Genomic DNA, 56787 nt, shown 5'->3' on the forward strand with positions numbered 1-56787 from the left:
CGAAAAATCGATCTAGAATCGTTGGCTCCGGATACTTTACCCCAAAGCCGAATGCCTGGCTGGTTATCGTCAAGTTGCGGAGACGTGTGTTCATAAGATTACGAAAAAGTCTCCACACGAGTAAAAAATCGCAGTTCGCGCTTGAAATCGAAGTGATTTCCCCGTAATCTATACGGACGTGATTGCATAAGCGTCACATCAGTATCTGTCGGCTCCCGAGTGTTCCTAAACGTTGTGTGCTTGTCGCACCCTTCTGTAGGTCCTAGCAATCGGGGCCCCGTAGTTCGAAAGGGGTCCACCTTTGAGTGAGATTCAGAACTCGTCCATTTTCTCTCTTGACGATGTCAACGAGGAGGAGATGAACAACCTCATCGACGGTACGATTACCGACTTTGATGAGGGCGATCTCGTTAACGGCACTGTCGTTAAGATCGAGCATGACGAGGTGCTCGTTGACATCGGATTTAAGTCCGAGGGCGTTATCCCGGTCCGCGAGCTGTCCATCCGCAAGGACGCTAACCCTGCAGACATCGTTGCACTCGGTGATCCCATCGAGGCCCTCGTTCTCCAGAAGGAGGACAAGGACGGTCGTCTGGTCCTGTCCAAGAAGCGTGCCGAGTACGAGCGTGCTTGGAACCGCATCGAGGAGAAGTTCAACTCCGGCGAGAACGTCGAGGGCGAGGTTATCGAGGTTGTCAAGGGCGGCCTGATCCTCGACATCGGCCTGCGTGGCTTCCTGCCCGCTTCCCTCGTCGACCTCCGTCGCGTCAAGGACCTCACCTCTTACATGGGCACCCGCATCGAGGCCCGCGTCATCGAGATGGACCGCAACCGCAACAACGTCGTCCTCTCCCGTCGCGTCGTGCTCGAGGAGTCCCGTAAGGCCGAGCGCTCCGAGATCCTGTCCAAGCTCAAGTCTGGCATGCGTCTCCAGGGCACCGTTTCCTCCATCGTCGACTTCGGCGCCTTCGTCGACCTCGGCGGTATCGACGGCCTCATCCACATCTCCGAGCTCTCCTGGAACCACGTCAACCATCCTTCCGAGGTTGTCAAGGTCGGCCAGGAGGTCGAGGTCGAGGTTCTCGACGTCGATCTCAACCGCGAGCGCATCTCCCTGGGTCTCAAGCAGACCACCGAGGATCCGTGGCGCGCACTGGTCAAGAAGTACCCCGTCGGCGCTATCGTCGAGGGCACTGTGACCAAGCTTGTCCCGTTCGGCGCTTTTGTCGACCTGGGCGAGGGCATCGAGGGCCTGGTGCACATCTCCGAGATGGCCAACAAACACGTCGACCAGCCTTCTCAGGTTACCCACGTGGGCGACAAGGTTCAGGTCAAGGTCATGGAGATCGACCTCGACCGTCGTCGTATCTCCCTGTCCATGAAGTCCGCTGCTGAGACTCTGGGCGTTGAGATCGAGGTTACCCCGCTGCCTTCCGAGAAGAAGGACGAGGAGACCGACGCCGAGTAAATCGGTTTGACGATCACTTGTTTTAAGGGATCCGTCCGTAATGGACGGGTCCCTTTTTGCATTTGCTGCTGAGGTGCGCGATGTCGTCCGCGCGCAATGCTGCCGGGCTGTCCACAGGCTATTGGGTTTTCGGTGCATGAAAAAATGCCGACATCCCGCCTCGGGGAGGAGGCGGGAACGCACCGAGTAGACGGAGGGGTGCGGAGCGCGGTCGCGTCTCGACTGACGACGTTGCCCATCGACGGAACTATTGTAGCGCATGGGTGGTTCTTGGTTTATCGTGTCGAACGCTTGTGTTGTGCCATTGCCTGCGGCAACGGTGTGCTACACTCTTGCACTGCTGAGTGGGCCAGACGGTCGCGCGATGTGCTGCTTGCAGCACGCGTGAGGAAAGTCCGGGCTCCAGAGGGCGGGATGCCGGCTAACGGCCGGGCGGAGTGATCCGACGGAAAGCGCCGCAGAAAAGAAGACTCCCACCTGCGCCGCAAGGCGTAAAGGGAAAAGCTGAAACGGTGGTGTAAGAGACCACCAGCGTCGTGGCAACACGGCGGCTTGGCAAGCCCCATCCGGAGCAAGCGCGAATAGGAACGCTATGGGCCGGCCCGGTCCGCGTTCGGGTAGCGTGCGTGGAGCTGCATGGTAACGTGCAGACAAGATAAATGACCGTTCACGACAGAACCCGGCTTATCGGCCCACTTGGCACTTTGTTGACGCTGCGAACCCGTCAGCGCGGCAATCTGCCTTTCAAACCTTCGGGCATGACCATAAGGTCAATGCCCTCGGCTTTCAAGGCACCTTGCTCGCGCTGACGGGTTCTCGCTTTCGTTGACGGAATCATCGGCGTTGCCATTCTTTTTACTAGGGTTATCGTATTATTGAGGCTGTTTGTTGCCGCGCTTAGTTTTGTTGAGGGGCTTTGTTGGACAGCTATTTTACTCTGCAATCAAATATTGAGGCTTCGGGCGAGTTTGTGGACCGCAAGAGTCGGTTTATTGCCCAGCTGATCCATATTGAGTCCGAGGATGAGGCGAATGCCTTTATCGAGATGGTTCGCAAGCGTCATTACGACGCTCGACACAATGTTCCCGCGTGGATTTTGGTCGATGGACGCGAGCGCCAGAGCGATGACGGTGAGCCGAGCCGCACGAGCGGTATGCCGACACTCGAGGTGCTGCGCGGCGCAGAGCTCAAAAATGTTTGCTGCGTGGTGACGCGCTATTTTGGCGGCACGCTGTTGGGGCCTGGTGGCTTGGTACGCGCATATACCGCGGCGACGCAGGTGGCGGTGGCCGCGGCTCAGGAGGCCGGGCAGATCGTCGAGATGACGAGCGTCGTGCCGGTTGATGTGCGTGTGGCCTATCCGCAATACGAGCAGGTGCTTCGTTTGGCGCAGGATTCGGGTGCCAAGGTTTCGGATACCGATTACGCGGATGCCGTGACGATTCATTTAGTGTTTAAAGCGGGGGAGCAGGAGCCGTTTTGCGCTAAGATGCGCGAGCTTATGGCGGGGCGTGAGGAGATTGAGGTCGGCGCTCCCGAATTTGCCGAGTTCTAACGGCGACGGCCGGCGTGCTTTTGGATGGATCTCAAGCGTGCCGGCCGTCGTTTTCTGTTGCTACCGTTTACTCGGCGAGCTGCTTTAGCATATCGCAGGCGATCTCGACGGCATCGTCGATGCAACCGGGGCAGCTGCGGAGCGGACCCTTATCCGATCCGACGCCCTTGAGCGTGCCGCAGACGGTCGTCGTGTTCTTCTCGCCAAAACGCTTGGCGATTTCGCGCGACAGCTTGTAGGTCTGGCCCTTGGTCTTGGGGTTTTCCATGCCGTCGCTCATTACAAAGCCCATGATGGCCACGGCGCCCGAGATGGCGCCGCAGGTTTCGGTCATGCCGCCCATGCCGGCGCCAAAGCCCTCGGTGAGGGTAAAGGCGACCTGGGGGTCGAGCCCGACGGCGGGCGCGAGCGTGCAGGCGACGGCCTGCGCGCAGTTAAAGCCGCGGGCGTGGTATTCGGCAGCCTGAGCCTGGCAGGTGGCAGTGTTGAGCTGAGTGGTATCAATCTGCTTCATCCGTGTCTCCTTGATTGCGGTGTACCCGCCTATGGTACCCTTGCTGGCGCATTCGCTTATCGAGACCGCAGTGCATATCTCATTGTTTTTCGCCATCGAACACTTTCTTAAGATTTGGGACAAATAAACCTGATTAATTTGTCCCATAACCTATCGGCGGGATGGGTTGAGAGGGGTGCGGGGTAGCGGTATCGTGAACCGAATAAAAACAAAACCCAAGTAAGGGAGTTGGATATGAGCGAGCAGACCATCGGTACTACATGTGTTCAGGGCGGCTATCACCCGGGCGACGCGGAGCCGCGCCAGGTGCCCATCTACCAGTCCACCACGTGGAAATACGACACGTCCGAGCACATGGGCAAGCTGTTTGACCTGGAGGAGTCGGGCTACTTCTACAGCCGTCTGCAGAATCCCACGTGCGATCTGGTTGCCGCCAAGATCTGCGAGATGGAGGGCGGCACCGCTGCGATGCTCACGAGTTCGGGCATGGCCGCGAACTTCCTCGCGATCTTTAACGTGGCCGGTGCCGGCGATCACGTGGTCGCGAGCTCTGCTATCTACGGCGGTACGTATAACCTGCTCGCCCACACCATGGGCCGCATGGGCGTGACTTGCACGTTTGTCGCCCCCGACTGCACCGATGAGGAGCTGGAGGCAGCCTTTGAGCCCAATACCAAGCTCGTCTTTGGCGAGACGATTGCCAACCCCGCCCTTGCCGTGCTCGATATTGAGCGCTTTGCCAAGGCCGCGCATGACCACGGCGTGCCGCTGATGGTCGACAACACCTTCCCGACGCCCGTGATGTGCCGTCCCTTTGAGTGGGGCGCCGACATCGTCACGCACTCTACCACCAAGTACATGGATGGGCATGCGGCCTACCTGGGTGGCGTGATCGTCGATCACGGCCAGTTTGACTGGATGGCCCATGCAGGCAAGTTCCCGGGTCTCACCACGCCCGACGAGAGCTATCACGGCGTGACCTATGCCGAGAAGTTCGGTCGCGAGGGTGCCTTCATTACCAAGGCAACCGCTCAGCTCATGCGCGACCTCGGCCCCATGCAGAACCCGCAAGCGGCGTTTTTCCTGAACAGCTCGCTCGAGAGCCTGCATGTGCGTATGCCGCGTCATTGTGAGAACGGCCTTGCCGTTGCCAAGTTCTTGCAGAGCCATCCCAAGGTGCGCTTTGTGAGCTATCCGGGCCTGGAGGGCGATAAGTACTATGACCTGGCTCAGAAGTACATGCCCAACGGTACCTGCGGCGTCGTGAGCTTTGGCTTTAACGGTGGTCGCGCGGCGGCCGAGACCTTTATGAAGAGCCTTAAACTCGCCCAGATCGCCACGCATGTGGCCGATGCTCGCACCTGCTGCCTGCATCCCGCTAATGCCACGCATCGTCAGATGAACGATGAGGAGCTCATCGCCTGCGGCATCTCCGCCGACATGGTGCGCCTGTCGTGCGGCCTCGAGGACACGGCCGATCTGATTGCCGACCTTGAGCAGGCGCTCGAGCAGTGCTAGGCTAGCTTCTTGTATGAAGCGACGGAGCCTCTTGGGGTTCTGTTGACATATAGTTCCGATTCCGTAGGCGGGGCCCCAATCGCGACTGTTCGCAGGCGATTGGGGCCCCGTTTTTGCGTTGCACCACTCGAAAGGATGGATATGGAGAAAACTGCAGAGCAGCTGCGCCGCGAGCACATTGCCCTAGAGGGCGACACCCATGGCAAGAACAAATGGGCGATTCTGTTTACGGTGCTCATCATGACGTTTATGGTGTGTCTGGATTCGACCGTCGTGACCGTGGCGCTGCCCGTGATGCAGAAGGAGCTGGGCGTGGGCCTCGATCGCATTCAGCTGGTAAGCTCGGTGTATCTGCTTGCGACTTGCGTGGCTATGTTGCCGTTTGGCCGTCTGGGCGACGTGCGCGGCAAGGTGAATGTGTTTCAGCTGGGCGTCATCGTCTTTACGGTCGGTTCGCTGCTGTGCGGCCTTTCGGCCTCGCTCGAGGTTCTTATCCTGGCACGCATTGTTCAGGGCGTCGGTTGCGCGGCGGCCATGGCTAACAACATGGGTATCATCACCGAGTCGTTTCCGGCGCGCGAGCGCGGTCGTGCCATGGGTATTCTCGCGACCTTCGTGGCCCTCGGCATGATGTGCGGCCCCGTGCTCGGCGGCATGCTGGTGGCAAGCTTTCCCTGGGAGAGCATCTTCCTCATCAACCTGCCCATTGGCGTCATCTCGTTTATCGTGGGACTCTATACACTACCGCATGTTAAGCCGGAGGCCGGCGAGCGCCCCATGTCCCTGATCGAGGCCGCTCGTCGCTGCTTTGCAAATTCGGCCTTCACCATCAACCTTGCTTGCATGCTCATCGTGTTCGTTGGTATTGGCGCATCAGAGTTTATCCTGCCGTTCTATTTTCAGGACGCCCACGGATTTGGTTCCGACATTTCCGGATTGCTCTTTTTGGCGCTGCCGATGGTGAATGCCTTTATCGGCCCGCTTTCGGGTACGGTTTCGGACCGTGTTGGCTGCGAGGGTCCCACGGCGGTCGGCCTAGGCGTGTACGTATGCGGTCTTTTTGCGGTAAGCACGCTCGACGAGTACTCTTCCATCCCTGTGATCGTGTGCTGCGTCGCGTTTATGTCGTGCGGCACGTCGATTTTCCAGAGCCCCAATAACTCGCTGTATATGGGCTCGGCTCCGCGCGAGGCACTCGGCTTTGCAGGTAGCTTGGGCAGCTTGGCGCGCTATGCGGGCATGGCGCTGGGTATTACGGCAGGTTCGCATACCCTCTATGGGCAGATGAGCGTAGCGATGGGCGAGGCCGTGACCAGTTTTGTTGCAGGCCGTCCGGATGTATTCCTATTCGGCTTTCGCTCGGTGTTCTACGTGCTTATGGCTGTGGCCGCTGTGGGCTTTGCGCTTGCCATGGTGCGTTTGGTGAAGATGCGCGCCCGCCATTAGCGTGTTGGGAGGCTGTCTGCCACGATTCGCGCCGTCCCAAAAAGACTGGTTTGTGGTGCGATGCGGCTTGTGGGGCGGGCGGGGGTCGGTCCGTGGTAGACTATCGAACAACGTTTATTAATCGCGCGGTATCCTTGCCGCGAGAAGGGGTTGCGCCATGCAGGAGCTTGAGGATCGTATTCGCCATGACGGCATCGTAAAGGCCGGTAACGTCCTTAAGGTTGATGCCTTCCTCAACCACCAATGCGACGTTGAGCTGTTCGACCACATGGGCGCCGAGTGGGCCCGTCTGTTCGAGGGCGTCGAGATCAACAAGATCCTGACGATCGAGGCTTCGGGCATTGGCATGGCTTGCATTGCAGCCCAGCATTTTGGCGGCGTGCCGGTGGTCTTTGCCAAGAAGGCACAGTCCATCAACCTCGACGGCGAGCAGTATGCCACGACCATCTACTCCTTTACCAAGCAGAAGGAGTACCCGGTCATCGTCGGCAAGCGCTTCCTGTCCGAGGGCGATAAGGTCCTGATCATCGACGACTTTTTGGCCAACGGCTGCGCGCTCGAGGGTCTTATCAAGATCTGCGAGGCTGCAGGTGCCGAGGTATCCGGCATTGGCATTGCGGTGGAGAAGGGCTTCCAGGGCGGTGGCGATAAGCTCCGCGAGCGCGGCTTCCGCGTTGAAAGCCTAGCCCGTATCGCCGATATGGACTGCGATACCGGCGAGATCACCTTCGCCTAAGCGCGCAACACAAGCGATTGGTATGCGATGTGACAAAGGGACTTTCCCTTTGTCACATTTTTTATGAGGGGAGGTGTTGATATGGATGAGAACAAGATGGGATGGCGCGAGTATGCGCGCTATGCCGCGATGGCGGCCGAAGAGTTGGCGCGCGATTGCGAGGTTCAGGTGTTTCGCGCGACGGGTCCGGGCGGACAAGGCGTGAACACGACGGACTCGGCGGTGCGCATGAAGCACGTGCCCACAGGGATTACCGTGACGGCGCGCGAGAGCCGCAGCCAGTTCCAAAATCGCGCGAGCTGCCTGCGCAAGCTGCGCGCCGAGCTCGAGCGTCGCGGGCGTCCACCGCGCCGACGCGTAAAGACCAAGGTGCCCCAGCGCTCTCGCCAGCGCAGGCTCAATGACAAGCACTTCAACGCCATTAAAAAGGCCAACCGTCGCAAGCCGGGCAGCGACGAGTAGTCGTTTGTTCCACTGGCCTTGCTAGCGGGTAGGGTGCCAAACTTGGAGAGCGCTGCCGAGGACGTCGACCTCGATGCGCGAGGCGACAACGGGCTCGCCGTCGGCCTGGATGGGGTAGTCGGGCCCCTCAAAGGTGAGCTCGGCATGGCGGCAGCGGCGCATGCGTACCGGCGGAAGCTTGGTGTGGTGGCCGTCTTTGGCCGAAAGGAACATAGGCAGGGCAACCGCGCGAGGGACGGGGCCACAGGCGTAGCAGACGTCGAGTATGCCATCGCAGGGATCGGCATCGGGGCAGATGCGATAACCCGAGCCATACGTGGGGCCCAGCTGAATCGCCATGATGATCGCCCTCACGCGCTCGGCGGGCGCGCCGTCAAAACTGACCGTCATGGGGTAGTTGCGATAGCGCAGGCCAAACTGCTCAAGTCCCGAAAGGGTGTAGAGCGGAGCGCCCGTCAGGCCGGTCTTTTTGCGCAACTCGGTGGTGCCCAGGCCGATGGCGGCATCGATGCCGACCGAGAGCGTCTGGTCGTAGTACTCAACCGAAGCCTCGCCGCTTCCGCTTGCGGGGTTCCATGAGCGAATGCGCCCGATATCCTGGTGCTGCAGCTCGCAGGTGAGCAGCGCGCCAAAATCCTTACCGGAGAAATCGTCGATTCCGAGCGTCTGGGCAAAATCGTTGCCGGAGCCCACGGGCAGGACGGCAAGGGCGGGACGGATGGCCTCTTCCTGCGCCATGAGCCCATTGACGACCTCGTGGATCACGCCGTCGCCGCCAAGGGCGATAACGGTGCGGTATCCCTGAGCCTGTGCGGCAAGCTCCTTGGCGTGCCCCATGCACTCGGTCAGCACTAGGTCAAACTGGGACGTGCGCGCCGTCATGTCCAAAAAGCGTTGCAGGCGCTCGGCAACCTCGCGCGCGGCGCCCGACTGGGCGACAGGATTGGCGATGATGATCGTGCGACCAAAGTCAGTTGCGTGCATGGGGCGACTCCCGGCGTGTGGCATGACGGTGCGGTCGCGCTCGGGTCGAATTGCCCCCGATTGTGGCTGCACGGCGATTACTTACGTCTACTCTATCAGGTCGTTGTGGCGCTCGATAGCCTCTGCCACCGTTCCGCCCTCGTCCACGATAAGCGAGCGGCGCTTGGGCGACACGATGCGCTGCGCGGGGTACACGCCACGGTGGCCGCCGACGAGATAGCTAATAAACGAGACGATGACAAAGAAGCCCGCGGCTGTTCCGTGGAACAAGTCGATAGCCATCATGCAGGTGGTGATGGGCACGTTGAGGCCGGCACAGAAGACGCCGAGCATGCCGAGGGCCGCCATAAAGCTCGGATCGAGTCCAGCGAGGCAGCCAATCCATCCGCCGAGCGCCGCACCGATGCCAAACAGGGGCGTGACCTCGCCGCCTTGGAAGCCGGCACCCAGGGTGAGCGCCGTTACGACGAGCTTGATGGCGGCGTCGGCGAGGGTGGTGGTGCCGGCAAACCCGGCGCCCGAAAGCCACGTGGAAAGGCCGGCATACTCCCACGCGTCAAGCAACGCATAGGCCGCAAGCACCACGAGTGCGCCGACGAGCGCACGGACGAGATAGTTGGTGATAAAGCGCGCGTACAGGTTCTTGACCGTGCGGACCGACCAGGCAAAGAGGCGCGCCGTCAGGCCAAAGACAATGGCTCCGATAACGACGATGGCAACCGTTCTGGGTGTCATGTCGGGAACGCTGGCGATGACGTTGCTCTCGTACTGGGTTCCCAGGGCGAGTGACGTAAAGTAGCCGGTAAACGAGGCGACGAGGCAGTAGAGGCCCGCGGTGTAGTCGATTTTGCCGATAAAGCACATCTCCATACCAAAGAAAGCCCCGGCGAGAGGTGATCCGAACACGGCGCCAAAGGCAGACGAGATACCGGCGAGCATGAGGTCGTGGTGGTCGTGCTTTTTGAGATGGGCAAGGCTCGAGACATTGCTGGCGATGGTACCGCCGATCTGCACCGCGGCGCCCTCGCGGCCAGCCGAGCCGCCCGTCAGATGCGTGAGCGTGGAGCACACAAACGTGAGGATGGCCATGCGCGCATGGATGAGTCGTGTGCCCAGGGCAGAGTCGATGACCAAATTGTTGCCGCGTTTGGCAGCAAGGCCGTGGTTCTTGTAGACCCACGCGGTGGCCACGCCCACGACGGGGAGCAGGGCGTAGATCCACGCATGGCTCTCGCGATAATCGGTCGCAATATCCAGTGAGGCCAAAAACGCCCAAGCGGCAACGCCCATGGCGAGCGAGACGACAACGACGAGCGCGAGCAGCTTGGCGCTCGCGAGCATGTTGTGGGCATTGCGGCGCGTGTCGGCGGCCAAGAGCTGTTCGGAGCGGGTGAGCTGGTTGCGACCGCTGATGATCAAGTCGGTCGGAGAGAAGGACCTGCCGTCTGTGTCCTGACGGGTGTCATCAGACGGGTCGAGTGTATTTTCACGTTTATCGATAAAAGCCATAACGTCCTCTTTTTTGTTGCGATGCATGCATTATAAGACGGCACCCCGTGCCTTAAGGCAATTGACAGGTTTCGGTTCTGTTACGAAAGGCGCATGGCCGACAGGTGTATTTGCCGTTGCGGGCCATGTCTTGAGCGGGCAGCGGGGGATTATACTGAACCAAACATAAAGAATCGGCGCCACTGTTGCGCGCCGTGGCATGTAAGAGGTGTATATGGCTAAGACGCTCATCCCGCTGGAGGACGCGCAGGCAATCGTCCTTTCGCAGGTGCGCAGGACCGAGCTCGTCGAGATCCCGGTTTGGCAGGCGGCCGGTCTTCCCCTGGCTGAGGATGCCACGGCCGATATCGATATCTCGCCGTTTGCCAACAGCGCCATGGATGGATATGCCGTGCGTGCCGACGACCTCGCCAAAGCGTCCTCCGATACGCCCGTGACGCTTTCCGTCGTGGGGCACGAGGCGGCGGGCCATGTGTTTGAGGGCGCGATTGGCGCGGGCGAGACCGTCCGTATTATGACGGGTGCACCGGTGCCCGAAGGTGCGGATGCCGTTGTGAAATACGAGGTCGTCGAGGTGCTCGACGGCGACGGCAACGAGGGCTCACACGTGAGCTTCTCGGCACCGGCTAAGGTGGGGGAGAACGTTCGAGCTGCAGGCGAGGAGGCCCATGCCGGCGATGTTGTGATGCACGCTGGCGAGGTTGTGGCCCCGGCCGGCGCCGGTTTGCTGGCGAGCGCCGGTTACGCGAACGTTAGAGTGCACGCCGCCCCGCGTGTGGGCGTTATCTCGCTGGGCACGGAGCTGGTCGCGCCCGGCCAACTGCCGGCGCGTGGGCAGATTCGCGATTCCAATTCCTCGGCGTTAATGGCCGAGGCACTCGATGCTGGGGCCGACCCGGTGTTCTACGGCTTTGCGCCCGACGACGAGCGGGCGATTGCCGAGCTGGTGCACCGCGCCGCGCAAGAGTGCGATTTTGTCATTACGAGCGGTGGCGCCTCTGCGGGCGACTACGACTACGTGACGGCGCTGGTTCGGCGCGAGGGCGAGGTGCTGTTCGATCGCATTTCGTTGCGTCCCGGCAAGGCCATTACGTTTGGCCTGCTCGGCGGCAAGCCCTATCTGGGGCTTTCGGGCAACCCCGCGGCGGCCTATGTGGGCTTTGAGATGCTCGCCCGCCCGGCGATTCGCAAGATGCGCGGCTTTGCCGAGGGTGCGCGTCCCGTGCAGCAGGCGGTTCTTACCCACGGCGTGAAGAAGCGACAGGACCGACGCTTCTATGATCGCGCCACGGTTGCGCGCGATGCGCAGACGGGTGAGCTTACGGTCACCGAGGCGCACAGCCAGAACTCGGCGCTGCTCGGAACCATGCAGCGTGCGAACTGCCTGTTGCGCATCAACGAGGGTCCGTGCGATCTTGAGCCGGGCGACGTCGTGGATGTCGTCCGAGTCGATCTGCCCGAGGGCACCGTGCTGTAGGAGGAGTGCTATGGAGTTGAAGATTTCAATCGTGACGTGCTCGGATACGCGCGATCTTGCCCAGGACGAGGCAGGCGCTGCACTCGAGGAGCTCATCGCGGCGCAGGGCTGGACGGTTGCCTCGCATACGGTGGTGCATGACGATGTTGACGAGATCGGTGCTGCCATTGTGGCTGCGGCCGACGATTGCCAGGCCAACGTGGTCATCACCTGCGGCGGCACGGGGCTTTCGATGCGCGATGTGACGCCCGAGGCGACGCGTGCCGTCTGCGATCGCGAGGTGCCGGGTATTGCCGAGGCGATCCGTGCGTACTCGATGACCAAGACGCGCCGCGCCATGCTCTCGCGCGCTATTTGCATGCAACGAGGTCATACACTTGTCGTAAACTTTCCCGGTTCTACGAAGGCCGCTCGCGAAAGCTGGGAGGCCATAGCGGACCAGCTGGAGCATGCGGCTCAGATGACAGCGGGCGGCGGACATACCAACTAAGCGGTTTACCTGCGGCGGAGCGACCTGAACGGCTGCTCCGCCTTTTATTTGCGCCCAAGGGGACGGCATTCTGTAGGCATGCTTGAAACTATATTCTCAGACGAGAATAATTTCTCATAATCATTATTCGCACCGAAGTATAATCTAATTACAGAATAAAGCCCGCGGTGGGGTACCCGGGCATAAGGTCCGAAAGGGTTGAACATGTTCGATATGGTTTCTCGCCGCGGATTCGTCTCACTCTCTGCTGTCGCCGCTGCCGGCCTTGGCCTTGCCGGCTGCTCTGGCAACAAGACGTCTGAGCCGACTGGCTCCGATGCCGGTTCTGCTAAGGCATCTTCCAAGAAAGCTGTCGAGCTGCAGGTCTTTGCCGCCAACTCGCTCGAGAAGGCTCTGCCCGAGGTTCAGGAGCTTTACACCGAGCAGACCGGTACCACGTTTGCCGACACGCAGTTTAAGGCGTCTGGCGACCTCGTTGAGCAGATGCGCGCCGGTGCCACGGTCGACGTGCTCATCACCGCTTCCAAGGGCACCATGGACGACGCCGAGGCCGTCGAGCTCGTCGATGCCGACACGCGTGAGGATATGTTCGTCAACGATCTTGTGATCATTCGCGCTGAGGGCTCCGACACCAAGATCGAGGCCATCGCCGACGTCGCGAACCTGGACGGCAAGATCGCCATCGGCGATGCCAAGACCGTCCCCGCCGGCAAGTACGCCAACCAGGCGTTGGCTTCCGTGGGTCTCTACACCGGCACCGAAGGCGACGACGGCGAGTATGCTCCCGAGATCGCCGACAAGGTCGCACTGGCCGACAAAGTTGGTACCGCTGCCGCCTATGTGTCCACAGGCGACTGCGTGGCCGGTTTTGTCTACAGCTCCGATATCTTCCGCTACGACGGCATCGAGGAGGCGTTCGTGTGTCCCGAGGACTCGCACAAGCCCATCGTGTATCCGGGCGCCGTTGCCGAGAGCTCCGAACATGCCGACGAGGCTAAGGCGTTCATCGACTTTTGCCTGTCCAACAAGAAGGCTCAGAAGATTTGGGCTAAGTACGGCTTTGAGCTTTCCGCGTAGTGCGGCTTGGTGCGATAATTCCATCGTTTTGTGTTTCACTCCGTCCTTGTATTCGCTTGGAGCTTTTCGTGCTTAATAGATTCCGCATGCTTGTCGCCTGTGCTTTGACCTTCGCGCTTTGCTGGATGCCGGGATTTGCGTTTGCTGGGGACGCTGAGGACGGGGCCCAGGTTGCTGCGACCGCTCATGGGCTTTCCTATGGGATCGAGGGTTTTGAGCGGTTGGCCAAGGGGACCGCTCGTGCCATGGAGGGCCAGCCTGAGGGCTACCGGTTTCCCGTTGACGAGGACGTGGACCTTGTAGCGGCGCCTGCTGCCGATCGCGTTGTGGTGTGGATATCGCCCAAGGCGGTCGAGAAGTTTGGATTGGATCCGCAGGACAACGAGTGCGTATCGGGTCTCAAAGCCCTCGTCTGTGAGCTCGACAGCTCAAACTGCATGGGAGGTGCGCAGCTAGGGGACGTGGATCTTCCTTGGTATGTCACGGCGGAAACAACGTTTGATACCGGCGGGTATACCTATGGCTTTGACGAGCGTGGTACGGATGGGGACCGCTATGTGGTGATTGCATCAGCCTCGGGTGATGCCAAGGGCGGCGCGCGTTGGCTTGATAGCGCTCAAATGGTAGAGGCATCGTCTGCCGTGTTGCGGGATGAGCGGGGGCCCTTGACCTCTCTGGCCTCCTTTTTGGGCGACATCGACTATCGCCCGTTTTGGGTGTCCATTAAAACGAGCGGCCTTGCCCTGCTGATCTCCTTTGCGCTGGGCCTGTTCGCCGCGTGGAAGACTATGGGTACCTCGAGCCGCATCAAGGGCCTGCTCGATTCGGTCTTTACGATTCCTATGGTGCTGCCGCCCACGGTCTGCGGCTTTCTGCTTCTCATGCTGTTTGGCCGCTCGACCGGGGTGGGCCAGTGGCTCATCGCGCACGGCATCTCGATCGTCTTTACCTGGCCCGCGGCGGTGATATCTGCCGTGGTAGTGTCGTTTCCGCTGGTCTACCGCACGACGCTCGGAGCCTTCGAGAGCCTCGACACGCAGATGCTCGACGCCGCGCGAACCCTGGGATGGTCCGAGCGTCGCATCTTTACCAAGCTTATGATGCCGCTTGGCTGGCCCTCGATTGCCGCCGGCACGGTGCTCGCCTTTGCCCGCGCGATGGGCGAGTTCGGTTGCACCCTGTTCTTTGCGGGCAACTACGCTGGCATTACCCAGACCGTCCCCATCGCCATCTACTTTGAGTGGATGGGCGGCAACACGTCGGTGGCGCTCTTTTGGGTCATCGTCGTAATCGTGTTCAGCTTCCTGGTCATTCTGTTCATCAATATGTACACGGCGCATTCGCAAAAGTACCGTGAGCGCGGCCTGTCCCGCGCAGAGCGCAAGCAGGCCAAGCAGCTGGGCGGCCAGACCGATTCGCTCGACCCAGTCGGCGGCGATGCACTGCGTATCGATCGCGAGGCGCTGGCCGAGCTTATGCGCGATGACACGGTCGCAAAGGGAGGTCGATAAGCCATGTCGCTTGTTCTGGCTATCAAAAAGCGCTATCCGGGGTTCACTCTCGACATGCAGCTTGAGGCCGGCGAAGAGCGCGTGGCGCTGCTGGGCGCCTCGGGTTGTGGCAAGAGCTGCACCTTGCGTTGCATTGCCGGCGTGGAGACGCCCGACGAGGGCGAGATCGTCGTCAACGGCGTGACCTTCTTTGACTCGGCGGCGGGTATCAACCTGTCGCCCCAGGAGCGCAAGTGCGCCCTGCTGTTCCAAAACTATCAGCTGTTTCCCAATATGACGGTGGCCGATAACGTGTGCGCCGGCGTACAGGATGCGGGTGACGTCGCTGCACGCAAAAAGCTCGCCGAGCGCTATCTGGGCATTTTTGGTCTGGCCGATTTTGCCGACCGCTATCCCGCACGCCTCTCGGGTGGTCAGCAGCAGCGCGTGGCGCTTGCGCGCATGGTGGCGGCACACCCGGGCATTTTTATGTTCGACGAGCCCATGAGCGCGCTCGATGCCTACCTTAAGAGCGCGCTCGAGCAGAACATGCTCGACCTGTTCGACGTGTGCAACCGCACCGTGCTCTACGTGAGCCACGATATCGACGAAGCGTGTCGCCTGTGCCAGCGCATTTGCGTGATGCATAACGGGCATGTGGAGGAGATCGGCTCCGTCGAAGATGTGGTCCGCCGGCCGCAAACCTTGGCCGCGCTGCGCTTGACGGGCTGCAAGAACACAAGCCGGGCGTGCAAGATCGGCGACGAAGAAGTTGAGGCCCTCGACTGGGGCATGACCTTTAATGTGGGTCGCGAGGTTCCTGATGATGTGGCGTACCTGGGGATTCGCGCAAGTTACTTCCATGTTGACAACCGTGCCGAGCGGGGTCGTAACAGCTACGACTTACGCGTGGCCCGGGTGAACGATTCGCGCTTTGAGCGGCTGGTGCTGTTGGACGTGCCACGTGTCGATGCACCCACGCGTCTGCAGTGGAAGGTCAACAAGGTGGGCGTACCTGTAGAGGAGTTGCCACGGGCGGGGGAGACCTTGCGCATGCATTTTGATGCGAGCAGGATTCATTTGGTTTGTCGATAGCGCCGGGTAATGCCGTCGGGGATATAGGCCTCGGCGGCTTCGCCTTGCCGTTCGCCGAATGAGGGATGACAAACTCCTATCAATCAAGATAATTATTTATTAAACGACGGCACACGATGCTGTCGTACGAATGTCAACGGTGTTCGCATGGTCGATGACCGTTGATATAGTTGACCTTAACTTGTAAAGGAGGGTGCGCGCATGCCACAGACGACATACATTCGCCGCGTTGCCGCGCGTGCCCTATATATCGCTCGGAGCCGCATATGAGCAGGTATGTTCACGGCTCCGGGAGAGACGACGCACAACTAAATAGTCAACCGCAAAGCAGGTTCCCCAAAATTCCGGGTTTGAGCACGGCAGGGCAATCGCCGCCCGTCGTGCACCGATACCGCTGTTATCCGTTTTTGGTTCGAGAGGGGAACCGTCATGGCTGAAGAATTCGATTTCCATCCGATGTGGGAGAGCCTCGGCATGAATCTTGCCGACCACGACATGCTGCTGGGCGCCGTGGGCCAGATGTACGGCGATATGTTCTTGACGCAGAACAATCGCCCCAAGTCCACGTCCTACCTGGACTTTGTGGCCACCAACATCCACAGCGGCCGTATTAAGGAGATGCTCGACAAGAAGGAGGCCGGCGAGGCCACCAAGATCGTGGGCTCGTTCTGCGTGTACGTGCCCGAGGAGATCGTGCTTGCCTGTGACGGCATTCCCGTTGGTCTGTGCTCGGGCGCCGATTGGGCAACGGACAAGGTCGAGGAGCACTTGCCGCGCAACACTTGTCCGCTCATCAAGAGCTTTGCCGGCTTTAAGCTGGGTGAGGTCTGCCCCTACATCGAGTCGAGTGACTTGGTGGTAGGCGAGAACACCTGCGACGGCAAGAAGAAAGCCTACGAGTTCTTTGCCACGCAAAAGAACATGTACGTCATGGATATTCCCAACGTACACGACGAGTCGACGCTTGTGACCTGGAAGGCCGAGGTCAAGAAGCTCGCCGCCAAGATCGAGGAAGAGTGTGGCGTCAAGATTACGCCCGAGCGTCTGAAGGCCGCCATCCACGCCGTCAATGAGAAGCGCCGTGCCCTGCGGCGCCTCGCTGCCACGCGCGCTGCCGACCCAGCGCCCATTAGCGGTCTCGACAGCCTGCTGACCGTTCAGGCCGCCTTTATGGACGACACGCCGCGTCTGACCGGAGCCATCAACGATATGGCGGCTGAGTGCGAGCAGCGTGTCGAGGCCGGCGAGGGCGTGGCGCCCAAGGGGACCAAGCGCATCCTGTACACCGGCACGCCCATGGCCGTGCCCAACTGGAAGCTGTTCAACCTCATCGAGAAGGCCGGCGGCGTTGTGGTAGGCGAGGAGTCCTGCACGGGTTCGCGCTATTACAAGGACCTGGTCGACGAGTCCGGTGAGACGGTTGACGAGATGCTCGATGCCATCGCCGAGCGCTACTTTAAAATCAACTGCGCCGTCTTTACGCCCAACGACCAGCGTATGAAGGACATTGTCCAGATGGCCAAGGACCTGTACGCCGACGGCATCGTCGACGTGGCCCTGCAGTTCTGCACGCTCTACGAGATGGAGTCGTTTGCCGTGGAGAAGGCCGCCGAGGAGGCAGGCATTCCATTTATGCACATCACGACCGACTACGCCGGCGAGGATGCAGGCCAACTGCAAACCAGGATTGAGGCTTTCTTGGAAACCATTTAGGGCTATCCGTCCCGGCGGCTTTCCCAGGCACCCGATCTTCCCCTTCAAACCGTCGCCTGCGAATCAAAGTACGCGACGCTCCTCTTTCACGGCAACCTCGGGCACCTGGGAAAGCCGTTTCCTTGGTTGGTTAAAAGGTTTGTTAAGGAGTTATATGTCGGAAAATATTGAGCAGCCGTTGCCGCGCACGTTTGAGGAGTTCAACGAGCAACGCAAAGCGGCGTTTATTCGCGTCAAGGATTATAAGCAGGCGGGTAATCGCCTGGTCGGCTTTTTGTGCAGCTATACGCCGCTCGAGATTATCGATGCCGCGGGGGCTGCGAGCGTGGCTCTGTGCGGTACGTCCGATGAGGTGATTCCCGAGGCCGAGAAGGTGCTGCCGGCAAACCTGTGCCCGCTCATCAAGTCTACGTATGGTTTTGCCTATTCGCAAAAGTGTCCGTTTACGTACTTTAGCGACATGATCATCGGTGAGACCACCTGCGACGGCAAGAAGAAGATGTGCGAGCTACTCAACGAGCTCAAGCGCACGCACATTCTGCATCTTCCGCAGGGTCGCGATCGTGCCTACGAGCGTGAAGGCTGGTACGAGGAGTGCCGCCTGCTCAAGGAGGAGCTCGAGGGCTTCTACGGCATCACGATTGCCGACGATGACCTGCGCGCCGCCGTCCGTCGTCGCAACCGTCTGCGTGCGGCCCAGCTCGAGATGTTTGCGCTGCAGGCCAACCAGCCGGCAGCCATGAGCGGCGTCGACCTGATGAGCACCATGTTTGCCGGTACGTTCAGCTTTGATATCGAGGCCTATACGCAGCAGCTGGAGCAAAAGGTCGCCAAGCTGCGCGAGGCCTACGACGCGGGCGAGCGCCCGGTTGCGGCGGATGCCAAGCGCATTCTGATCACCGGCTGCCCGGTGGGCGGCGTGATCAACAAGATCGGCCGCACCATCGAGTCCAACGGCGGCGTGGTCGTGTGCATGGACGACTGCTCGGGCGAGCGCACGGCGGCCATGATGATCGACCCGGAGGCTCCCGATATCCTGCGCGCCATCGCCGACCGCTATCTGGATATCAACTGCTCGGTCATGACGCCCAACGACGGTCGTATGGAAAACACGCTGGCCATGTGCGAGAAGTACCACGTCGATGGCGTGGTGGAGAGCGTGCTGCAGGCGTGCCACACCTTTAACGTGGAGAGTGCGCGCATGCAGGAGGCTGTCGAGGGTGCGGGCATTCCGTACATGAAGATTGAGACCGATTACAGCAACGGCGACATGGGCCAGATCGAGACGCGCGTCGCCGCCTTCATCGAAACCCTCTAGCTTCCTCAGGCACCGGATCTTGCCCCTCAAACCGTCGCTTGCGTACCAAAGTACGCTGCGCTCCTCTTTCAGGGCAACCTCCGGCACCTGAGAAACCTAGAGCCAAGGCGCCTGAACGCGCCGCTACCTTTGATGTTTAGATTGGGAGAGAGCCATGATAGGGATCGGGATCGATATCGGGTCTACGGCGGCTAAGGCTGCTGTGGTCGACAGGGAGGGTTCGGTGGCGTGGACGTGCGTGCAGCCAACCGGGTTCTCCTCGGTCGATGCGGCCGAGCGTCTGCGCGGTGAGCTCGCCGCAGCCGGCTATGACGTGGCGGGCGACGATGCTCGCGTGGTCGCGACTGGCTACGGCCGTGTCGCCGTGCCCTATGCGCATAAGGTCGTGACCGAGATTACCTGCCACGGTACCGGTGCCGTGCACCTGTTTGGCGATCACGGCACGGTGATTGACGTGGGCGGCCAGGACACCAAGGTCATTCAGCTTAAAAGTGGCCGCGTGGCCAAGTTTGCCATGAACGACAAGTGCGCCGCCGGCACGGGGCGCTTTTTGGAGATCATGGCCGACCGCCTAGGCATTTCCCAGCAGCAGATGGCAGACCTCGCCCGCACCGGCGAGCCTACCAAGATCAGCAGCATGTGCACGGTGTTTGCCGAAAGCGAGGTTATCAGCCTGATCGGTCGCGGTGAGCCGCGCGAGAACATTGCGCGTGGCGTGATCGATAGCGTGGTCTCGCGCGTGGCGACCATGGCCGGGCAGGCCGCGGGCGCCCCGTACTACCTGACCGGTGGCCTGTGCGAGAACGCCTTCGTGGTGGAGCGGCTGGCAGCGCTGCTGGGGTCGCCGGTCACCACCTCGCCCCAGGCCCGCTTTGCCGGTGCCATCGGTGCGGCGATTCGCGCACAGGCGCTCAATTAATGCATCCGCTGCAGGCTCGCATTCATGCGTATACTGGGAGAAAATGATTGACCGATGAGAGGAGGTATCGATGGCTGACGATCAGATTAAGCTCACGTCTATGACTGCCGCGAGCGGTTGAGCCGCTAAGTTGGCTCCCGGAGCCCTCGCCCAGGTCCTGGGCGACTTACCCAATGTGCATAACGACAACCTGCTCGTGGGGTTCGATACCTCCGACGATGCGAGCGTTTTCCGCGTTGGCGAGAACTTGGGTCTCGTGCAGTCCATCGACTTCTTCCCGCCGATGGTCGACGATCCCTATCTGTTCGGCCAGATCGCCGCGGCCAACTCGCTGTCGGACATCTACGCCATGGGCGGGCGGCCGAGCCATGCCATGAACTTGCTGTGCATTCCCAATTGCCTGGGCGTTGAGGTTGCCGGGCAGATTCTGGCGGGTGGCGCCGACAAGTGCGTCGAGGCCGGCTGCTCCATCGCGGGCGGTCATACCATCAACGACGACGAGCCCAAGTATGGCCTGTCCGTGAGCGGCTTTGTCGCGCTCGACCGCATGCTCGCCAACAGCGGCGCGCACGTGGGCGATGTTCTGCTGCTGACCAAGGCGGTCGGCTCGGGCATCATCACCACGGCCATTAAGGGCGAGCTCATCGAGCAGGACGAGGCCGCAGCCATGTTTGACTCGATGCGCACCCTCAACGAGGCGCCGATTCGTCTGGCCGAGGGACTTGAGCTTCACGGCTGCACCGATGTCACGGGTTTTGGCTTGATCGGGCACGCGTGCGAGATGGCCGAGGGCTCGGGTGTGCAGATCGAGCTTACGTCGGGGGCGGTGCCGCTCTTTGATCAGGTGCTCGACATGGCACGTCTGGGCATTATCCCCGCGGGTTCCTACCGCAACCAGGACTTCTTTGGCCCGCGTGTGGCTGCCGACGAGGACCTGGAGCCGGGTATGTTAGATGCGCTGTACGATTCGCAGACCTCGGGTGGTTTGCTCATCGCGGCGCCCGCGGCGGATGTGGTTGAGCTTGCGCGTCGCCTGGATGCCGAGGGGCGCGTTGCCGCCGTTGTCGGTCGCGTGTGCGAGGCGGAGCCGGGCGGTCCTGCCGTCCACGTTGTTCGCTAGCCCGCACGTTTATGTAACTGTTTACCGTTCTCTAGAACGGTTCTTTCGAAAGGATTTGCTATGTCTACCAAAATTGAAGTCAATGCCATGGGCGATGCCTGCCCGCTGCCCGTCGTCAAGACGCTTAAGGCACTCAAACAGCTTGATGGCGAGGGCGCCGTCGTGACCTCGGTCGACAACGAGACCGCCGTCAAGAACATCTCCAAGATGGCGCAGGAGAAGGGCTGCACGGCCTCGGTCGAGAAGATTTCGGACGCCGAGTGGCACGTGACTGTCGCGACCGCCGGTGCCGTGGCCGTTGCAGACCCCGAGCAGGACGGTGCCGCTTTCTGCGACGCCAGCGCCGGCAAGGGCAAGCTCGTCATTTCCGTCTACACCGATTGCATGGGCCGTGGCGACGACGAGCTGGGCCACAAGCTCATGAAGGCGTTTATCTTCGCCGTGACGCAGCAGGAGGAGCTGCCCGCGACCATGCTGTTCTACAACGGCGGTGCCAAGCTCACCGTAGAGGGCTCTCCGGTGCTCGACGACCTGAAGGGCCTGGCCGAGCAGGGCGTCGAGATTCTCACCTGCGGTACCTGCCTAGACCACTTTGGCATTAAAGACCAGCTTGCGGTGGGCGAGGTCACCAACATGTACGTGATCGTGGAGAAGATGGAGCAGGCCGTGCGCGTCGTGCGCCCGTAGCGTATTGGTTGGAGTTGCCATGAGGGAGAAGCGCCCGGCGCTTGTCATCACGTTTCCTACCACGGCGGCCGCCATGGGGTGCGAGACCCTATGCATCGAGCGCGGCCTTCCCGGGCGAACGATTCCCGTGCCCGGGGAGGTCGCTGCCGGCTGCGGTCTGGCGTGGAAGGCGTTGCCTGCCGATGAGGAACTGCTGCGCGCCGAGCTTGCCGCAGCGGGCATTCCCACCGAGGGCTATACCGTGATTGATATGTGGGAGGTCGTGCGATGATCTATCTGGATAACGCGGCGACGACCATGCACAAGCCGCAGACGGTCATCGATGCCGTGACGCAGGCGATGTGCTCGCTCGGCAATGCCGGGCGCGGCGCCACGTCGGGTGCCCTCGATGCCGCTCGTACGATTCACGCTTGCCGTGCCAAGCTCGCGCGCCTTTTGGGTTGCCCGAGGGCGGACCATGTGTGCTTTACGCCCAACTCCACGGCGGCGCTCAACACCGCCATCAACGGGGTGGTGCGCCCCGGCGACCATGTGGTCACAACGGTGCTCGAGCACAACTCCGTGTTGCGTCCGCTCAACCGCCTGGCGGCAGAGCGGGGCGTGACCGTTGAGCATGCGGGCTGCGACGCGAACGGCGTGCTCGACTACGACGAGCTCGAGCGGCTGGTCACGCCCGGTACGCGTGCCGTGGTGGTGACACATGCCTCTAATGTGACCGGCAATGCGGTCGATGTCGCACGCGTGGCTACCGTGGCCCACGCGGTCGGCGCGCTCGTGATCGTCGACGCCTCGCAGTCTGCTGGCTCGGCGAAGATCGATATGGCTGGTATGGGGCTCGACATTGTGTGCTTTACCGGCCACAAGGGGCTCATGGGACCTCAAGGCACCGGTGGCCTGGCCGTGGCGGAGGGCGTCGACGTGGCGCCCTGGGCCATGGGCGGCACGGGTGTGCACAGCTTCGATGCGTTACAGCCCATGGAGTGGCCCACGCGGCTCGAGGCGGGCACGCTCAACGGTCACGGCATAGCGGGCCTTTCCGCAGGCCTTGATTTTATCGAGGCACAGGGTGGAGTTGAAGCGATTGCGGCTCACGAACGCGCCCTGGCGGATCGCTTTCTCGCTGGCGTGCGCGAAATCCCGGAGATCAAGCTCTACGGCGCCTTTGACCAGCCGTCGCGCTCGGCGATCGTCTCACTCAACGTGGGTGATATCGACTCTGCCGAGATCTCGGACGCGCTCATGCAAGGGTGGGGGATTGCGACGCGCCCCGGTGCCCATTGCGCCCCACTCATGCACCGCGCGCTGGGAACCGAGCGCCAGGGCGTGGTTCGCTTCTCGTTTGGTTACTTCAACACGGCCGAGGAAGTCGACACCGCGATTGACGCTTTGCGCGATTTAAGCAGCGATTAGACCAACCATTTGCGCCCTTAGATAAACCGTTTGCGCAGCCTTCCCGCATTGTCGCTTATACAGGGTATTGTGAGATGATGGCCCACACTGGGACTCTGTATCTTTGCAAATTGCGGGAAGGTTCCTATGAACAGGATCACTGCTGCCCTCTATAGGTTTTTAGTCGTCTATCTTTCGGTCGCGATGGTCTTGACCTCGATACCCCTTGCGCCCAGCACGGCCTATGCCGATGATGCCGGGGCGGTCGCCGTGGAGAGCGAGGCCCAAGAGACCGACTCGGGCTCCGATACCGATGCGGTCGATGGATCATCACCTTCGGACGAAAACGCTTCGTCCACGTTTTCCGACCAAACGAATAATACGCAGGACGACTCATCCAACGCGGCATCCGACACCCCCGGGACGAGCCTAGCGCAGGACCTCACAAGTGCTGCGACTGATTCCGATGCTGCAAAGAGCTCGCCTGCAACGTCAGAGTCCTCGTCCGATGACAGCGAAGTCGATCCCCTCGTGTATGAGGACCCAACGGTCTACGAGTATGCCAAGCTTATGCCGAACGGCTATGTGTATCCGTGCGATGCAAGCGGAAGCGTTACGGTAGAGATCGATGGAAACGACCCGTACGGGAGCTCTGTCGACGGTAAATTGGTAACCAATCTGATCGTTGATTACGGAGTGGATGGGGTCCCCGGATATATTTGTGAGTATTCCTCCAATTTGCGTTCGGTGCGTTTTGAGAACAGCTCTATTTCTTCAATTGGACTACACGCCTTTTCTGGGTGCTCCAATCTCGCCGATATCAGCTTTTCCGGTATGACCATTGGGGGCATCGGAACAGAGGCGTTTTCTGGGTGCGGATCGCTTACGAGCCTGAACATTAATGACGTTGCTACCATCGGCTCTATGGGCGATGCCGCGTTTGCCTGGAGCGGGCTGCGGTCTACGGGTCTCGACAAGGTCGTTGGTCTCAGTTCGATTCCTGAGAACGCTTATAATGCCTGCAGCGCTCTGACCGATACCGGTCTGGGCGGGAACACATCCATCACGTCAATCGGCGTTAATGCGTTCAAAAACTGCTCCCGCCTTGCGACGACCGGACTTGAGAGCAATACGACGATCAAGACGCTCCGCGAAGGTTGCTTCTCCGGGACCAATATGAGCGGCGGGCTGACGCTGCCCCTTTATTCCAAAATCGAGGAATTGCCGAGCCGTGCGTTCTATGGCTCTAAGCTCGAAACCGTGTACCTTGGGTGCGACCATGTGGTGCTCATTAATTCCACCACGTTTCCCAAGCAATACATGACTGTCATGGTCCCTGCCAAGATGGTTTCGCAATACGAAAGCGGCCACCCTAAAGAGGTTTGGGAGAGCTGTAATGGTAGCCTGCCCGTCCCCGTAGGCAAGATGCTCCAAAAGATTGAGATCTCGCGTGATCCCGACAAGATGGCCTATCAGCCGGGGGAAAAGATCTCGCTCGAGGGCATGAGTGTCACATTTCAATATCCTCATTCGACGATGGATAGCGACTACGAAGCGCTCATAAAGGAAGAACTCGGCGAATACCTTACGGCGACCCCCTGCGATGGTGATGTCTTCGACGAGTCGATGGACGGAGAACCTATACAGCTCGTGTACGACGATGGCTACACGCGCCTTGTCGCGTACAGCAAGGGCAACCTGCAGCAGGCGGCCTACGAGTATGCCAAGCTCATGCCCAACTACTATCTGTATCCGTGCGACGCAAACGGAAATCTTACAGTAGAAATCGATGAGAACAGCCCGCGCGAGAACTCTGTCGATGGTCGAATGGTAACGAATTTGATTGTCGATTACGGGGTTGATGAAGTCGACGCACAGCTCTGTGCTGACTCTACCAATCTGCGTTCAGTGCGCTTTGAGAATAGCTCCATTTCTAAAATTGGACTGCACGCCTTCTATAACTGTCCGAATCTCACCGATATAAGCCTTTCCGGTATGACCATCGGCACCATCGGGAAAGAGGCATTCTATGGCTGCAAGTCGCTTACGAGTTTGAACATCAACGAGGTTGCCACTATTGGCTCTATGGGCGACGCCGCGTTTGCCGAGAGTGGACTGGTGTCCACGGGGCTCGACAAGGTTGTCGGCCTCACATCGATTCCCGACAGAGCCTACGAAGGCTGCAAGGCTCTGACCGATACCGGCCTGGACAAGAATGCCTCCATTACATCGATTGGCGTTTGCGCGTTCAGGTTTTGCTCGAACCTTGCTACCACAGGGCTCGAGAGCAACACAACGGTCGAAACGCTTGGCCACACCTGCTTCTACGGCACCGACTTGAGCGGCGGGCTGACGCTGCCATATAACTCCAAGATCGAGGAGTTGCCGGAAAAGGCGTTTGGCAGTACCAATCTCGAGACCGTGTTCTTTGGGTGCAACCATGCGGTGCTCATTAACACCGACACGTTCCCCAAATACAACATGACCGTCATGGTCCCCGCAAAGATGATTCCAAAGTACAGCAAGGGAGAGCCCAAGGCTGTTTGGGAGAGGTGCAACGGCTGCCTGCCCGTCCCGGTGGGCAAGGTGCTCGGGAACGTTGAGATCTCATGCGACCCCAACAACATGACCTATGAGCCGGGGGACACCATTTCGCTCGAGGGCATGAGCGTCGAGCTCGATTACCCGCATTCGGTATCGATTTGGAACTACGAAGCCCTCATAAAGGGAGAACTGGGTGAGTACCTTACGGCGACTCCATGCGACGGTGACGTCTTCGATGAGTCGATGGACGGACAGCCCGTAAAGCTCGTTTATGACGATGGCTATTCACATTTTGAAACCCAGACCAAGGGCACGCTACAGCTTAAGAAGCCTGAGCCGACGTCGTTCCAGATCTCCTATGCTCAAACGATCGATAAAGGCGAACGCAAACTGATGGACGGCGTTGAGCTGCCCGATGTTTCCGGCGCGACGACGATCGATGCGGGCGCCGAGGTCACGCTCGATGCCGGTGCTTTGGGGATGCTCAACGACAACATCACGTTTAAGGGCTGGTATGACACCGAGTCCGGCAAGTACATCTCCAAAGAGACGGTCTACACGTTTACGCCGGATAAGGATCTGTCCCTGGAGGCTCGCTTTAAGCTCAAGGACTATGCGGTGCATGTCAACGATGCGCAGGCGACCGATTCGTCGCAGGACTATGCGCACCTGAGTGTTACCGCCCAAAACTGCTATCGCAATGCCGGCGAGACGGTTGAGGTTTCCGCCGTCACGGATAACGCCCTGTTCCTAGGCTGGTATCTGGGCGAGGGCGATGATGCGTACGCCGCGAGCGATCAGCTCGACTTTACCTATACGGTGGACAAGGCGGACGCGATTGTGTCCGAGGACAAGACTGACGCTAGGATCGAGATCACTCCGCGATACTGCGCTCCGCAGGCGAGCGTTGTGCTGAGTGTGGATGGGGTCGATGAGAACGGGCAGCCGCTCGGGCAGTTCCTTTCCACCGGTCTGTACGGCATCGGGTCGCGCGTAACGGTCGTGGCGGTGCCAATGCCTGGCTATGTGTTTGACTACGCGACCGATGCCCTCGGCAACGTTGTCTTTACCGGCGACGATGGTCCGTCCTACACGTTTGTGCTCGAGGGAGATGCGCAGTACACCGCGCATTTCCGCGAGGCGACTGACCCCGACGAGTCACTCGCGGCGCTGAAGGCCGCGCTCATCGCCGCGATTACGGCTGCGGCCGTTCTCGCCACCATGTATGGCCTGGGCGAGATTGTCGACCCCATCGCGGCCGACGCGGTGATTGAGATCGGTATGGCCGACAACATTGAGGATGTTGCCGCTGTGGGCACCAAGGTGCTCAAGGAGATTAAGGACATCATCGACGACCACAAGAAGCCCAAGCCTCATGGCGACCATAAGATTGAGATTATTGCCACCGCGCAGCCCGAGGTGGGCGGTGCCGTTACCGGAGGCGGTATCCACTATGAGGGGACGGTCGCCACGCTCGAGGCTGTCGCCAATCCCGGCTATCGCTTCGTATGTTGGAAAGAGAACGGCGTCGAGGTCTCGACATCTCCTCTCAAGACGATGACGATCACGGACCTGACGCCCGAGGTTGTAAAGATGACGGCCGTCTTTGAGAAAAAAGTCGAGGTCACGGCAGTTGCCGAAGCCGATGGCATTCAGGCCGATTTTTCGACAGGCTGCACCGCAAGCCCTGTAAAGCAGAGCATCACCCGTGGCGATCAGGCTATGGTCACTGCGAGCGAGGGTCCCGACTATGCCTTTGTGGGATGGTTTGAGGACGGCATCGAGGTTTCGCCCGAGCGCACGTATATCTTCAAGGCCGAGGTCGACCGCCATCTGGTTGCGCGCTTCCGCAAGGCGGATAAGACCATCCTGGTGAATACCGATCCCTTCGACAGCGCCGAGGTTCTGTGCGATGGCGTACCGGTCGTGGACGGCAAGGTTCGCGCGAAGGATGGCGACATTCTCACGTTTACGATGCGGCCCAAGGTGCGCCCCGACAATCCAGAGAAAACGTACCGGTTTGTAGAGTGGCGCGAAACCGATGCGCAGGGCATCACGATTGCCAACAAGCAGGAAGTTTGCGAATACCGCGTTAACGGGAATGCCCGGATCGAGGCTGTAATGGACGGCAGGGATGCGCATACTGTGCGTGCCGAGGCCGACCCGCTCGAGGGCGGTACCGTTACGCTGAAGCGCGGTGAGACTGCTGGCATGGTACTCGAGGTTCCCGAAGGCGAGCGCGTGACCGCGGAGGCCGCCACATCCGAGGGCTATATCTTCGACGGCTGGTATCTGAGCAACGGCGGCTCGGATGCCACCTCGACGCTGGTTTCGAGCGAGCGCTCCTATACCTTTGAGCCCATTACCGACTGCGTGATCCAGGCAAAGTTTACGCGTGCCTGCAAGGTGGACGTTGTCGTTGAGCCGGCCGCGGCCATGGCGGGCAAATATTTGGTGCACGGCGAGGGCTACTGCATGAAGGGCGAGCCTGCCACGCTGAGCATTGAGCTCACGGCCGAGGCGAGCAAACACTTTACCTTTAAGGGCTGGTACGACGCCAAGACGGACCTGCTTTTGGGCACCGATCCCAGCTACCTCGAGTTCTATCCCGAGGACGTGGAATGCACGGTGCGTGCGGTGTTTGAGGAAAACACGTATACCGTGACGGCGAAGGCAAAAAAGACCTTTGTTGAGCGCGGTGCCGTTGAGATCGAGGGGCACCCGGGGGCATCTTCTGTTACCTGTGGCTACGGCGATACGGTGATGCTCAAGGCAAAGGCCAACGACGGCTATCGTTTTGACCATTGGAAGGATGGCTCCGGTAAGGAGTACGATACCGCCGAGCTGGTCGTCAAGGTCACCAAGAGCGATACCTATACCGCGATTTTTACCGACTCAAAACCCGAGGCCATCGTCACCGCCGATTCATGGCTCGGCGGTATCGTGACGTGCAATGGGACCGTGGTGAAGCCTACGACCGATAAGTTTAAATTAGGGGAAACCCTTCATTTGACGGCCAAGGCCCATCCTGGCTTTTTGTTCTGGGGTTGGTACGTCAATGGCCGCCTGAAGAGCCTTAAGCACGAGACCTCGTTGGTTGCGAAGGCTCGCGGTAAAACCGGGCACTGCGTTATTACCGCGGGCTTTGTGCCTATCGATACCGTCTGCGTGCCCCTCGCTGATCCTGCGGAGGGCGGCACCGTCAAGGCGAGCCGCGTTCTTGCGGACCGCGGCGCGGAGGTTGCCCTTAAGGCAACGCCCAATCCCGGTTATGTCTTTACTGGTTGGTATACGGCAGACGGCACGTTTGAGTCTGCCGATGCGGAGTTCACCTGCCACCAGGAGCGCAGCCATGTGCACGTCGCTCGCTTTATGGCGAAAAGCTATGACGTCGACGCCACGACGGTAGTCGATTCCGGCACCGGTTCGCTGGTCGAATCGAGTGTCGCCGGCTGGGTCGAGGGCACGGGTACCGTTGAGGCGGGGCATGCCGCCACGCTGACCGCGCATGCGCTTTCGGGCTATGCGTTTGAGTATTGGGCCGATGCTTCGGGCGCCGTGGTAAGCCGTGACAGTACCTATCACGTGATGCCAACGTCCGACACGACGCTCCAGGCCGTGTTCTCGGCAAAGCAATATGCGGTGGACGTCTCGTGCGAGGAGAGCATGGGCACGGTCGAGGGCGCGGGGGCGTATGCCGCTGGACAGGTCGCAACCGTGCGTGCGGTCGCCGCCGAGGATACGGCTTTTGTGGGCTGGTTCCGTAACGGCACATGCGTGAGCTCCAAGAAAACCTATCGATTTACCGTGCGTGAGGATACGTCGCTCTATGCCGTCTTTGCGTCGGGTTCGTATGTCGTGCATACCGTTGCTTCGCCTGCCGAGGGCGGAGCCGTGAGCGGCTTTGGTGGCTATGAGGCTGGCGACCGCGCAACGCTTCGTGCGATCGCCAACACCGGGTATTCGTTTGCGGGTTGGACGGACGACAAGGGCGAGACAGTCAGCGAGAACGCCGACTATACCGTTAAGGTCGCGGGTGACGCCACCTATACGGCGACCTTTACGCCTAAGTCCTATCAGGTCGTTTTGAGCGCGAGTGACGATAGCGTTAGCACCCTGAGCGGCGAGGGCTCCTATCAATTCGGTGATACGGTCGAACTCAACGCTACGCCTATGGGTACCAAGCGATTTGTCGGTTGGTATGTCCTGGATGCCGAGGGCAACAAGTTGCTGCTGAGCTGCGACGCCCATTGCTGGGTTAAGCTCGACAAGGACATGGTCGAGGGGCTCGAGGACGATACGTTGGAGCTCCAGGCCGTGTTTGCCGATCCGTACGAGGTGACCGTTACGGGCGAGGTCGTGGTGAAGGACAAGGCTTCGAACAGGGGCTGCCGTGTTACGGGCAGCGGTAGCTTTGCCGTGGGCGACCAGGTGGAACTGTCCGCTGTTGCCGGTATGGGCTATCGCTTTGTGGGCTGGAGCACCGATAAGGAGGGCACCTCGATTGTCGAGACCGCGACGACCCTCGATGTGACCGCCACGCAAGACATAACGTACTACGCGCAGTTCGAATCCGATGGACAGGTGACCATTACCGTCACTGGCTCGTCCATCTTCCGCGGTACGGCCCTTCTGATCGACGGCATTCCTGCCGGCAGCAGGTCCTACGACAGGGGCGACATGTTTATGGCCATCGCGATTCCGTGGAAGAAGTACCACTTCTCGCATTGGGTCGACGATGCGGGTGTCACGGTGAGCTACAGCGCGTTCTATATCGGTACCGCAAAGGAGAATAGGCAGCTTACGGCCGTGTTCTACGAGACGGGCTACGATGTTCAGGTCGCTACGTATCCTAAGGATGCTGGCTTTTCGATGGTAGCGCTCGGTACGGGTGGCTCCTACCACTCCGCGGCGATTATGTTTACCGTGCCGCATAAGGGTTGGAAGTTTAAATACTGGGTCGATGAGAACGGCATGCCCGTTGGCTTTACGCCGGTCATTAACCGCGTGGTGTTTGGCAACCGAACCTTTACGGCCGTTTATGAACGGGCGACGATGTCGGTGACGGCGGTTGATCCGCGTCAGGGCGGACACGTCGAGGGTTCCTCCGAGGACGAATCTCTGGGCTATGCCGTGACCAACGAAGTCGAGAACGGTGAGTCCACGACCCTGACTGCCGTTCCCGATGCGGGGTATGTGTTCGATGGGTGGTATGCGCGCAATGACGACGGGTCGTTGGGCGATGAGCCGCTGAACACGGATACTACCTGGACGTTTGTCCCCGAGGACAATATGACCGTCGAGGCGCGCTTTGCGGAGGCGCCCAAGTACAAGGTGACGGCCCGAGCGGTCAACGGATCGGTTGATTCGGAGTCTGCTTTGGTCGCTACGGATGGTAAGGTGACGCTTTCGGCGACGCCCGATGAGGGCTGCTACCTGACGCGCGTGACCGTTGCCGAAGAGGCAGGTGATGACGGTTCGGCCGGCAATGCCTATGACCTTGATATTTCTGACTATAAGGGTGGGGCGTACGAGGTCACACTGAGTGGCGTGAGTGCTCCGCAGCAGGTCACGTTTGAATTCGTGAAGGCTGCGGCTCCGGAGGTGCTCGCTCAGCCGCAGGATGCGAGTGCTTACGAGGGCGATCCGGTTGAGCTTTCGGTCGTCGCCGAGGCGGGGCGCAACGTTCGCGTCCATGCGGCCGTGTCATCTGGATCCGCTGCAGACGTCAAGCTGAGCTACCAGTGGTATCGCGTGTCTGACGATGGCGGCAAGGCGGTGGCGCTGAAGAGCGAGACGGGGGAGACTCTTTCGATCGCCCAGCTCGACAGCGACGGCGAAGGCGAGTACTTCTGCCGCATTACGCAGAACTACCTAGGCACGGTGGCAAAGACGGATACCGAACATGCGAAGGTATCCATCGTGCCCCGAGAAGCACTTGTGTTTAACGGGCGCGTGCTGCCGGTGGCGACCGCTCACGATGAATACCGCGCGCAGATTGCCGGCGCTATGGGCGGCAAGGCGCCGTATGCGTACAACTTGGATGATGTTGAGGTTCCTGAGGGCATGCAGCTGACGCTGGCAGATGACGGATCGGGCGCCTTGGTGCTCTCGGGCGTGCCTGCGGCCACGGGTGTGTGTCGCTTCAAGATTAGGTGCACTGATGACCTGGGCAACAAGTGCGATGCGCACTTCGCGCTGCTCGTGAAGGCGAAGAAAGCCCCGCTTGCATTTGAGGGCCAGACCTTTACCTACAACGCGACGGCGCAGGCCCCGGAGCTCTCGGGCGTGCCCGAGGGTTGCGAGGACGATGTCAAACTGACCTATGTTGGCACGGGTGACACACATTACTCGTCGGATCAGGCGCCGGTGGATGCCGGCACGTATCGTGCGGTGGCGACGCTCGATGCCAAGGGATATGTCGGTAATGCCTCCTGTGACTTCACGATTGAGAAGGCCCCGGTCGATATTTCGATCGAGACGTCTGATGTGACATACGATGGCGCACGACACGGTGCGGCGGTTGCGGTTGCCGGCCTTGATGCGTCTGCCTATTCCGTTGCCTATCGCGGTATAGATGGAACGTCCTATGGTCCGACGGCGCTGGAGCCGTGCGACAGTGGCAACTACCGCGTCACGGTTAAGGTGACTGACCCCAACTATCAGGGTAAAAAGTCCGCCGAGTTCTCGATTACAAAGGCAAGCCAGGTCATTATGGGAACGACGAGCTATTCGGGTGTTTACGGTGGAGACCCCATTGTGTTTAATAACGTTGCCCAGACTCCCGTGAGCTTTGAGCTGGTTGATTCCGATGACGATGCGGGCCCGGTTTCGATTAAGGGACGCTGCGCGACGGTGAAGGCCGCCGGTACGGCACGTGTTGTCGCCCATGCCAAGGCGTCTCGAAACTATCTTGCCGCCGAGGACGTCGGGTTGTCGGTTTCCGTTGCACCTGCCCAGTTGCTGGTGAAGGTCGACGATGCCGAGCGCTTTGAGGGCCAGGAAAATCCCGAGTTTACTTCCAGCTTGGTGAGCCGTTGCGACACCTCGGACGTAAAGGTCACGTACTTCTGCTCGGCGAATAAGAAATCGCCAGCGGGTGAGTACCAGATCGACGCGGCGGTCGCCGATTCGAACTTTGATGTCGCGGTCGACCCCGGCACGCTGACGGTCAAGAAGAAGCCCGAGCACTACAAGGTGACGGCGAAGGCAGTCAACGGTTCGGTCGACAATGCTTTGGTTTCGGTTGTTGAGGGCGGGGACGCGACCCTCTCGGCGACGCCCGACGAGGACTGCTACCTCGAGCGCGTGACGGTCGTGCAGGCCGGCTCGGATGCGACCGTTGACCTCGACATTTCTGATTACAAGGGCGGGGCGTACAAGGTCACGCTGAGCGATGTCACCACATCGCAGGAGGTCGCGTTCGAGTTTGCGAAGGCGGACGCTCCGCGTGTGGTCGCGCAGCCGCAGGACGTGAGCGTCCATGAGGGCGATTCGGCTGTGCTCTCGGTCGCTGCCGAGGCAGGCAAGAACGTCGCCGACCACGCGGCCTCGTCCACGGGTTGCGCTGCCGAGGTTGAGCTTTCCTACCAGTGGTTCCGCATGGCGAATGGCAAGGCCGTGGCGCTCGATGGCGAGACGGGGGAGACGCTCTCGCTCGCGGACCTCGATGACGAGAAAGCCGGCGAGTACTTCTGCCGCATCACTCAACGCTACCTTGGTACTGAGAAGCAAGCGGACAGTGATTGTGCCGCCGTTTCCGTCGTGCCGTGGGACACCCTTGTGTTTAACGGCGACCTGCTGCCGGCAGCGAGCGCGCACGGCACGTACCTCGCAACGATTGCCGGGGCCGCGGGCGGCAAGGCTCCGTACGAGTACGCATGGGATAAGACGAAGCTCCCCGACGGGCTCAAGCTCTCCCGTACTTCGGGCGGTCTGACGCTCTCTGGTGTTCCGTCCAAGACGGGCGTTTTCGCCTTCGATATTACGTGCACGGATGCCCGTGGCGAGGCCATGACCGCCCGCTTTGCGCTCGCTGTCCAGGCAAAGCGCGTAAAGCTTACGTTTACGGATGGCGACTTTACCTTTAATGGCGCGTCGCAGGCCCCCGAAGTTTCCGGTGCTCCCAAGGTCTGCAAGGGTGACCTGAAGGTCTGGTACTACGGATGCGGAAGTACGCAATATTTCTCGACGGATGCCCCGACCGATGCCGGCACATACCGCGCTGTCGCCACGCTGCGCAGCCACGGCTACATCGGTGCCGCTGCCTGCCAGTTCGAGATCGCTCCGGCAAAGCTCAAGGTGAAGGTTGACGACGCCGAGCGCTTCGAGGGAGAGGCGGACCCGGCGTTTACCTCGAGCCTAGAGAGTGCGGTTGATACTTCGGGTGTGAAGGTCGAGTACTCCTGCGATGCCGATGAGAGCTCTCCTGCTGGCAAGTACCAGATCGGCGCGACGGTCACCGATCCGAATTTCGATGTCGACGTCGTGCCCGGAACGCTGACGGTGAAAAAGAAGCAGGAGCCCGTCGGTCCCGACCCGGTGGTTCCGGACCCGGACAATCCGGATAACCCCGACCCGGACAACCCGGATCCCGATCAGCCTGATCCTGGTCCTAACCCCGGCCCGGATAATCCGGAGCCCGATAATCCTAATCCGGATCCCAAGCCTGATCCAGATCCCAAGCCTGATCCAGATCCCAAGCCTGATCCCGATAATCCCGACCCTGATAACCCCGAGCCCGATAACCCGGACAAGCCCGAGCGCTTTGAGGTGACGGCAAAGGCGGTCAACGGTTCGGTCGACAACGCTTCCGTCACCGTTGATGCGGGCGGCGACGTGACGCTCTCGGCGACGCCCGACGAGGGCTGCTACCTCGAGCGGGTGACGGTCACGGAAGCCGGCTCGGACAAGGCCATCGATCTCGATATTTCCGGCTATGAGGGCGGAGCGTACGAGGTCACGCTGAGTGGCGTCACCGCGTCGCACGAGATTACGTTCGAGTTCGCGAAAGCGGACGCTCCGAAGGTGATTGCGCAGCCACAGGACGCGAGTGCCCACGAGGGCGATGCTGTTGTGCTCTCGGTTGCTGCCGAGGCGGGCAAGGGCGTCCTCGACCACACGTCCTCGTCCACGGGTTCCGCCGCCGATGTCGAACTTTCCTATCAGTGGTTCCACATGGTGGGCGGCGAGACCGTGGCGCTCGAGGGCGAGACGGGGGAGACGCTCCTCATCGAGGGCCTTGATGAGGATTGCGCCGGCGAGTATTTCTGCCGCGTCACTCAGCGCTACCTTGGTACCGAGGCGCAGGTGGAAAGCGATCGTGCCGTCGTTTCCGTTGTGCTCCGGGATGCCCTCGTGTTCAACGGCGGTCTGCTGCCGGTCGCACGTGCGCATAGCACGTATCGAGCGACGATTGCGGGTGCCGCGGGTGGCGAAGCTCCATATGAGTACACATGGGACGACGCTAAGCTCCCCGACGGGTTTAAGCTCACCCGCACAGCGGGCGGCCTGACGCTCTCGGGCACCCCGTCCAAGGCCGGAGTGTCTAGCTTTGACATCACGTGCAAGGACGCTCGGGGTGAGACCGGGACCGCGCACTTTGTTCTGGTCGTTCAGGCGAAGCGGGTCAAGCTTGCATTTGAGAGCGGCAACTTCGTCTATAGCGGTGACGCCCAGGCGCCCGAGGTCACGGGGGTTCCCAAGGCCTGCGAAGGTGACCTGAGGGTCAGGTATTACGGGACGGGCGGCACGCACTATTCGTCGAGTGAGGCCCCGACCGATGCCGGCACGTATCGCGCCGTTGCCACGCTGCGAAGCAACGGGTATATCGGCGCCGCCTCGCGCAAGTTCAGGATTGCGCCGACGAAGCTTAAGGTAAAAGTCGACGATGTTGAACGCTTCGAGGGAGAGATGAATCCCGCCTTTACCTCGAGCCTAGAGAGCTCGGCCGATACCTCGGGCGTGAAGGTCGAGTACTCCTGCGTCGCCGATGAGAGTTCTCCGGCGGGCGAGTACCAGATCGAGGCGACGGTCACCGACCCGAACTTTGATGTCACGGTTGAGCCCGGTACGCTGACGGTGAAGAAGAAGCAAGAGCCTGTCGACCCGGACCCGGTGGTTCCCGATCCGGACAAGCCCGATGGACCCGATCCGGACAAGCCGGACCCGGACCAGCCTGACCCGGACCAGCCGGACAAGCCCGAGCCCGACCAGCCTGACCCGGGCAGGCCCGAGCCCGGCAAACCGGAGCCTGATCAGCCGGACAAGCCGGACCCGGATAACCCGGATAAGCCTGAGCCCGACAACCCGAGTAAGCCGGAGCCGGAAAAGCCCGGAACGCCCGATTCGGACCAGCCGGATTCAAAGGATCCGACAAAACCCGGTAGTTCGGATGACTCCGCAGCTGATAAGGCAAAGGCATCGGGCGCGGAAAACTCCGGCAAGAAGGAATCTTCCAAGTCGAGCGCTCAGCAGCTCGCCGATACGGGCGATCACGCGCCATTGGCCGTCGCCGTGGCTGCGGGCGCCGTTGCGCTTATCGCAATAGCGCTCGAGCTGCTGCGTCGTCGTCGCTCGGACGCGTAACGGCTCAAAAGGGGTGGCTAGATTGAAGCTGTGCGCGATTTAGCCTGCTAAAGCGTATATACTTGCGGGACGGGTCTTGTGCCCGTCCCGTTTTGATTCGACCCGAAAGGTGGTCCCATGGCTTCATCCGCCCCGCGCGGTCTGCGCTCCGACCATGTCCTCACCGTCGGCATCGCCCTGTTCTCGATGCTCTTTGGCGCCGGCAACCTTATTATCCCGCCGCTGCTGGCGCTGCAGGCAGGCTCTGCCACGCCGGTTGCCATGCTTGGCTTTCTCATTGCCGCCATCGGCCTGCCCGTCATGGGCTTTATCGCCGTTGCGCTTGCCGGAACGGCGCGCGAGCTTGCCGGCCGCGTGCACCCCAAGTTTGGCGAGTTCTTTGTTGCGGCGGTGTATCTGGCCATTGGCCCGTGCCTGGCCATTCCGCGCACGAGCTCCACGGCCTTCGAGATGCTGGTGCCGCTGCTGCCCGAGGGCGTCTCGCTCAGCACGGCACGCCTGGTGTTTGCCGTTGGATTCTTTATCATCGCGTTTGCGCTCACGCTGCGCCCCGGCGTCATCACGCGCGTGCTCGGCCGCATTACGGGCCCCGCGCTCATTGCCCTTATCGTATTGGTCGTGGGTGCCGCTGTGGTCTCGCCGCTGGGCTCCGCTGCCGCGCCGCAGGCTCCCTATAATGCTGGCGCTGCCGTACAGGGCTTTTTGACCGGCTATCAGACCATGGACCTGCTCGCGTCGCTCGCCTTTGGCATCATCATCGCCGAGACCATCCACGAGCTGGGTGTTACCGATGACAAGCGCGTTGCCTTCGAGATTTCGCGCTCCGGCGTGATCGCCGGTGTGCTCATGGCCATCATCTACTGCGGCTTGGGCCTTGCCGGCGCGCAGCTCAGCACCGTGATGCCCGATGCCACCAACGGTGCCGCCATCCTCGCCCGTTCCGCCTCTATGCACTTTGGCCTCGCCGGCACGGTCGTGGTCTTTGCGATCTTCTTCCTCGCTTGCATGAACGTGTGCATCGGCCTTATCAGCTGCTGTTCGCGCTATTTCTGCGAGACGTATGTGGTCAAAGGGGGAGCGGAGGCTTCCGAGGAGGCCATGCGTCGTCCCTTTGCTGTTCTCGCCTTTGTGTTCGCGGCGTTTTCGTGCGTGCTTTCCAACGTGGGCCTCGACGTGATTCTTATGTTCTCGGTGCCCATGCTCAACGCCCTGTACCCCGTCGCCATCGTGCTGGTGCTTATGGGTCTGGTGCACGGTTTTTGCGACGCGCATCCGCAGGTGTGGGTCTGGGTCGGCGGCGTTGTCGCAGTGCAGAGCGTGATTACCTCGGTCCGCGATGCGTTCTTTACGGGCGCGTGGCTGCCGTTCGATGCGCTGCCGCTGGCAGACATTGGAGCCGCGTGGGCGCCGGTTGCCGTGGTGGCGTTTGTGATCGGCCTGCTCCACAGCTGGTTTGTCGTACATTCGAGGAGCTAGGGTATCGTCGCTTGCACAGGCGGGGAGTCTCCCCTATAATTTCCTTCGCTTTGGGACACGCAAGGTTTAGACCTTAGCTGCTCAACACCTTCGGGACGTGGCGCAGTTTGGTAGCGCGCCTGCTTTGGGAGCAGGATGTCGCAGGTTCAAATCCTGTCGTCCCGACCATATCTTGCGGGCGTAGTTCAATGGTAGAACCCCAGCCTTCCAAGCTGATGACGCGGGTTCGATTCCCGTCGCCCGCTCCATAAGAATTGTTTTAACGGCTTTGGTTTCCTTTGGGGATCAGAGCTGTTTTCGTTTACGCGCCGGGCGACGGGAATCGAACCCGCCAGGGTGCGGAGCTGAGAAAATGCGTGAGCATTTTCCAGCGCAGCACGCAAGGGCCGAAGGCCCGCAGCGAAGCAAATCCTTGGACTTCCCGTCGCCCGCTCCAAGCTATATAATCGCAGGCCAATATGCTAATTTGGCTCGCGTTTATTTTTATACCGTCCGACCTCGCGGGGCAAATGAACCAGGAGCGTTTGTCCCGAATCGTAAGAAAGAAGTGATTTCCATGGCGCAGAGCAAGGCAGAATACCCCACCTCCGATTGCCTGGCGCCCGCCGCGATCGAGGCGAAGACCGAGGCCGCAGGCGTTACCAAGGCCAACCTGCCGGTCTCGAAGGCCTTTTTGCTCGCCATGTTCGCCGGCGCGTTCATCGCCTTCGGCGGCCTGTTCTTCACGGTCTTTCTGAGCGATCCCACGCTTGGCTGGGGCGCCCAGCGCTTCGTGGGCGGTCTTGCTTTTTGCCTGGGACTGGTGCTCGTGCTCATTTGCGGCGCGGAACTGTTTACCGGCAACTCGCTTATGGTCTGCGCGCTTAAGAGCAAAAAGATCACGCTCGTCCAGATGCTCAAGGCTTGGGCTATTGTGTGGATCGGCAACTTTGCCGGCGCCCTGTTCGTTGTCTTTTTGATTTACATGGCAGCCATTTACAAACTCAACGGCGAGGCCGTCGCCAACACCATGGTGAGTGTCGCCGCCGGTAAGGTTACGATCGGCGCCGTTACCATCTTCTTCCGCGGCATTCTGTGCAACATCTTTGTGTGTCTGGCCGTATGGATCGGCACTGCCGGCAAGACCGTGGTCGACAAGGTCGTGGGCATTTTGCTGCCCATCGCTGCCTTTGTAGCCTGCGGTTTTGAGCACTGCGTTGCCAACATGTACTTTTTGCCCATGGGCATTTTGATGCACTCCTGCGGCCATGGAGCCGATGTCGCTGGCGCCGATGCCCTCAACGCTGCCGGGTTGGCGCTCAACCTTACGGTCGCCACGCTGGGCAATATCGTGGGTGGCGCCCTGATCGTGGCGCTGGGCTACTGGTTTATCTACGCCAATAAGGAGGCCTAAAGCCACCAAGCCATAACCGACCAAAAAGGGACAGGTTTATTTTGGCAGGTTTTAGACGAGGCGCTTCGACGTCTTGTCACGAGCTGCCATAATGGACCTGTCCCTTTTGCGTGCGCGCCGGTATTTATTTGCCCGATGACGATCGCGGGGGACCAGCTTTTTATTGAACATGTCGAAAGGCTTTTCATGAGCGACTGCGAATCCATGTCTGCCGAGGTGCGCGGCCGCCTGCGTTCCATTCCCGCCGTTCACGAGCTGCTTGCCGAGTGGCCGGTCATGAAGGCTGCTGGCGATGCAGGCGACACGATGGTACGCGAGGCGATTGACGCCGAGCTCGATGCCGAGCGCGCGGCGATTCGCTCCGGCGCCCCTGCAAGGAACAAGCGCGAGCTCGCCTTGGCAATTGAGCAGCGGACCCATCGCCTGTCGCTGCCGACCCTGCGCCCTGCCGTCAACGCGACGGGCGTTGTGATTCACACCAATCTGGGCCGCGCTCCGCTCGCTCCCGCGGCGGTGCAGGCGGTGACCGATGTCGCCCGAGGCTACAGCACGCTTGAGTATGACGTCTCAACCTGCGCTCGCGGGGGCCGAAAAGAGCATGCCGCGCGTCTGCTGCGCACGCTCACGGGGGCGCAGGATGCCTTAGTTGTCAACAACAATGCCGCCGCGGTGCTGTTGGTGCTTGCCGCGCATGCCTTCGGCAAAGAGGTCATCGTGAGCCGCGGCGAGCTTGTCGAGGTGGGCGGCAGCTTCCGCATCCCCGACATCATGGCGGCTTCGGGTGCCAAGCTTGTCGAGGTTGGCTCTACCAACCGCACACATCTGGATGATTATCGAAACGCCATCACGCCCAACACGGCGATGATCCTCAAAGTCCATCCTTCCAACTACCGTATCGAGGGCTTCCACGAGGAGGCTTCCGTGGCGGAGCTTTCTGCGCTGGCGCATGAGCATGGGCTGTTGCTGTACGAGGACCAAGGCTCAGGCGCTTTGCTTGCAGACGGGGTGCTCGCCGATGCGGGGGAGAAGCCCACGTCCGCATCCCTTTGCGCCGGCGTTGACGTCGTCTCGTGCTCGGGCGACAAACTGCTCGGTGCTTCGCAGGCGGGCATCATCCTTGGCAACGCCCAGGCAATCGCCGCCTGCGCCTCTCATCCGCTTATGCGCGCGCTTCGCCCCGGTAAGCTCACGCTCGCGGCGCTCGAGGCCACCCTGCGTCTGTATGTGGCCGGTCCCGATACGGCACATCGTGAGATCCCGGTGCTCAACATGCTTTCCGGCGCGCCGGTTCCGCTTGATCGTCAGGCCAAGCGCCTGCACGACCGCATGCTGCGCAAGCTTCGCGACTCTCAGTTCGAGGAGGCGGTGGAGCTGCAGGTTGTCGAGGGCGCCTCTGCCCCGGGCGGCGGGTCGCTGCCGACCGTCGAGCTCCCAACTTTTTGCGTTGCCGTTTGCCCCGTCGATGGGCGCCTGTCCGCCGATGGCCTAAAGCGCGCTATGGTACAGGAGCCCGATACGCCGGTCGTGACGCGCGTGCAGCATGGTCAGGTACTGTTTGACGTTCGCACGCTTTTGCACGATACCGACCTTGATCTGTGCGCGTCCGCGTTGGCCGATGCCGTGCGGGCGAGTTTGCATCGATGACTGCGCGTGAGCTTGTCGAGTGTCCCGTTGTCGTTGGAACAGCAGGACACGTCGACCACGGAAAGTCGGCCCTTATCGAGGCGCTGACCGGCAAAAATCCCGACCGTCTGGAGGTCGAACGCCGCCGAGGCATGACTACGGAGCTCGGCTTTGGCGAGCTCGAGCTTCCCAGCGGCAAGCTTGTCGGCCTGGTCGACGTGCCCGGGCATGCGCACTACCTGCGCGCGATGGTACAGGGTGCCACCGGCGTGGGCGTTGCGTTGCTGGTGGTTTCTGCCGTTGAGGGCGTGATGCCGCAGACGCGAGAGCACGTGTACGTGTTGGAGCTGTTGGGCGTGAGGCACCTCGTGGTGGCGCTCACGATGCGCGATCTGGCCGATGACGAGACGGCGGAGCTCGCCGAGCTCGACGTGATGGACTTCCTCAGCGATACCGTCTTTGCCGATGCGCCCGTGGTGCCTGTTTCCTCGCGCACGGGCGTGGGCATCGAGGACGTTCGCCTTGCCCTCGATGCCGCCATCGACTCTTTCCTGGCCGATGCCGCATCCCGCCCGGTGCGCCCCGGTCTGGCCCCGCGCCTGCCCATCGACCGCTGCTTCACCATCAAGGGATCCGGGACGGTCGTCACGGGCACGCTTCACGATGCCCCCGTAGCGGTGGGCGACGAGCTCGTCTCATGTCCCGCGGGCGTGTGCTGCCGCGTGCGCGCGATTCAGGTGCATGGTGATACTCCTCGGGCGTTGCCCGGACAGCGCGCGGCGCTCAACATCGTGGGCGACGGTGCGGGCGACCTTCCGCGTGGCGAGGTCCTCTGCGGGTCTGGTGCCGAGGGCTCGACGCTCAGGCTCATCGCCCGCTTCACGTATCTGGGGCGCGAGGGCACCAAGCCCGCGCCCTTCGAGTCCGGTACGCGCGTGCATGTGATGGCGGGCACGGCGGAGGTCCTCGGCCGAATCATGCTCATGGAGGGTGAGGGTCCTATTGAGGCTGGCGAGACCCGCATCGTGCAGGTCCGTCTGGAGGAGCGCCTTCCCGTGCGATCGGGCGACGGCCTCATTGTGCTCGCGTTCTCGCCGGTGGTGCTTATCGGCGGCGGTCGTGTTCTTCTTTCGCGGTGTCGCCGCTCGCGCGTCCTCTCCGCGGGCGAGTGCGCGCTGCTCGGGGCTCTGGATGCCGACGACCGCGCCGCCGCCGTTGCCGCATGGTTGGGGCTGCAGCGCCTGCCCGTGCCTGCCGCGGCCGCAGCCCGTGCTCTCGATCTTTCGGGTGCCGAGGCGGCTGCGCTCCTGCACGGGGCGGTTTCCTCGGGTGACGCCGTGGCGCTTCGTGCCGAGCGCTCGACCGAGGAGCTCTATGCCGCCCCCGCTGTGCTCGATGCCGCCCTCGCCACGCTCTCCGTCGCGCTGGCCGCCATGCACGGGGCCGCGCCCAAGCAGACGGGTTTCACGCCGGGCGAGGTCGCGCATGCCGCCTGGCCGACAGCGGGCGAAGACATCGCGTCCGCGCTCGTTCTCGAGGGCTGTGCGCGCGGCGTGTGCACCGTCGACGGTGCCGAGGTGTTCGACCCGCACTCTGCCGCTGCGGCGATACGTGTGGTGCGCGAGGCGAGCCAGCGCATCGTGGCCGTCCTCGACGAGGCGGGTCTCGGTGCGGCGACGCTGACCGAGGTGGGTGAGCGTCTGCAGCTCGATCGCGACACCATGACGCGTGCCCTGCGCGAGCTTTCGCTCAACCGCGCGATCGTTAAGATCGAACGCGACGTTGCCTTGTCTGCCGCCGCCGAGGCCCATGCACGTGAGGTCGTCGCCGCGGCTATCGAGGCCGACGGCGGCGCTGCCACGACGAGCGTGCTGCGCGAGGCCCTAGGCGTGTCACGCAAGCGCGCCATTAGCATCTTGGAGCACCTGGATGCCGTGCGCTTTACCGCACTCGACAAGGATGCCGGCGGCCTAAGATCGCTGCGTTAGGGGCTTTGCATCGCTGCCCTGGTCCTCCTTGCAGTTGCGGGCTGTTCGGTTTGGTAAAATACCGCCACGTTTGGGAACGGATGGGCTCCGGTGGGCCCCGCGGTCCTCAAAACCGTTGTGAGGCGTGCAAAACGTCTTGGATGTGTTCGATTCACATACGTTCCCGCCAACGCATCCTGCCAACCACCACAAAGGTGCCTGTCCTCTTTGTGGTGGTATGGACCATGTGGACGAAACAGCTTCGAAACACGCGATTTGTACGTCGGGTGCTCAAAAACGCTTCTACCTGCATCGTAATCAAAACGAAACATCTGCTCGTCGGTTTATGCGAAACTTTGCTGCAACAGTGCGATATTATCCATACTCGATAAAGCTCGCGGCGCATAGGGTGCCGCGACCAACATTTTTCGTTTCCCATCATTGGAGGAAGCATGAGCTACACGCAGAAAGTTCTCGAAGAGCTCAAGGCCCGCTATCCCGAGCAGCCTGAGTTCATCCAGGCCGCGACCGAGATCCTCGGCACCATTCAGCCGGCGCTCGACGCCCACCCCGAGTACGAGGGGGCCGCCCTGCTGGAGCGCCTCGTCGAGCCCGAGCGCATCGTCATGTTCCGTGTTCCCTGGGTCGACGACCAGGGCAAGGTCCAGGTCAACCGCGGCTATCGTGTCGAGTTCAACTCTGCCATTGGACCCTACAAGGGCGGCCTGCGCTTTAACCCGACGGTCACCCTGGGTATGCTCAAGTTCCTGGGCCTGGAGCAGATCCTCAAGAACAGCCTGACCACCCTTCCCATGGGCGGCGGCAAGGGCGGCTCCGACTTTGACCCCAAGGGCAAGTCCAACAACGAGATCATGCACTTCTGCCAGTCCTTCATGACCGAGCTCTATCGTCACATCGGCCCCAACACCGACGTTCCCGCCGGCGACCTGGGCGTTGGCGGCCGCGAGGTTGCCTACCTGTTCGGTCAGTATAAGCGCCTGACCAACGAGTGGACTGGCGTCCTCACCGGCAAGGGCCTCTCCTTTGGCGGCTCGCTCGCCCGTACCGAGGCCACCGGCTACGGTCTGGTCTACTTTGTGGACGAGTACCTCAAGAGCCGCGGCGACTCCTTCGAGGGCAAGAACGTCGTCGTTCACGGCTCCGGCAACGTCGCCATCTACGCCGTCCAGAAGGTCTCCCAGCTCGGCGGCAAGGTGCTCGCCTGCTCCGATACTCACGGCTGGGTCGAGGATCCCGACGGCATCGACTACACCGTGCTCGAGCATGTCTACAACAAGAAGCGCTCCGGCCACGACAAGGGCGTCACGCTCGCTATGTACGTCGACGAGAAGCCTAATGCCACGTGGCACGTGGGCGACGGCCGCGGCGTGTGGCAGCTTCCCTGCGACATCGCGCTGCCCTGCGCTCGCGAGAACACGCTGCTGCTCGAGGATGCCCAGGCACTCGTCGCCAACGGCTGCAAGGTGGTCGGCGAGGGCGCGAACATGCCCACGACCATCGAGGCCACGACCCACTTCCAGGAGAACGGTGTCGCCTTTATGCCCGGCAAGGCTGCCAACGCCGGCGGCGTGCTCGTGTCCGGCCTGGAGATGAGCCAGAACGCCGAGCACCTGTCCTGGACCTTCGAGGAGGTCGACGGCAAGCTCGAGCAGCTCATGCGCGGCATGTTCCACAACGTGGACGACACCGCCAAGGAGTACGGCGAGGAGGGCAACTTCGTCATGGGCGCCAACATCGCCGGCTTCCTGAAGGTTGCCGACGCCATGCTCGCCCAGGGCGTCTGCTAAATTTTCGCTCGACATAGCATCGCAGAAGGCTCCCAGTCATCTTGGCTGGGAGCCTTTTCTATCCCGGAGGACTCCTCATAACTTGCGGTGGAATACGGATTGTTTTGCGTTCCAGAACGGCTAATCAGTCCGTATATCACCGCAAGTTATGGATGGGTGGGTGGATTTTGTCCTAAATCGGTGTGCGGCCCCTCGTTTGGTACACTTAAAAGTACTGGACAAGTGAAGAGATGGGGGAGAACGTGCTCAAGTTCGGTACCTACGTCCGTGTTGGAAACGCGGCCGAAGCCTATGAGCTCTTGCAGAAGAACCGCAACAACAAGATTGTGGGCGGCGGCATCTGGATGCGCCTGGGTTCGCGTCGCGTGGCGACGGCGATTGACCTTTCGGCCTGCGGACTCGATCAGATCGAGGAGACCGAGACCGAGTTTCGCATCGGTGCCATGTGCACCCTGCGCCAGCTCGAGCGCCATGCCGAGCTCAACGCGCTTGTCAACAATGTCTTCGAGTTCGCCGTTCACGATATCGTGGGCGTGCAGCTGCGCAATACCGCCACGGTGGGCGGCAGCATCTATGGCCGCTTTGGCTTCTCGGACGTTCTCTCCGCCTTCCTCGCGCTCGACTCTTACGTTGAGCTGACGGGTGCCGGCCGTGTGCCGCTCGCCGAGTTCGTGGACATGGGCTATGTGCGCGACGTGATCGAGCACGTCGTGGTCGTCAAGCACGATTACCGCGCGAGCTACGAGGCCGTGCGCAAGGCTGCGACCGACTTCCCCTCGCTCAACGTCACCGTCGCCTGGTGGGACAACACCTGGCACGTCACCGTGGGCGCCCGCCCGCTGCGCGCGACCTTGCTGCAGGGCGAGGCATGTGGCCTCACCAGCGAGCAGCCTTCCGAGGACGAGCTGCGCGCCCTGGCCGTGTCCGTACGCGCGTTGAGCTATGGCACCAACCTGTGGGGCTCGGCCGACTACCGCCGCCGCGTCTCGGCCCCGCTTGCCGTGCAGGCCGTTCGCCGCGCCGCTGGCATCGAGCTTTCGGCCGCGCTTGCCCGCGAGCTCGAGACCGTGCAGATCCCCAAGTTCGCCACGGACGAGTATTCCTGCCGCCGCGTGCCCGGCGTCGATTCTAGCGAGGTGCGCTAATGGCTGCCAAACTCATCGATCTTTCCTTTACGCTCAACGGCCGCAAGGTCAAGGTTCAGATTGCCCCTGACACCATGCTCTTTTCGCTTTTGCGTGAGCAGGGTTGCGCGTCGGTGCGCTGCGCCTGCGAAACCACCAACTGCGGTCTGTGCACGGTGTGGCTCGACGGCGACCCGGTGCTGAGCTGCTCGGTTCCCGCCGCGCGCGTCGAGGGCCATACCATCACCACGCTCGAGGGTCTCAAGGCTGAGTCCGAGGCGCTCGCCCGCGCGATGGCTGCCGAAGGCGCCGAGCAGTGCGGTTTTTGCGCCCCCGGCCTTATCATGAACGTGCTGGCGCTTGCCCGCGCCGCCAAGGAGGACCCGAGCCTCGTCGCCACGCGCGAGGAACTGTCGCGCCAGCTCGCCGGCAACCTGTGCCGCTGCAGCGGCTACGAGAGCCAGCTGCGCGCCATTGTCCGCTTCCTCAACGAGTCCGGCGTGCAGGTGGGCTTTGAGATGCCCGAGCTGCCGGTCAACGACACCAGCTGCGACGGTGTCTCGTACAAGCAGATTACCCATAAGCAGCCTAAGAAGGACTCGAAGGCGCTGCTCGAGGGCCGTCCCGTCTACACGGGCGATATGGTGCCCGCCGGCGCCCTGATCGTCAAACTCAAGCGCAGCCCCTATGCCCGCGCCAAGATCTGCTCCATCGACACGTCTCGCGCCCTGAAGGTGCCGGGCGTCGTGGGCGTCTACACCTATGAGGACGTGCCCAAGCGCCGCTTTACCATCGCCGGTCAGAGCTATCCGCAGCCGAGTCCCTACGACCGCTTGATCCTCGAGAACCTCGTCCGTTACCAAAACGAAGAGGTGGCGATCGTCGCCGCCGAGACCGAGGAGGCCGCAGACAAGGCGCTCAAGCTCATCAAGGTCGACTACGAGGTGCTCGAGCCCCTGCTCGACTTTACCCAGGCGCTCGATAACGACATCGTGGTCCACCCCGAGGGCGACGTGACCTTTATGTTCCCGCAGGGCGGCGACGTCCCGCGCAACTTGGTATGCAGCGGCACGAGCGACTTTGGTGACTTGGATGAGGCCTTCGCCCAGAGCGATATCGTCTTTGAGCGCACCTACACCAGCCAGGCCACGCAGACCGCGCCCATGGAGACCTTCCGCGCCTTCGCGACGACCGACGCGTTTGGGCGCATCTCGGTGACCACCTCTACGCAGGTGCCCTTCCACGTGCGCCGCATGGTCGCTCAGTCGCTCGATATTCCGCAGTCGCAGGTGCAGGTCATTAAGCCGCGCATCGGCGGCGGCTTTGGCTCCAAGCAGACGGGCTGCTGCGAGATCTTCGTGGCATTCGTTACCCAGCAGACCGGCCGTCCGAGCTACTGCTGCTACACCCGTGAGGAGACAATCACCGCGGGCAACTCGCGCCACCAGATGCAGATGACCGTCAAGTTGGGCGCCATGAACGACGGCACCATCACGGCCATCGACCTGCACACGCTGTCCAACGCCGGTGCGTATGGCGAGCACGCCACCACGACGATCGGCCTCTCGGGCCACAAGAGCCTGCCTATCTACAACCATGTGAAGGCGAGCCGCTTTAGCTGGGACGCCGTCTACACCAACACCAACCGCGGCGGCGCGTATCGCGGCTACGGTGCCACCCAGGGCCAGTTTGCCGTGGAGAGCGCCGTCAACGAGCTCGCCGACATGCTGCACATGGACCCCGCCGACCTGCGCCTTAAGAACATCGTGCGCGAGGGCGAGATCATGCCGCAGTACTACAACGAGAAGCTCAACGCCTGCGCGCTCGACCGCTGCCTGCTGCGCGCGATGGACATGATCGGCTGGCGCGACAAGCCGCTGGCCGTCGATCTGGGCGACCGCGTGCGCGCCCTGGGCTGCGCGCTCACCATGCAGGGCTCGGGCATTTCCAACGTGGACATCGCCGGCATCGACATGCGCCTGGAAGAGGACGGCTTCATTACCATCGGCACCGGCGCCACCGATAACGGCATGGGCGTCGACACGATCCTGGCGCAGATTGCCGCCGAGGAGCTGGGCGTGGAGAGCTCGCTGATCGTGGTGCGCGGCGTGGACACCGACGTGTCGCCGTTCGACGCCGGCTCGTACGCGAGCTCCGGTACCTACGTGACGGGCCTTGCCGCCAAGAACGCCGCGACCGAGCTGCGCGAGAAGATTTGCGCCAAGGCCGCTCAGATGTGGGACGTTGACGCCGCCGACGTGGTCTTCGACGGCCAGTACGTGCGCCTGTCCGACGAGCGTGCCGCTCGTGAGCAGAACCGCTACCTCACGCTGCGCGAATTTGCCAACCTATGCGTCAAGAACATCGCGGGCGGCGACGCGCTCACCTCGCATGCTTCTGCCTGCCTGCCCGTTTCGCCTCCGCCGTTTATGGCCGGCATTGCCGAGGTCGAGGTCGACAAGGCCACCGGCAAGGTGACCGTGGTGGACTATGCGGCGGCCGTCGACTGCGGCACCGTGATCAACGAGGCGCTCGCGCGCGTTCAGGCCGAGGGCGGCATTGCCCAGGGCATCGGCCACGCGCTCTACGAGATTGTCGAGCATGACGATCGCGGCCGTCTGCGCACCGGCAACTTTATGAGCTACAAGCTGCCCACGCGCCTGGATATCGGCAGCATTCGCGTGGCCTTTGAGCCGAGCTACGAGCCGACGGGCCCGTTTGGCGCCAAGTCGATCGGCGAGGTCGTCATCAACACGCCGCTCGCCGCCGTTGCCTCGGCCGTGGCACACGCCACCGGCCACCAGGTGCGCTCGCTGCCCATCACACCGGAGAAGGCTCTGCTGGGGGAGTAGCGGGTCAGCGAACAAGTCGTAGTTGGCGGGACGGGACAACTCGCCCCGCCTTTTGCACTCGTGGTGAGGTCGTGAGCCTGTAAAAGGTGTGCGTGCGCTTGCCGCTCGTATCTGCTATCATTCCTAATCTGTGCGCTCATGCGGGCGTGGCGGAATTGGTAGACGCGCCAGATTTAGGTTCTGGTGGGATTCCCGTGAAGGTTCGAGTCCTTTCGCCCGCACCAACGCATCTGCGTCGGCTTCGGCCGTCGCGACTCTTTGTTGCATAAAGGTACCAGCACCTCAGATAAGCTGGGCAGTATGAGGAGGAACGTGTTGAACATCACCGCTTCTGACGTCAAGGACGCCAAGCTCACCGCTACGGTCACCATCCCGGCCGCCGACGTCGACGCCGCGATCAAGAAGGCCTACAAGGACACCGCCAAGAAGTACCGCTTCCCGGGCTTCCGCGCCGGCAAGGCTCCCCGTCCGGTCATCGATTCCGCTCTTGGCGCCGAGGCTACCCTCGCTCAGGCCACTAACGACCTGATCGCCGCCAACGAGCCCGCCGTCCTCAACGAGCTGGACATCGTCCCCACCAAGAACGGTGACTACAAGGAGCTCGACCTCGCCAAGGATCACGAGGACTACACCTACACCGTCGAGTTCTCCCTGCGTCCTGCTGCCGAGCTCTCTTCCTTCGACGCCGTCGAGATCGAGATGCCCCCTGCGGAGGTCACCGAGTCCGAGATCAACAACCAGGTCGAGATGCTCCTCAACTACCGTGCCACCTTCGAGGACGTCGAGGGTCGCGCCGTCGAGGCTGACGACTATGTGACCGTCGACCTCAAGGCCGTCGAGAACGCCGACAACTTTGCCGCCGAGGGTCGCATGCTCATCGCCGGTAGCGACAGCAACCCCAAGGAGTTCAACGAGGCCCTGATCGGCGCTAACGTTGACGACGTCAAGACCGTCACCTGGACCGACGAGGTCGAGGAGGGCGAGGAGGCCGAGACCCACACCGTCGAGGTCACCGTCAAGGGCATCAAGGTCCGCAACACCCCCGAGCTCACCGACGAGCTTGTCAAGTCCGACTTCGGCTTCGACAGCATCGACGCCATGCGCGACGCCATCAAGATCGAGATCGAGCAGGACAAGGCTTCCCGCCTCCCTGCCGAGAAGGAGAACCGTTGCGTCTCCGCTCTCGCTGAGCGCCTGCAGCTCGACGAGATGGATGCCGACTACGAGCAGTCCGTCTTTGAGGAGCTTGGCCAGAACTTCCTGTCCAACCTCGCTGCCCGCGGCATGACGCTCGACACCTGGCTGCCCGCTTCCGGTCTGACCATGGAGCAGTTCATCGGCGACCTGCATAAGCAGGCCAACGACGTTGCCCGTGAGTCCCTGGCCCTCGACGCCCTCGCCCGTGAGCTCAAGATTGAGGTCACCGAGGACGACATCAACGCCGAGTTCGAGAAGGCCGGCGTCAAGGACGTCGAGGCTTCCAAGGCCGAGTTCATCGCCGATGGCCGCATGCCTGCCGTCCGCGAGTCCATCCGTCGCTCCAAGGCCGTCGACCACCTGGTCGAGAACGCCAAGGTGACCGAGGTCGACGAGACCGCCAAGGACGCCGAGTAATTCTCGCCACCTTGCCCACGAGCGCTTGCGTGCGCCCATGATGGGGTAAAGTTATAAGCCGGTTATCCGGTTGCTTCGTACGGTGCCAGCCAATGCATAGCATGCGGGCACCGTACGTTTATCTAGAACCAATTTGGTCCGCAAGAGAGAAATGGAGATGCGTATGATCGCTAAGTTCGATTCCGCCCTCGTGCCATACGTTATCGAGCAGACGCCGCGCGGCGAGCGCAGCTACGATATCTATTCACGCCTGCTCAACGACCGCATCATCTTCTTGGGCGAGGAGATCAACTCCGTCAGCGCCAACCTGGTCGTTGCCCAGCTGCTGCATCTTGAGAGCCAGGATGCCGAGAAGGATATCTCGCTCTATATCAATTCGCCCGGTGGCGAGGTCTACTCCGGCCTGGCGATTCTGGACACCATGAACTTTATCAAGCCGCAGGTCTCCACCATTTGCGTCGGTATGGCCGCGTCTATGGCCGCCGTGCTGCTTTCGGCCGGCGCCAAGGGCAAGCGCTTCTGCCTGCCGCACTCCAAGGTCATGATTCACCAGCCCAGCGGCGGTGCCCAGGGTCAGCAGACCGAGATTGAGATCGTGGCCGAGGAGATCAAGAAGACCCGCCGCGAGCTCAACCAGATTCTGTCCGATGCCTCGGGCCAGCCGATCGAGAAGGTCCAGGCCGATACCGAGCGCGACAACTACCTGACCGCTGCCGAGGCCCTCGACTACGGCCTGATCGACCGTATCGTCACCTCGCGCGACCTCGCCGCGAAGGATGCCTAGGATGGCCGGTAACATGCAGGACGGCTTCGACGAGAACGGCAACCCCATCCGCTGTTCCTTCTGCGGAAAAGAGCAGGGTCAGGTTCGCCGCCTTGTTAAGGGCCCGACCAACATCTTTATCTGTGACGAGTGCGTCGCCGCCTGCTCCGAAATCCTTGAGGAGTCGCTGGCTTCGGACTTTATGGACGCCGCCCGCAACGGCAAGCTGCCGGGTTTCCTCAACGATCACGGCCAGGCTGCGTCCCAGCCTGCCGTTGACCCCGAGGCCGAGGGCTTTGAGCTCGAGGACGACCGTCAGGTCATCACGCACGTGCCGACGCCGCACGAGATCTATGACGAGCTTTCGGCCTATGTTATGGGCCAGGAGGACGCCAAGCGCGCCATGTCGGTGGCCGTGTACAACCACTACCGTCGCGTGATCGAGGGCGGCGCTGCGCTTTCGGCCTTTGATGACGGCCTGGACTCGCAGCTCGACGACGATATGGACGAGGTAGAGCTCGCCAAGTCCAACATCCTGCTGCTCGGCCCCACCGGTACCGGTAAGACCCTGCTCGCCCAGACGCTCGCGCGCATCCTCGAGGTGCCGTTTGCTATCGCCGACGCCACCGCGCTCACCGAGGCTGGTTACGTGGGCGAGGACGTGGAGAACATCCTGCTCAAGCTCATCAACGCCGCTGATGGCGACATTGAGCGTGCACAGGTCGGTATTATCTATGTGGACGAGATCGACAAGATCGCCCGCAAGGCAGAGAACCTCTCCATCACCCGCGATGTCTCGGGCGAGGGCGTTCAGCAGGCACTGCTGAAGATTCTTGAGGGCACGGTGGCAAGCGTTCCGCCCACCGGCGGCCGCAAGCATCCCCAGCAGGAGCTGCTGCAGATCGACACGACCAACATCCTGTTCATCTGCGGCGGTGCCTTTGTAGGCCTGGATAAGATCATCGCCGACCGTGTTGGCAACAAGGGCGTGGGCTTTAACTCAGAGATCGCTGGCCCCACCTCGGTCGACGAGAACGACCTGCTGCGCCAGGTGCTCCCGCAGGATCTCAACGCCTTTGGTATGATCCCCGAGTTTGTGGGACGTACGCCCGTCGTCACCCAGACGCAGGCGCTCGACGAGGACGACCTGGTGTCGATCCTGACCGAGCCCAAGAACGCCGTGGTGCGTCAGTACCGCAAGATGTTCCAGCTCGAGGACGTTGAGCTTGAGTTTGAGGTCGCCGCCCTGCACGAGATCGCCCACATGGCGCTCGCCCGCAAGACCGGCGCCCGCGGCCTGCGCTCCATCTGCGAGGACGTGCTGCAGCAGACGATGTTCGACCTTCCCAGCGAGGAGGGCGTCACCAAGATCATCGTAACCGAAGCCTCCGTAAAGGGTGAAGAGCAGCCCCAACGTATCTACGGCTAGACCTGCCTAAAACGTGTTTGCAAATAGCCTCCGGCCACCCGCGGTCGGAGGCTATTTTATATATACGCAATAACCCCAACTACCTGTGTTATTCTGTGTGTTTGTTTAAGCCTCAGCGAAGTCATTCAGACTGAAGTAATCGATACCTAAGGGGAGGAATGTAGGCCCGATTTTCGTAGATTCCGCACGAGCCGAAGACCACTTAATGTGGTCTTCGAGCGAGCCCAGGACTTGACCGAGCGAAAATCGGGCCTACATTCCTCCCCGGCGGGACAGGGAGAGATATATGGAAGAAATGCCCAAGAACTACGATCCGTCGACCAACGAGCCGGCGATCCTGCAGAAGTGGCTTGACGGCGGCTACTACAAGCGCCGTGAGGGCGTGGGCGACTGCACCGTCACCATTCCGCCTCCCAACGTGACCGGCAAGCTCCACATGGGCCATGCCACCGACGACTCCATCCAGGACGCCATCATCCGTATGGCCCGCATGCGCGGCAAGTCCACGCGCTGGGTGTTGGGCACCGATCACGCCGGTATCGCCACGCAGACCAAGGTCGACAAGAAGCTCAAGAGCGAGGGCATCAGCCGCCTGGAGATCGGTCGCGACAAGTTTGTCGACGCCTGCTGGGATTGGACCCACGAGTACGGCGGCATCATCGTCGAGCAGATCAAGCGCATGGGCTGCTCCGTCGACTTCGATAACGAGCGCTTCACCATGGACGAGGATTACGCCCAGGCCGTGCGTAAGGTCTTTTGCGACTGGTACCACGACGGCCTGATCTATCGTGGCAAGCGCATCGTCAACTGGTGCCCCAACTGCACCACCGCTATCTCGGACGACGAGGCCGAGTACAAGGACGAGAAGGGCCACCTGTGGCACCTGCGCTACCCGCTGACCGAGCCGGTCAACGGCCAGGACTACATCGTCGTCGCCACCACGCGCCCCGAGACCATGCTCGGCGACACGGGCGTCGCCGTCTCCCCGAAGGACCCCGAGAAGGCCGCCTTTGTGGGTAAGACCGTCAAGCTCCCCATCGTCGACCGCGAGATTCCCATCTTTGAGGATTGGCACGTCGACGCCAACTTCGGTTCCGGTTTTGTCAAGGTCACCCCGGCCCACGACCCCAACGACTACGCCATGGGTCAGGCCCACGACCTGCCGCAGATCAACATCTTCGACGAGCACGCGGTGGTCGTCGAGGGCTACGGCGAGTTCACCGGCATGAACCGCGACGAGTGCCGCGAGGCCGTCATCAAGTGGTTCGAGGAGCACGGTCTGCTCGATCACGTCGAAGAGCTCGATCACTCCGTCATGCACTGCTACCGTTGCGACTCCGCCCTGGAGCCGTGGCTGTCCGAGCAGTGGTTCGTCGCCGTCGACAAGCTCAAGGGGCCGGCACTCGACGCCGTTAACTCCGGCAAGGTCACCTTCCACCCCGCGCGCTGGACGCAGACCTACACCACCTGGATGGAGAACCTCAAGGACTGGTGCATCAGCCGCCAGCTGTGGTGGGGCCACCGCATCCCCGTGTTCTACTGCGAGGACTGCGGCTGGGAGGACGCCCTTACCGAGGACACCGACGTGTGCCCCAAGTGCGGCGGTCATCACGTGCATCAGGACGAGAACGTGCTGGACACCTGGTTCAGCTCGCAGCTGTGGACCTTCGCTACGCAGGGCTGGCCGCAAAAGCCGGAGCTGCTCGAGGGCCATCATCCCACGACGGCGCTTGTTACCGCGCGCGACATCATCGCGCTGTGGGTCGCCCGCATGGTCATGAGCTCGCTGTACTTCCTGGATGAGGTGCCGTTTAAGGACGTCGTCATCTACCCGACGATCCTTGCCAAGGACGGCAGCCGCATGTCCAAGTCCAAGGGCAACGGCGTTGACCCCATGGACCTCATTGGCATGTACGGTGCCGATGCCATGCGTTACAACCTGCTCACACTGTGCACCAACAACCAGGACGTCAAGTTCGACGCGAACATCGATAAGAAGACCAAGAAGCTCATCGACAGCCCGCGCACCGACCAGGCCAAGTCGTTTGTGACCAAGATCTGGAACGCCAGCCGCTTCCTGCTTATGAACATGGAGGGCTACACGCCCGGCGAGCCCGTCGTGGAGACGCCGGCCGACGCCTGGATGTTCAGCCGCTTGGCCAAGGCCGTGAAGATGGTCACCGAGGGCATCGAGAACTACACCTTTGGCGACATGGCCCGCGGCGTGCAGCAGTTCTTCTGGAACGAGGTCTGCGACTGGTACGTCGAGGTCACCAAGTCCCGCCTGAAGGGCGAGGGCCGTTTGCAAGCTCAGCGCAATCTGATCTTTGTGCTCGACACCTCCATTCGTCTGATGCACCCGCTTATGCCGTTTGTCACCGAGGAGATTTGGGACAACATGCCGGCGAGCGTGCTCGATCTGGATGCCGAGGGCAACGTGGACCGCGCCGAGGCGCTCATGATCGCCAAGTGGCCGGAGCCCGCCGACTACGCCAAGTACGTCGACGAGCCCGCGGAGCGCGCGTTTGAACTGTGCCGCACCGTCGTTTCCGCTGCCCGCGCCACGCGTTCGCGCTACCGCTTGAGCCCCAAGGCCGAGCTCGACGTGGTCGTGCGCGCCAGTGGCGAGGACATCGAGAAGCTCGAGAGCCTGCGCTCCACGATTGAGCCGCTGGCCAACACGTCTTCGCTGGTTATGGGCACCGACGTTGAGAAGCCGGCTGCGAGCATCGCCGTGGTCGACAGCGGCGTCGAGGTCTTTGTGGTGCTCGAGGGCAAGGTTGATCTTTCGGCCGAGAAGGCGCGCCTGGAGAAGGAGATCGCCGCTGCGCAGAAGGAGCTCGCCGGCTGCGAGAAGACGCTCGCCAACGAGGGCTTTGTGGCTAAGGCCGCGCCTGCGGTGGTCCAGAAGAAGAGGGACCGTGCAGCTGAGCTCAAGGAGATCCTTGCGGCGCTGACCTCGCAGGTTGCTGACTTCTCGTAGGCGTTACTGGGGGACGCGGTTTGGGGCATTGCTCGCTACTGCGGACACCTATTCCGCCGTTCTAACGAACGGCGGCTGGCTCGACGCTGCAAACGCCTCTGATGGCCAATCTGCCGTTCAACTTCGGGCGCATGGGCATAAGCCCTATGCGCCCTTGTTTCACGGCACCTTGGCTCATCAGAGGCGTTTTCGCTGACTATCCTCAACCTATATTGTTTTATTTTTCTATGAATGGCGGTTCTGAAAATGCCTAAGCGTTCTGGCTTGTATACCGTTCCTTTTGAGTTTGATTTGCTTTCGTTTGGTGAAGCTGTGGGGCTGGCTGCTGATACGGGGCGGATTTCTGGGGATGCTGGGCCTCTGCTTGAGACGGTTGTCGATATGCTCGATGAGCTGGGACGTCCGGATGAGTATTTCGATTGCATTCAGGTTGCCGGTACCAATGGCAAGACTTCGACTACGCGTTTTTCGGCTGCCATTCTTCGTGGTGAGGGGCTCAAGACCGCGCTGTATACGTCGCCACAGCTGGTACGCTATCCCGAGCGCATGGAAGTCGATGGATGCGTCGTGAGCGATGAGGCATTCGCCCGTGGCGTTTCGGCCGCTGTTGAGGCGGGGCATCGAGTGAATGCCCGTCGTGTGGCGGCGGGGGAGCGCGCCTATACCATCACGCCGTTTGACCTTTTGACGGCTGCCGCACTTGTCGTGTTTGCCGAGGCCGCGGTGGATGTTGCCGTGCTCGAGGTCGGCATGGGCGGACGCTGGGACGCCACGAGTGCGACCGATCCCGTCGCCGTTGCCATTACGGGCATTGGGCTCGATCACACACGCATTTTGGGCGATACGCTCGAGGCCATTGCGGGGGAGAAGGCTGCGGTTATTAAGCCTGGGCGATTGGTTGTTTTGGGCGATGGCACGCATGAGCCGAGCGTTCAGCGCGTAATGGATACGCGCTGCCGCGAGTGCGGTGTGGTGCCGCTGGTTGTGAGCCATTCCACGACCAAGGTACCGGCGCATGTAGGCGATACCGTGGAGTTTAGCTGTACTACGCCGTGTGCCATCTATACGTCGAGTATGGTTAAGCCGGCGTATCAGCCGCAGAATGCTGCGTGCGCGATTATGCTGTGCGAGGGCTATCTTGGCCGCGAGCTCGACCACGATGCGCTCGACGCTTCGCTTATGGGCTGCCCCACGCCGGGTCGCTTTGATGTGCTGGGAACCGATCCGCTCAAGCTGATCGACGCCTGCCATAACCCTCAGAGCTGCGAGAACTTTGTGAGCGCGCTGGACGAGATCGATCCGTGCGTGGAGAATCGCCCCACGCTGCTGTGCGCTGCGCTGGCCGACAAGGACGTGGCAGGCATCGTTGACGTACTGATCCCGGCCTTCCCGCGCGTGGTTGTGACCCAGACCGATTCCGACCGCGCCCTGCCGGCAGAGGAGCTTGCCGCACTTGTGGACGCCGACAAGCTCGCGGGCGTGTATCCGAGCGTGTCCGAGGCCCTCGCTGCCTTCGATGCCGCGGGCGAGCCCTTCGTAGCCGCCGGCACCATCACCCTAGCCGGCGAAGTAGCCGGCCTGCTGCGTTAACCCATCCCCTCATCAGTTGCGGTGAAATACGGACTGTTTTACAAGCCAGAAGCCTCAAACGGTCCGT

At 61.4% G+C, this 56787-nt stretch carries 33 protein-coding genes, 4 tRNA genes, 1 other RNA gene and 2 pseudogenes; 37 read left to right on the forward strand and 3 right to left on the reverse strand.

The genetic code is table 11. The annotated features are described in order from the left end of the window. The first annotated feature begins 301 nt into the window (after positions 1-301). The 3 genes from rpsA to DXA43_RS05005 all read left to right on the forward strand — a co-directional run bounded on the left by rpsA (position 302) and on the right by DXA43_RS05005 (position 3023). Positions 302-1468 carry a 30S ribosomal protein S1 gene (rpsA, locus tag DXA43_RS04995; protein ID WP_022095232.1) on the forward strand — a complete coding sequence of 389 codons (1167 nt, stop codon included), beginning with the start codon at positions 302-304 and terminating at the stop codon, positions 1466-1468. A gap of 341 nt (positions 1469-1809) precedes the next feature. Continuing rightward, positions 1810-2171, forward strand: an RNA gene (gene rnpB, locus DXA43_RS05000) — RNase P RNA component class A. 213 nt (positions 2172-2384) lie between these two features. Next, entirely contained in the window at positions 2385-3023 is a 639-nt protein-coding gene (locus tag DXA43_RS05005) for a YigZ family protein (RefSeq protein WP_199580529.1), read from the forward strand. Between the two features lie 67 nt (positions 3024-3090). Here DXA43_RS05005 and DXA43_RS05010 read toward each other — a convergent pair whose 3' ends face one another. Further along, positions 3091-3537 carry a C-GCAxxG-C-C family protein gene (locus tag DXA43_RS05010; protein ID WP_117806438.1) on the reverse strand — a complete coding sequence of 149 codons (447 nt, stop codon included), beginning with the start codon at positions 3535-3537 and terminating at the stop codon, positions 3091-3093. 234 nt (positions 3538-3771) lie between these two features. On the opposite strand from DXA43_RS05010, the gene DXA43_RS05015 reads away from it, so the two are divergent. From DXA43_RS05015 to DXA43_RS05030, 4 genes and pseudogenes are all read left to right on the forward strand, one after another. Beyond that, a complete protein-coding gene (locus DXA43_RS05015; protein WP_117806439.1) occupies positions 3772-5055 on the forward strand; it encodes an O-acetylhomoserine aminocarboxypropyltransferase/cysteine synthase family protein in 1284 nt (427 codons plus the stop codon). 141 nt (positions 5056-5196) lie between these two features. Beyond that, positions 5197-6501 carry an MFS transporter gene (locus DXA43_RS05020; protein WP_117806440.1) on the forward strand — a complete coding sequence of 435 codons (1305 nt, stop codon included), beginning with the start codon at positions 5197-5199 and terminating at the stop codon, positions 6499-6501. A 157-nt stretch (positions 6502-6658) separates the two neighbouring features. Beyond that, positions 6659-7237 (forward strand): xanthine phosphoribosyltransferase, encoded by a 579-nt coding sequence (locus tag DXA43_RS05025; protein ID WP_117765859.1) that lies wholly within the window; start codon positions 6659-6661, stop codon positions 7235-7237. 153 nt (positions 7238-7390) lie between these two features. Further along, a pseudogene (locus tag DXA43_RS05030) lies at positions 7391-7699 on the forward strand (peptide chain release factor-like protein); the annotation flags it as partial. Between the two features lie 21 nt (positions 7700-7720). Here DXA43_RS05030 and DXA43_RS05035 read toward each other — a convergent pair. Further along, positions 7721-8683: a diacylglycerol kinase family protein gene (locus tag DXA43_RS05035; protein ID WP_117806441.1), complete on the reverse strand. Its 963-nt coding sequence runs from the start codon at positions 8681-8683 to the stop codon at positions 7721-7723. A gap of 87 nt (positions 8684-8770) precedes the next feature. Next, entirely contained in the window at positions 8771-10192 is a 1422-nt protein-coding gene (locus tag DXA43_RS05040; protein ID WP_117806442.1) for a chloride channel protein, read from the reverse strand. Between the two features lie 214 nt (positions 10193-10406). On the opposite strand from DXA43_RS05040, the gene glp reads away from it, so the two are divergent. From glp to DXA43_RS05180, 30 genes and pseudogenes are all read left to right on the forward strand, one after another. Continuing rightward, positions 10407-11669, forward strand: a complete 1263-nt coding sequence (glp, locus tag DXA43_RS05045; protein WP_117806443.1) for a gephyrin-like molybdotransferase Glp — start codon at positions 10407-10409, stop codon at positions 11667-11669. A gap of 10 nt (positions 11670-11679) precedes the next feature. After that, positions 11680-12159 (forward strand): molybdenum cofactor biosynthesis protein B, encoded by a 480-nt coding sequence (locus tag DXA43_RS05050; protein WP_117806444.1) that lies wholly within the window; start codon positions 11680-11682, stop codon positions 12157-12159. 204 nt (positions 12160-12363) lie between these two features. Continuing rightward, positions 12364-13236 carry a molybdate ABC transporter substrate-binding protein gene (gene modA, locus DXA43_RS05055; protein WP_117806445.1) on the forward strand — a complete coding sequence of 291 codons (873 nt, stop codon included), beginning with the start codon at positions 12364-12366 and terminating at the stop codon, positions 13234-13236. Between the two features lie 68 nt (positions 13237-13304). Continuing rightward, entirely contained in the window at positions 13305-14747 is a 1443-nt protein-coding gene (gene modB, locus DXA43_RS05060; RefSeq protein WP_233540020.1) for a molybdate ABC transporter permease subunit, read from the forward strand. A 3-nt stretch (positions 14748-14750) separates the two neighbouring features. After that, on the forward strand, positions 14751-15821 hold the full coding sequence (locus DXA43_RS05065; RefSeq protein ID WP_117806447.1) for a sulfate/molybdate ABC transporter ATP-binding protein: 1071 nt from the start codon (positions 14751-14753) through the stop codon (positions 15819-15821). A 429-nt stretch (positions 15822-16250) separates the two neighbouring features. Then, positions 16251-17534 (forward strand): double-cubane-cluster-containing anaerobic reductase, encoded by a 1284-nt coding sequence (locus DXA43_RS05070; protein ID WP_117806448.1) that lies wholly within the window; start codon positions 16251-16253, stop codon positions 17532-17534. Between the two features lie 154 nt (positions 17535-17688). Further along, entirely contained in the window at positions 17689-18852 is a 1164-nt protein-coding gene (locus DXA43_RS05075) for a double-cubane-cluster-containing anaerobic reductase (protein ID WP_117806449.1), read from the forward strand. Positions 18853-19006: 154 nt separating this feature from the next. After that, positions 19007-19771 (forward strand): acyl-CoA dehydratase activase, encoded by a 765-nt coding sequence (locus tag DXA43_RS05080; protein ID WP_117806450.1) that lies wholly within the window; start codon positions 19007-19009, stop codon positions 19769-19771. Between the two features lie 70 nt (positions 19772-19841). Beyond that, positions 19842-20891: a selenide, water dikinase SelD gene (selD, locus tag DXA43_RS05085; protein ID WP_117806451.1), complete on the forward strand. Its 1050-nt coding sequence runs from the start codon at positions 19842-19844 to the stop codon at positions 20889-20891. 60 nt (positions 20892-20951) lie between these two features. Then, on the forward strand, positions 20952-21578 hold the full coding sequence (yedF, locus tag DXA43_RS05090) for a sulfurtransferase-like selenium metabolism protein YedF (RefSeq protein WP_117758972.1): 627 nt from the start codon (positions 20952-20954) through the stop codon (positions 21576-21578). A gap of 19 nt (positions 21579-21597) precedes the next feature. Beyond that, the gene (locus DXA43_RS05095) at positions 21598-21849 is read left to right on the forward strand and encodes a DUF3343 domain-containing protein (protein ID WP_117564982.1); all 252 of its coding nucleotides are present in this window, start codon (positions 21598-21600) and stop codon (positions 21847-21849) included. Beyond that, positions 21846-22988: an aminotransferase class V-fold PLP-dependent enzyme gene (locus tag DXA43_RS05100; RefSeq protein WP_117757037.1), complete on the forward strand. Its 1143-nt coding sequence runs from the start codon at positions 21846-21848 to the stop codon at positions 22986-22988. Before DXA43_RS05095 ends, DXA43_RS05100 begins: the two co-directional genes overlap by 4 nt. Before the next feature lie 126 nt (positions 22989-23114). Continuing rightward, positions 23115-36098, forward strand: a complete 12984-nt coding sequence (locus tag DXA43_RS05105; RefSeq protein WP_117806452.1) for a leucine-rich repeat protein — start codon at positions 23115-23117, stop codon at positions 36096-36098. 117 nt (positions 36099-36215) lie between these two features. Further along, the gene (gene brnQ, locus DXA43_RS05110) at positions 36216-37574 is read left to right on the forward strand and encodes a branched-chain amino acid transport system II carrier protein (RefSeq protein ID WP_117757039.1); all 1359 of its coding nucleotides are present in this window, start codon (positions 36216-36218) and stop codon (positions 37572-37574) included. 91 nt (positions 37575-37665) lie between these two features. Beyond that, positions 37666-37742, forward strand: a tRNA-Pro gene (locus tag DXA43_RS05115). A 6-nt stretch (positions 37743-37748) separates the two neighbouring features. After that, positions 37749-37822 (forward strand) — tRNA-Gly (locus tag DXA43_RS05120). 308 nt (positions 37823-38130) lie between these two features. Further along, positions 38131-38967 (forward strand): formate/nitrite transporter family protein, encoded by an 837-nt coding sequence (locus DXA43_RS05125; RefSeq protein ID WP_117806453.1) that lies wholly within the window; start codon positions 38131-38133, stop codon positions 38965-38967. Between the two features lie 186 nt (positions 38968-39153). Continuing rightward, positions 39154-40611: an L-seryl-tRNA(Sec) selenium transferase gene (gene selA, locus DXA43_RS05130; RefSeq protein WP_158564941.1), complete on the forward strand. Its 1458-nt coding sequence runs from the start codon at positions 39154-39156 to the stop codon at positions 40609-40611. After that, positions 40608-42578 carry a selenocysteine-specific translation elongation factor gene (gene selB, locus DXA43_RS05135; protein ID WP_117806455.1) on the forward strand — a complete coding sequence of 657 codons (1971 nt, stop codon included), beginning with the start codon at positions 40608-40610 and terminating at the stop codon, positions 42576-42578. Before selA ends, selB begins: the two co-directional genes overlap by 4 nt. Before the next feature lie 72 nt (positions 42579-42650). Then, positions 42651-42747: transfer RNA gene (locus DXA43_RS10265), tRNA-Sec, on the forward strand. A gap of 262 nt (positions 42748-43009) precedes the next feature. Beyond that, positions 43010-44365, forward strand: coding sequence for an NADP-specific glutamate dehydrogenase (gdhA, locus tag DXA43_RS05140; protein ID WP_117806456.1), 1356 nt, complete (start codon positions 43010-43012; stop codon positions 44363-44365). A 242-nt stretch (positions 44366-44607) separates the two neighbouring features. Continuing rightward, entirely contained in the window at positions 44608-45510 is a 903-nt protein-coding gene (locus tag DXA43_RS05145; RefSeq protein ID WP_199408974.1) for a xanthine dehydrogenase family protein subunit M, read from the forward strand. A gap of 74 nt (positions 45511-45584) precedes the next feature. Beyond that, positions 45585-45953 (forward strand): annotated as a pseudogene (locus tag DXA43_RS10590) ((2Fe-2S)-binding protein); the annotation flags it as partial. A 177-nt stretch (positions 45954-46130) separates the two neighbouring features. Next, complete coding sequence (locus DXA43_RS05150; RefSeq protein ID WP_370448005.1) at positions 46131-48341, forward strand: xanthine dehydrogenase family protein molybdopterin-binding subunit; 2211 nt, start codon at positions 46131-46133, stop codon at positions 48339-48341. Between the two features lie 140 nt (positions 48342-48481). Then, positions 48482-48565, forward strand: a tRNA-Leu gene (locus DXA43_RS05155). 88 nt (positions 48566-48653) lie between these two features. Further along, positions 48654-49955 (forward strand): trigger factor, encoded by a 1302-nt coding sequence (tig, locus tag DXA43_RS05160; protein ID WP_233505673.1) that lies wholly within the window; start codon positions 48654-48656, stop codon positions 49953-49955. 163 nt (positions 49956-50118) lie between these two features. Then, entirely contained in the window at positions 50119-50739 is a 621-nt protein-coding gene (locus DXA43_RS05165; RefSeq protein ID WP_022095182.1) for an ATP-dependent Clp protease proteolytic subunit, read from the forward strand. A gap of 1 nt (position 50740) precedes the next feature. Continuing rightward, positions 50741-52147 (forward strand): ATP-dependent Clp protease ATP-binding subunit ClpX, encoded by a 1407-nt coding sequence (gene clpX / locus DXA43_RS05170; RefSeq protein ID WP_117806458.1) that lies wholly within the window; start codon positions 50741-50743, stop codon positions 52145-52147. A gap of 286 nt (positions 52148-52433) precedes the next feature. Beyond that, positions 52434-55130, forward strand: coding sequence for a valine--tRNA ligase (locus DXA43_RS05175; RefSeq protein ID WP_117806459.1), 2697 nt, complete (start codon positions 52434-52436; stop codon positions 55128-55130). A 246-nt stretch (positions 55131-55376) separates the two neighbouring features. Next, positions 55377-56720, forward strand: coding sequence for a folylpolyglutamate synthase/dihydrofolate synthase family protein (locus DXA43_RS05180; protein ID WP_117806460.1), 1344 nt, complete (start codon positions 55377-55379; stop codon positions 56718-56720). Positions 56721-56787: the final 67 nt, after the last annotated feature.

This window comes from Collinsella sp. OF02-10, assembly GCF_003463445.1.
Taxonomy (GTDB): Bacteria; Actinomycetota; Coriobacteriia; order Coriobacteriales; family Coriobacteriaceae; genus Collinsella.

Excerpts from the sequence above, each read along its gene's own strand:
- DXA43_RS05010 (WP_117806438.1), bottom strand. The coding sequence starts at position 3,537 with ATGAAGCAGATTGATACCACTCAGCTCAACACTGCCACCTGCCAGGCT.
- DXA43_RS05015 (WP_117806439.1), top strand. The coding sequence starts at position 3,772 with ATGAGCGAGCAGACCATCGGTACTACATGTGTTCAGGGCGGCTATCAC.
- DXA43_RS05020 (WP_117806440.1), top strand. The coding sequence starts at position 5,197 with ATGGAGAAAACTGCAGAGCAGCTGCGCCGCGAGCACATTGCCCTAGAG.
- DXA43_RS05025 (WP_117765859.1), top strand. The coding sequence starts at position 6,659 with ATGCAGGAGCTTGAGGATCGTATTCGCCATGACGGCATCGTAAAGGCC.
- DXA43_RS05035 (WP_117806441.1), bottom strand. The coding sequence starts at position 8,683 with ATGCACGCAACTGACTTTGGTCGCACGATCATCATCGCCAATCCTGTC.
- DXA43_RS05040 (WP_117806442.1), bottom strand. The coding sequence starts at position 10,192 with ATGGCTTTTATCGATAAACGTGAAAATACACTCGACCCGTCTGATGAC.
- glp (WP_117806443.1), top strand. The coding sequence starts at position 10,407 with ATGGCTAAGACGCTCATCCCGCTGGAGGACGCGCAGGCAATCGTCCTT.
- DXA43_RS05050 (WP_117806444.1), top strand. The coding sequence starts at position 11,680 with ATGGAGTTGAAGATTTCAATCGTGACGTGCTCGGATACGCGCGATCTT.
- modA (WP_117806445.1), top strand. The coding sequence starts at position 12,364 with ATGTTCGATATGGTTTCTCGCCGCGGATTCGTCTCACTCTCTGCTGTC.
- DXA43_RS05065 (WP_117806447.1), top strand. The coding sequence starts at position 14,751 with ATGTCGCTTGTTCTGGCTATCAAAAAGCGCTATCCGGGGTTCACTCTC.
- DXA43_RS05070 (WP_117806448.1), top strand. The coding sequence starts at position 16,251 with ATGGCTGAAGAATTCGATTTCCATCCGATGTGGGAGAGCCTCGGCATG.
- DXA43_RS05075 (WP_117806449.1), top strand. The coding sequence starts at position 17,689 with ATGTCGGAAAATATTGAGCAGCCGTTGCCGCGCACGTTTGAGGAGTTC.
- DXA43_RS05080 (WP_117806450.1), top strand. The coding sequence starts at position 19,007 with ATGATAGGGATCGGGATCGATATCGGGTCTACGGCGGCTAAGGCTGCT.
- yedF (WP_117758972.1), top strand. The coding sequence starts at position 20,952 with ATGTCTACCAAAATTGAAGTCAATGCCATGGGCGATGCCTGCCCGCTG.
- DXA43_RS05095 (WP_117564982.1), top strand. The coding sequence starts at position 21,598 with ATGAGGGAGAAGCGCCCGGCGCTTGTCATCACGTTTCCTACCACGGCG.
- DXA43_RS05100 (WP_117757037.1), top strand. The coding sequence starts at position 21,846 with ATGATCTATCTGGATAACGCGGCGACGACCATGCACAAGCCGCAGACG.
- DXA43_RS05105 (WP_117806452.1), top strand. The coding sequence starts at position 23,115 with ATGAACAGGATCACTGCTGCCCTCTATAGGTTTTTAGTCGTCTATCTT.
- brnQ (WP_117757039.1), top strand. The coding sequence starts at position 36,216 with ATGGCTTCATCCGCCCCGCGCGGTCTGCGCTCCGACCATGTCCTCACC.
- DXA43_RS05125 (WP_117806453.1), top strand. The coding sequence starts at position 38,131 with ATGGCGCAGAGCAAGGCAGAATACCCCACCTCCGATTGCCTGGCGCCC.
- selA (WP_158564941.1), top strand. The coding sequence starts at position 39,154 with ATGAGCGACTGCGAATCCATGTCTGCCGAGGTGCGCGGCCGCCTGCGT.
- selB (WP_117806455.1), top strand. The coding sequence starts at position 40,608 with ATGACTGCGCGTGAGCTTGTCGAGTGTCCCGTTGTCGTTGGAACAGCA.
- gdhA (WP_117806456.1), top strand. The coding sequence starts at position 43,010 with ATGAGCTACACGCAGAAAGTTCTCGAAGAGCTCAAGGCCCGCTATCCC.
- DXA43_RS05150 (WP_370448005.1), top strand. The coding sequence starts at position 46,131 with ATGGTGCCCGCCGGCGCCCTGATCGTCAAACTCAAGCGCAGCCCCTAT.
- DXA43_RS05165 (WP_022095182.1), top strand. The coding sequence starts at position 50,119 with ATGATCGCTAAGTTCGATTCCGCCCTCGTGCCATACGTTATCGAGCAG.
- clpX (WP_117806458.1), top strand. The coding sequence starts at position 50,741 with ATGGCCGGTAACATGCAGGACGGCTTCGACGAGAACGGCAACCCCATC.
- DXA43_RS05175 (WP_117806459.1), top strand. The coding sequence starts at position 52,434 with ATGGAAGAAATGCCCAAGAACTACGATCCGTCGACCAACGAGCCGGCG.
- DXA43_RS05180 (WP_117806460.1), top strand. The coding sequence starts at position 55,377 with ATGCCTAAGCGTTCTGGCTTGTATACCGTTCCTTTTGAGTTTGATTTG.